This is a genomic window from Arthrobacter sp. AFG7.2 (assembly GCF_002892835.1).
Lineage (GTDB): Bacteria > Actinomycetota > Actinomycetes > Actinomycetales > Micrococcaceae > Arthrobacter.
Map to the genome: position 1 here is coordinate 224,802 of NZ_PJMB01000005.1, position 56,768 is coordinate 281,569.

Below are 56,768 nucleotides of genomic sequence, written 5' to 3' on the forward strand. Positions count from 1 at the left end.
CCACCAGCTGCCGCTCTGCGTAGATTTCATTGAGCCGGGCGGTAAGCCGCTCGGACAGGCGGCGGGAATTGGCGAACACGATGGTGGACTGGTTTGCCAGCACCAGGTCCACAATCTTTTCCTCCACATGCGGCCAGATTGACGCCTGCGGCTGCAGCCCGGAGGCGGGGCCGGAGTCGAAGGCCCCCGCAGCACCCTGGAGGTCGGACATATCCTCTACCGGGACCGAGACGGTGAGGTCCCAGTTTTTCCTGGCGGGAGGAGCAACAATTTCCACCGGGGCGGAACCTGCCAGGAACTGTGCGACGAGTTCCCTGGGCTCCACGGTGGCGGAAAGGCCAATGCGCTGGGCGGGTTTGGGCAGCAGGGCGTCCAGCCGCTCCAGTGAGACCGCCAGGTGCGCGCCGCGTTTGGTGCCGGCCACGGCGTGCACCTCGTCGATGATGATGGTGTCCACTTCGGTCAGCGTCTCCCGTGCTTTGGAGGTCAGCATCAGGAACAGTGATTCCGGGGTGGTGATGAGGATGTCCGGCGGGTTGCTCAGCAAAGAGCGGCGGTCCGCGGCGGTGGTGTCCCCGGAGCGGACGCCCACCGTGGTCAGCGGTGCAGGCAGGCCGAGCCGCTTGGCGGTCTGGGTGATGCCGATCAGGGGCGAACGGAGGTTCCGTTCCACATCCACGCCCAGGGCTTTCAGGGGGGAGATGTAGAGGACGCGGGTCTTGCGCTTCGGCGCGCGTGGGCGCTTGCCCTTCGCCGGGCGCCGGGCTTCCCCGGCCTGCGCAGCACCGGTTTCCGCAGCGATGGCATCCGCGCCTGCCGCTTCCGGCCCTTCCGCGCTGGATACGAGCAGCCGGTCCAGTGCCCAGAGGAAAGCGGCGAGGGTTTTGCCGGAGCCTGTGGGTGCCACCACCAAGGCGTGCGAGCCGGAGGATATTGCCTGCCAGGCGCCCTCCTGTGCGGGCGTCGGCTCGGAGAAGGCGCCCAGGAACCAGTCCCGGGTGGGCCTGCTGAACTGGGCCATGGGTGCCGGCGCGCCTGTATCCTTGCTGCCGGCAACCCTGTTACCGGTATCCCTGCCGTGCGCGGCGGGCCGTTCCTGGCTCATGCCTCCATCATGCCCCAAGGCACCGACACTGAAGCCGCCTGCCCCCGGCCGGGCTCAAGCCTTTCCTGCAGCTGGAAGGTCCTTGGTGGCCGGGCCCTCAAGGAGCTTGCCTTCGTTCGTGAAACGGGAGCCGTGCAGCGGGCAGTCCCACGTCAGTTCGCTGTCATTCCAGTGCAGGATGCCGCCCATATGCGTGCAGACGGCGGACAGCTTGCAGGTGGTCCCGGCCACGGTCGAGACGGCCACCGGTTTGGGCCCTTCACGGTACACCTTGCCATCGCCTTCGGCGGGAACCATGGGGGCGGCGGCGGGCACCGGCTCCGCCTTGTCCTTTCGCAGGCCTTCTGCGGCCACCTGGCCCCAGCCGGTCGCGAGTTTGGCTGCCACTCCGGCATTGAGTGCGACGGCGGACAACGCACCGGAGGGTGACGTCACCCGGCGGTGGATGGTATCCGCCCAGGGGACATTCCCGCCCAGGATGTCAGCGGAAATGCCGACGGCGGCCGCCACGGCGTTGGTCATGCCCCACTTGCTGTAGCCGGTGCCGAAGTAGATGTGGCCTTTGCCCCGGGGGAACTTGCCGAAGAAGGGCATGAGGTTGGTGGGCATGTAATCCTGCGCGGACCAGGTGTGGGTGGCAACGGCGCCCGGGTAGTGCTGCACGGCCCAGTCCAGGAGGCTGCCAAGATGGTGTTTCTCGGACCTGGCCCGGCCCACGTGGTGTCCGTGTCCCCCCACGAGAAGCAGCCGCCGGCCGTCCACCTCGTAGTCCCGCAGCGAATGGGTGGGCTGCTCCACCGAGATGTACATCCCCGGGGGAGGAGCCTGGTCCTCCTGCAGCTGCAGTGCCGCGGCATAGGACCGGCTGGGCTTCAGCTTGGCAAAGTACAGCCCACGGTCCAGGACGGGAATACCGGTCGCCAGCACCACTTCGTTGGCGGTGACTGTGCCGTGGTCCGTGTGGACAGTGGCAGGCCCGGCGCCGGTGACGTCCTGAAGCCGGACGCCGCCCACTACCGATCCTCCCCGGCTCCGAAGGTCCGCCACCAGTGTGTCCAGCACTTCCAGGGGGTGGATCTGCGCCTGGCCGGCCAGCCGGACGGCGCCGTGGACGGGGAAGGGCAGCCCGGCGTCGCGCACGTATTCCATCTCCAGCCCGGCAGTGGTGCCGGCACTGACCTCCTGGCGAAGCTTTTCCGTCCCCTGCGGAGAGGCCGCGTACGTGTAGGCATCCCTGCGCTGGTAGGCCACCCCGTGTTCGTCAAGGTACCGCAGGAGCCAGGCCTGGCCTTCCCGGTTGGCGTCCACATACGCCTGCACCTGCTTCTGCGAGTACTGGCCGGCCAGCTGTGACAGGAAGGTCCCCTGAAGCAGGGTGACCTTTGCCGTGGTGTTTCCTGTCGTCACGGCGCCGGGGTACCTGGCCTCCAGGACGAGCACGTTCTGGCCTGAGCGTGCCAGCAGCAATGCAGTCACCAGCCCGGTCAGTCCGGCGCCGGCCACTACGGTGTCGTAGCTGCTTCCCGGCTCGAACGGATCGGAAGTAAACGACTCGCTGCGGTCCAACCAAATCGACGTCATGCCTGCTCAGCCTGCCTTTGCTCCAGGCCCTGGGGGGCCCAGTTTGTGATGGGTCTGTTATGAATCCTTACCTATCCGCGGCGCATTTGCTAAGTATACTTACGATGTCGGGGTTTAAGTCTATGGTCAGGTGGCAGCCCGGCAGCCATGATGTGAACATAACGACAAACGGCAGGAGAGATCATGACAAGCATGAGTTCGGACGGTCGCGCGGTAGGCCGAACCAACATCCAGAAAGCAGCCCTTGCAGTGGGTGCTGTCTTCCTTTTGGTGGGCGTCCTGGGGTTCATTCCCGGCATCACCAGCAACTACGAGACCCTTGGCTTCGCCGGACATGAGTCCGAGGCGCTGCTGCTGGGCATCTTCCAGGTATCTATCCTGCACAACATCGTCCACCTGCTGTTCGGTGCAGCCGGTATCGCCATGGCCCGCAGCGCAGCCCAGTCCCGGAACTACCTCATTGGAGGCGGCGCCATCTACCTGGTCCTGTGGATTTACGGCCTGCTGATCGGCAAGGACACCGCGCTGAACTTTGTCCCGGTGAACACGGCGGACGACTGGCTCCACTTCGTCCTCGGTGTGGCAATGGTTGGACTGGGAGTTGCACTGTCCCGCGGCACAGCCCGCACCGGCCGTACCAGCACGGCTGCCCGGTAACCATTACTGAAGGCAACCAAAACTGAAGGCGGTCCGGCACAGAGCCGGACCGCCTTCAGTTTTTTTGAGCCTGGCCGGCAGGATCAGGCAGGCTGGAACGGGCCGATGGTCAGCAGCGTAATGCCGGTGTTGCTGCAGGCTTTGGTGGGCCGGGGGAGGAAGAGGGACGCGGTGTCTTCGGGCGGATAAATCCGGTAGCCCGCAGCGTCCACCATGGCGCAGTCCGTGTAGTTCCCGGCCTGGGTGTAGCGCAGCACCGCTGAACCGGTCTGCCCTGGAGCCAGGAGGACGTCGGCCGGCATTGCCGATACATCGCGCTCGGCCGGGGCGCCGATGGGCGCCCCGGCACCATCCATCGTCAGGGACACGCCCGCAAAGCCGCGGAGGACGCAGGGTTCGGAACCCGTGTTGGTGAGGTTGAGCTTCATATACACGCTGCCGGCTGCCCCGCCCCCTGACGCGTCCGTGGCGGCCGAGAGCCCTGCCGCCTTGCACAGGCCAGGCTCTCCCGGGGCCGGAGCGGCCGGCGGAGCGGCGGTCGGAGCAGCGGAGGGAGTGGACGTACCCCGGGCGTCGGACGACGACGGCGGCGCCGGCGCAGTGGACGGCGCGGAGGAAGTCTCCGGGCTGGCAGAGCTGGTGGCTGGGCTGGTGCCTGCTGTCGCCGTCGATTCGGCTTGAGGCTGGCCTGGACCGCACGCACTGAGCATCAGTGCGGCCGCCGCGGCCGCCGTGGACATGACTAACCCCTGGAAATTTCGCTGAGACCTCATGGCACCACCTTCGCGGCAGCAGGTGTCCACGTCAACGCTGCAACGAGGCTGTGGGGCAATTTGATGCCCGGATCGTGATGATCCGGGCATCAAATTGCTGGGGCTTTATTTCCCGGCGGGTTCTGCTGGCTTGGTTCGCCGCCCTGCGCTGCGGGCGAGTGCCATCCCGCCCAGCGCCAGCCCGCCGACGCCGGCTGCCAGGCCTGCCCAGCTGCGCGCGTCCGCACCGCCGTCGGTGACCGCCGATGCCTGTTCGCCCGTATGGGATGCCGACGGAGAGGCTGTCCCGTGGCCATCAGCGCTTACCGCTTCCGTGACTGTGACGGACGGCGCGGGAGCCTCCAGGGAATGGGGGTCCTGGCCGGCCCCGGCAATCTCGGACCAGTCGGTCTGGCCGGTCTCGCAGGTCTGGAGCGTCGGGAAGTAGAGCGTTGTCCCGGCCGCGTCGGGCAGTTTCACCGAGAGGACCAGGGTGTCCCGCAGCTGGTGTTCCAGCGGCGCCTTGGCGGTGTACACGATCTGGCTGGTCCGCTTGGTGATGGACGTGCCGTCCGCGAGCTTCTTCGGCTCAGCGAGCTGCTCGGTCACCTTCTCAACGGTCCAGTTCGGATTCACGGTGGGCTGCGCGTCGTTCAGCTCAGAAGGCAGTGTGATGGCCACCTTTGTGGTGCCGGAGTCCTCGCAGCCATGGGGGACCGCGAAGGTGAGCAGGGCATAGGAATTGGCGGAGGTCTTGTCCGGTGTTACGCCGACATGCGCTGCGGCACCGCCGGCCGCTGCCAGCAGGAGCGCCGCGGCGCCTCCGCTTGCTGCGGCTGCCGTCAGGGAACGGCGAAGGAATGAGTAGTTCATGGGTTGCCTTTCGGACGCACCCCCGGAACCTGGGAGTGCGCAAGTGGGTGGGCCGGCACCGGCAGAGTCCGGTGCGGGTTCAGGAGGAAAGTACGACGGCGGAAGGCGGGCCGCGCCGGCTGTCCTGCCGAAGGTTGCGCCATGGACGCAGGGGCACGGCGGCAGGCGGGAAGACTGAAGAAGGCGCCGTGCCGTCGTCGTACGCAAGCGGTTGGGGGAGCGCCACCAGCGGCCGAAGCCAGGCGGCAAGTGCCCACAGTGCTGCCTCGCCTTTGGCGAACAGCAGCGCGCTCCCCAGCGTCGCCGCAGCATGGGCCGTGAGCATCAGGGGACCGGACGCCACGGCAGGCCCAAAGAGTTGGCCTGCTGCGGGGGCCAGGAGGTCCGCTCCGATGAGGTGGCCGTCATGAGGTGTTGTGGTGGCGCCAGCCGCGGTGGCCGCAGGGGCACTGAAAGCTGCAAAGACCTCGTGCAGTGCAACCTGCCCGCCGCCCAGGAGTGCTGCCGTAGCGGGGAACCCCAGCCGCAGCCGGGTGGCAGTGGTGCTGCCGAGCATTGTCAGCGCCAGCACGGCCAGCATGATGGCGGGCATGGGAAGTGTTCCTCCGCCGGCCAGGTGCGCCCCGGAGGCCAGGGCCAGGATGACCATGGACATCGTTGATGCACGCAGGAAGTGGAAGGGTGTCCGTGGACGGTGCTCCTGCACGGATGGTCCCCCTTCCGGTGCCGGAACGGGCCGCGAAGGGCGGCGCCGGTCAAAATGATGGTCGTTCAGATTCTATCGGTGGGTTGCCCCCTTCCGAAGCGGCGCAGGCAGGGACAGCCCCGCCGCACCGGCTATGTACCCGCTCTTCAGGGCCGCGTTAGACTGCCTCAGTAACTGTCGGCGATCTTGAGGAGAAGTTTATGGACTACACCGGAAGCCAGTCAGAGAAGGCCGTTCCCGCGGGCGAACTGGACCGCAGCCACGTTGGCCACACGGTCAGTTTCCAGCCGAACGAGTTCACCGTGGTCTTCGGAAAAATTGCCGGGATCGCCCGTACGGAAGCAATGGTGTACCTGTCCCTGGACGGTGTCTCGGGCGGCACGCACCTGAAGGATGAATACGACCTGCCCGTCGGGCACTCCGTGTACCTGCAGGTGGACGTGATGTCCAACGCCGAATCCACCATCAAGGACCTGTTCGGCAAGGTGCAGGAGAATCTTCGCGGCTCCGGCCACAAGGGCTCCGACGAACGGACCGACAGGCTGTAACTGTTGCTGTCCAGGCGCGGTGGAGGTTTGAAGAAGGCTGGTACCCAAGGGGTGCCGGCCTTCTCCTGTTAACAACAAAACAAGAACGGTGGAAAGTTGTTCAACAATGCCTTGCGCGGATTGTTCAACAACCTGTATCGTCAGTCGGGACGACCACTGTGACTCCAGTCACCCTTAACAACGGACGGACCCATGGCAGACACCGGCACAAAACTGAACCTGAGCTCCTCTGCTCGGCGAACGGCCCTCCTGGGAGCCATGTTCCTGATGGCCACCAGCGCCATCGGGCCGGGATTCATCACCCAGACCACTGTTTTCACCGCCCAGATCGGCGCCGCCTTCGCGTTCGCGATCCTGGCTTCGATCGTCATCGACATTGCGGTCCAGATGAACGTCTGGCGAGTCATTGGCGTATCAGGGCTTCGCGCGCAGGAGCTCGGCAACAGAGTAATCCCCGGCGTCGGCTGGTTCCTGGCCGGACTGGTGTTCCTCGGCGGCATCGTCTTCAACATCGGGAATATCGCCGGTACCGGACTGGGCGCCAATGCGATGCTCGGAGTTGACCCCAAGATCGGCGGCGGGGTCTCCGCCGTCGTCGCCATCCTGATCTTCCTGAGCAAAAGGGCCGGACTGGCGCTGGACCGGATCGTGGTGCTCCTGGGCGCCGTCATGATCCTGCTGATGATCTATGTGGCCATCGTCGCCGCACCGCCGGTTGGAGAAGCGCTCAAAAACACGTTCCTTCCGGAAACCGTCGACTTCCTCATCATCACCACACTCGTGGGTGGAACGGTGGGCGGCTATATCACCTACGCAGGCGCACACCGCATGCTGGACTCCGGCGCCACCGGGATTGAGCACGTCAAGGAAATCACGCGCAGCTCGGTGCTCGGCATCATGGTCACCGGCCTCATGCGCGTGCTTCTCTTCCTGGCCATCCTCGGCGTTGTGGCCGGCGGGACCGTGCTCAGCAGCAACAACATGGCTGCAGAAGCGTTCGGGGCGGCGGCCGGCGAGATCGGCATCCGCATGTTCGGCATCGTCCTCTGGGCCGCTGCCATCACGTCCGTCATCGGTGCCGCCTTCACCTCCGTTTCCTTCATTACCTCGTCAAAGACCCCTGAGCGCAAACGCAACCTCATCACCGTCGTCTTCATCGCAGGCTGTGCCGTTGCCTACCTCCTGCTGGGCCAGCCACCGCAGCAGCTGCTGATCTTCGCCGGCGCGTTCAACGGCCTGATCCTCCCGGTCGGTTTCGGGGTTCTGCTCTGGGTTGCCTGGCGGCGCCGCGACCTGATGCACGGCTATGTTTACCCGAAGTGGCTGCTTATTGTCGGTGTCCTCACCTGGCTGCTCACGCTGTTCCTTGGCTGGAACTCCGTCATGGGCCTCGCGAAGCTGTGGTCATGACCAGCCGCGCTTCAATCCTCCCCGCCGAGGCCCGCGCGGCCTTCCGCGCCGGACTGGTGGTGCCGACGTCGGGCTGGTCACGCGGCTATGCACAGGCCAACGTCCTCTCCATTCCCCGCGAGCATGCCTTCGACCTGTTGCTGTTCGCCCAGCGCAACCCCAAGCCGTGCCCCATCCTCGGGGTCCTTGAGCCCGGCCAAACCACCGGACCGCTGCTGGCCGTTGGGGACATCCGCACGGACGTCCCCAGGTACACCGTTTACCGGGACGGTGAGAAGGTAGACGACCCCACGGACATCATGGACTATTGGCGCGACGACCTGGTCACGTTCCTCATCGGTTGCTCCTTCACCTTCGAGGCGGCCCTGCAGGACGGGGGCATCTCCATCGCACATATCGACCAGGGCGTCAACGTGCCCATGTACCGCACCAACCGGCAGTGCGCCCCGGCCGGTTCAATGTCCGGGCCGCTGGTGGTGTCCATGCGCCCGGTACCGGCGGCGCAGGTGGCGGACGCTGTCCGGATTACCTCGCGCTACCCGGCGGTCCACGGCGCACCGGTCCATGTGGGCAATCCGGAAGAGCTGGGCATCAATGATTTGGGCCGCCCCGACTTCGGGGAAGCGGTACACATCCCGGCAGGCCACATCCCGGTGTTTTGGGCCTGCGGCGTCACGCCCCAGGCGGCCGTCATGCAGTCGCGGCCGCCACTGGCGATAGGACACGCACCCGGGCACATGCTGATCACTGACGCCCGGGACAGCGACTACCTGGTGCCGTAGGCGCCACTGCCAGGAGCACCTGCCGGGAGCGCAGAATCCGCCAGGTGCTCCAGCAGTTCTGCTTCTGCCGTATCCAGGTAGGCGCGCAGCCCGGCCGCAGCTTCCTCCCGCTCGCCGGCGCGCAGCTGCTTCACCAGCGCCACATTGCGGTCCACGTAATGGCTGTGGAAGTCCGGCGCCGAGGCCATGGTGTAAAAGACCAGGCGCATTTCCGCGAGCACCCTGTCCATCAATTCCTGCAGGGAGGCGCTTCCCGTCAAGGCAACTACCGCCCGGTGCAGCGACTGGTTGGCGTCCGCCATGTCCGTTACGGATCCGCTGTTCCTGGCTTCCTGGGCCCGCTGCACGATCTCTTCCAGGTTGTGCAGGACCTCCGGGGTGAGGTCCCCCCAGAGGACTGCGGCGGGCTCGATCATCCGCCGCACCCGGTAAATTTCGCGGACTTCCTCAACGCCGGGTGAAGCGACGAAGACGCCGCGGTTGGGAATGCGGGTCACGATGGATTCCCCGGCGAGGGTGGTGAACGCCTGCCGCAGTGTATTGCGGGATACGCCGAGCGCCGCGGACAGCGGTTCCTCGGACAGCTTCGACCCGGGGGTCAGCTCGCCGGCGGCGATCCGGCCGCGCAGCACGGACGCAATCCACGAGGTGGTATGTGCGTGTTCAGCCGCGCCGTCTGTCAGAGTGTCCATGGTTTTCCCCCATTCCGTCGAACTAACGATGCTAGCTGACAGTACCGAGCACTTCACCGCGGGCCACGGCAGCGCCTGGCTCCTGCCCGCCCTGCCGGAAGGTGCCGGTGACGGAAGCAACTACTACTGTCTCCATTTTCATGGCTTCCAGGACGGCAACGGGGTCTCCCGCTGCAACCTCGGCGCCGTCGCCGGCCACCCACTTAACCAGGTTTCCGCCCATGGGCGCGGCCACGTGCCCGTCCGCGTCCGCCTTTTCCCCGGCTGGCGAAGACTCGACGGCGGCGCCTCCGCCGTGGAGCAGGGCGTGGAAGACCCGGGCCGGCAGCCCGAGCTGGACGGCCTTGCCATCGATTTCGACGGTGAGGGTTTCACGGCGCGCGACGGGGCCCAGCGCGCCGTGCTTCAGTGATGCCGCCAGGCGGCCGGAGAACTCGGTCTCAATCCAGGTGGTGAACACCCCCAGCCTGTCCGCAGCCGTGAAATCAGCATCCCGCACCACTGCGCGGTGGAACGGAACCACCGTGGGGACACCTTCGATCCGCAGCTCGTCCAGGGCAGCCTTGGCGCGGCGCAGTGCCTGCGGGCGGTCCTCACCGTGGACGATCAGTTTGGCCATCAGGGAATCGTATTCAGCGGGAATGACGGAGCCGGACCGGACTCCTGAATCCACCCGGATTCCGGCGCCGGTGGGAGCCTCGAACACATCGACAGTGCCGGGAGAGGGCAGGAAGCCCCGCCCGGCGTCCTCGGCGTTGAGCCGGAACTCGAAGGCGTGGCCGGACGGCACCGGGTCTTCGCTGACGGACACCGGCAACCCGGCGGCGATGCGGAACTGTTCGCGCACCAGGTCAAGTCCGGACGTCATCTCGGTGACAGGGTGTTCCACCTGCAGGCGCGTGTTTACTTCAAGGAAGGAGATCACGCCGTCGGGGGCCACCAGGTATTCCACTGTGCCGGCGCCGGTGTACCCGGCCTCCCGGCAAATGGCGCGCGCGGACTCGTGGATCCGGCCCCGCTGTTCGTCGGTGAGGAACGGCGCCGGTGCCTCCTCCACCAGCTTCTGGTTGCGCCGCTGCAGCGAGCAGTCGCGCGTGCCCACCACCACCACGTTCCCGTGGGTGTCGGCCAGGACCTGCGCCTCGACGTGGCGGGGTCGCTCCAGGAAGCGCTCCACAAAGCATTCACCGCGGCCAAACGCCATGGTTGCCTCACGGACCGCTGAGTCGAAGGCATCATCAATGTCTTCCATCCGGTGCGCGATTTTCAGTCCCCTGCCGCCGCCGCCGAAGGCCGCCTTGATGGCCACGGGGACACCGTATTCTGCGGCGAACGCGCGCACTGCCTCGGCATCAGCCACCGGCCCGTCAGTGCCGGGGACCAGGGGTGCGCCGGCCCGGACCGCAATTTCGCGCGCGGTGACCTTGTTGCCCAGGCTGCGGATTGCGTCAGGCGAGGGCCCCACCCAGATTAGTCCGGCGTCGAGCACTGCCTGGGCAAAGTCCGCGTTCTCGGACAGGAAACCATAGCCGGGATGAACGGCATCGGCGCCGGACCGGGCAGCAATGGCCAGGAGCTTTTGAATATCCAGGTAGGTTTCCGAGCTTGCTGATCCACCCAGGGCATAGGCCTCGTCGCTGAGGCGGACGTGCATCGCATCGGCGTCGGGGTCGGAATACACGGCCACGGACTCCAGGCCCGCGTCGGTGCAGGCCCGGGCGATCCGGACAGCTATTTCACCGCGGTTGGCGATCAGGACTTTTTTCATGGTTGCTTCTTTCACGGGCTCGGGACAGTGGCCAGGGGCTGCAGCGTTTCGGGGTCAACCTCTACGAAACGCAGGGCAGCGCCGGGGGGAAGTTGCGCTGCAGCAGGAAGGTCTTCGGGGATGACGGCGCCGATCACGGGATAGCCGCCCGTCACGGGGTGGTCGGCCAGGAACAGGACGGGAAGGCCCGACGGCGGGACCTGCAGTGAGCCGGCCACCACGCCTTCGCTGGGGAGTTCTCCGGCCCGTGCCCGTTCCAGGGATTTGCCTGCAGTTCCAGGCCCCTGTGCCGCATCCAGCCGGACGCCGATGCGGTTGGATTCTGCGGTCACGGTCCATACCTGCCCGGTGAGCGCCTGACGGGACTCGGGAGTGAACCAGTCATGGCGGGGGCCGGTGGTGATGCGCAGGACTACAGGCCTGCCACCTGCCGCGGAGGTAACTTCTTCCGGCAGCGCGGGCGGTTCCGGCTGCCCCACGGCGCGTGCTGTGTCCACTGGGCTGACGGGCAGCACAGTCCCGGCGGCCAGCGGGGCAGGACCGATGCCGGACATCAGGTCGGTGGAACGGCTGCCCAGCACGGGGGGAACGTCGATTCCGCCACGCACCGCAAGGTAGGTGCGCAGGCCTGCGTGCGGCATCCCGAGATGGAGCCTCTCGCCGTCATGCAGGGGGAACGGCGTGTACATGGGCGCTTTCCTGCTTCCGCCTTCGCTGCGTATTTCCGCCGGCACGGGTGCGCCGCTGAGAGCCAGCGTCAGTTCGCCCCTTGCCTGGACTGCAAGGCCGCCCAGGATGTTTTCGATCACGGCGTCGGTGGGCAGGTTTCCCACCAACCGGTTCGCCTGCCGTGCGCTCGCGGTGTCCGCGGCGCCGGCGGGGGAGACACCCAGATCGCCCAGCCCTGGCCGCCCAAGGTCCTGGATCAGCGCCTGCGGACCCGGCGAAACGACCTCCAGGGCAGGGCCTGGCGGAACCGGTACTTCCTGGTCGGGCAGGTCTGCCTGGTCCAACCTGTCCTCGTGGGCGGATGCGATGTCCACGAGTTCGCGCACTGCAACGTACTGGACGGTGGTGCCGGGACGGACCAGGGCCGGCTGCTCCCGCTGGAGGTCCCACATGCGCGTGGCGGTATGCCCGATCAGCTGCCAGCCGCCCGGAGAGCGCCGGGGATACACGGCCGAAAAATTGCCTGCCAGTGCCACCGAGCCTGCAGGTACGGCTGTACGCGGGGTGCCGCGCCGGGGCACATTGAGCTCATCGTTCTCGCCCACCAGATAGGCGAATCCCGGGGCGAACCCGCCGAACGCCGCGGTCCAAAGCTGGCCGGTATGGGCAGCGACCACACCGTCCGGGCCAAAGCCGGTGAGGCGGCCGACCTCGGCGAGGTCCTCGCCGTCGTACACCACCTCGATCAGCACCGGCTTGTCAGCCTCCGCGGCATCGCGGGCCGGCCCGGCATCCAGGTGCGGGAGGGTTTTCCGGGCCGCCTGGGCGTTTGCGCGGGAGTCGAACACCACCAGCACGGTCTGCGCCGCGGCGAGTACCTCAACCTGTCCAGCCGCCGGGTTCTCCCGCAGCCGGGAATGCAGGGACAGCACCGCATCGAGCGAGTCCAGCTCGAGGAGCAGGGCGCGGGGCCCTGCCCAGCGGATCTCCGGCACGCTCATACGAAGCTCCGGATGCCGACGCCGGCAGCTTCGAGTTCGCGGCGGACCGCTGCCGCCATCGACACGGCACCCTCGGTGTCCCCGTGCAGGCAGATACTCTCCGCTGCCGTTTTGATAGTGGATCCGTCCTTGGCAATGATGGTTCCCTCGGTGGCCAGCCGGACCATGTTCGCTGCGACAACGTCCTCGTCATGGAGCACGGCACCTGCTTCGCGGCGGGACACCAGTGTTCCGTCGGGGTTGTAGGCGCGGTCGGCAAAGGCCTCGGCTACTCCCCGGAGGCCCGCTGCCTCGGCGGCGGCCAGGGCCACCGAGCCCGGCAGCAGCAGGAGCGGCAGGTCGCCCCCGAAGGCCTTCACTGCATCAACCACCGCCTGCGCCTGCACCTGGTGCGTGACGATGGTGTTGTACAGGGCGCCGTGCGGTTTTACGTACCGGATCTGGCCGCCGGCCGCGCGGGTGATCGCTTCGAGTGCGCCCAACTGGTACAGGACATCGTCAGCGAGTTCCGTGGGGGAGCAGTCGAGGAACCGGCGGCCGAATCCCGCCAGATCCCGGTAGCCCACATGCGCGCCGATGGTAATGCTGGCGGCCACGGCGTCACGGCAGGTCTGGGCAATGGTGGAGGGATCTCCGGCATGGAAGCCGCACGCAACGTTCGCGCTGGAGACGGAGCGGAAGATGGCTGCGTCGTCGCCCATGGTCCAGTTGCCGAAGGATTCGCCGACGTCGCTGTTGAGGTCAATGAACGCCATAGTGATTCTCGTCTCGTTGAAGTGGTCCCTTTAGCATGCACGAGATTGGCGGATTGTTCAACAATTTTCGGCGGATCGGTGTGGTCGGCTTGGGATGCAGGCGAGCCGGCAGCGGGTCCGGTGGAGCAACAACAAATGCCCCGCAGGCGAACACGGGGCGCTCCTGCTCCGGGGCGCCTTCCTCCTGCCTGCTGGCCGGAGTGTCACCCACATGATCTACCGCGATGCAGGCCACCCTTCCCGGCTGGTTCTGCCCTTGACCACACGGCAGGCGGGGGGATTAACCGGCCTGCGCCCTCCTATGCTTGGGTGATGCCCTCCTCCACGTCCCCCCAGGAAGAACCAGTGCCACTGAATGACCGGCAACTTGCGGTTGCCGTGCTCGACATTTCTTTTGAAGTGCGGCGGAAGTCCCATGAGGGGACGGGCGTGCTGCCCCTGTCCAGTGGCGTGCTGGACGTCATCAGGGTTATCGAACGGCACCCCGGGATTACAGTGGCGGAGGTGGCGGCCCGGCTGGGGCGGCAGCTGAGCAACGTCAGCTCCCAGCTCCGGGAACTGGTGGCGCTCGGACTGGTTACACGCGTCCGGGACGACGCCGACAAGCGCTATGTCGCCCTCCACCCCACCCCGGAGTCGCAGCGCATCAAGGCACTGCTTGAAGGGGCGTGGGCGGCGGCCCTGGCGTCGGCGAGCTCCCGGCTGCTGCCCGAGGAGCGCGAACAGATAGCAGCCAGCCTGCCCGTGCTGCAACGTCTCGCTGCACTGCTCGCCGAACCCGAGTAGCGAAAATCACCAACGTCACCGCCTCCCGCGGCCCAGACCAGTAGTTATACTTTTATAACTATAATTACTTCGAAGGATGACGATGAGTACGGCTACGCAATTAGCAGGAGCAAGATCAAACCAGGAGGGCGGGCCGCACGGCACTGAGCGGGGGCAGGCCCGGGGCCGATGGTGGGCACTGGTATTTCTGGCGCTGGCCCAGTTCATGGTGGTTCTCGACGGCACCATCGTGAACCTCGCCCTGCCGAGGCTGCAGGGGGAAATGGGCATCAGTGACTCCACCCGGTCCTGGGTGGTCACGGCGTACGCGCTGGCCTTTGGCGCCTTCCTGCTCCTTGGCGGCAGGATCGCGGATTTCTGGGGCAGGAAGCGCACGTTCATTACGGCCGCCGTCGGCTTTGCCCTTGCATCCGTAATGGGCGGCATCGCGCAGCAACCGTGGGAACTGATAGGCGCGCGTGTCCTGCAGGGACTCTTTGCAGCGCTCCTCGCCCCGGCCGCCCTGGCGCTTCTGACCGTCGCTTTCCCCGGCGGCAAGGAACGCGGGACTGCCTTCGCGGTCTTCGGCTCCATCACAGGCGTTGGCGCAGCCGCCGGCGTCCTCCTGGGCGGCTTCCTGACCGAATACGTGAGCTGGCGGTGGTGCTTCTTCGTGAACGTGCCGATCGCCGTCGTCGCGCTGGCAGGCGTGTGGGTCCTGGTCACCGAAAGCCGCGCCCAAGGATCCACCAAGTACGACTGGCCCGGCGTTATCCTGGCTGCCCTGGGCTTGGGGTCCCTCGTCTACGGCTTCACGAATGCCGAGCATGGCTGGGGTGCGCCCGAGGCCTGGGGCTTCATCGCTGCAGGTGCCGTGCTGATGGTGCTGTTCGTCCTGGTTGAGAGCAGGGTGAAGCACCCGCTGCTGCCGCTCCGGGTGGCCACCGAGCGGAACCGCGCAGCGGCATTCCTTGCCTCGTTCCTGTCAGGTGCAGTCCTGATTGGCGGCATCCTGTTCATCAACTTCTATATCCAGATCGTGCTCGGTTTCGCCCCGTTCCTGGCAGGGCTCGCCTCCCTGCCCATGACCGTGGCGGTGCTGGTGACGGCAGGCGTCGTGGCAAAGAACTTGCCAAAGGTCGGTGCAAAGATTCCGACGGCGGTTGGCCCCCTCCTCATCACCGCGGCGATGCTGTGGCTCACCCAGGTCACTGCTGAGGGAACGTACCTTTTCAACATGCTGCCCGCTCTGGTCCTGCTGGGTGCGGGCCTGGGCATGGTCTTCGTGCCGCTGCAGAACCTTGCCCTGTTTGGCGTGGACAAGGACGATTCGGGGGTGGCAAGCGCCCTGGTGAATGCCTCGCAGCAGATCGGCGGGTCCCTGGGCATCGCCCTGTTCAGCACCATCGCCGCCGCGGCAGCTGCCGGCGGAGCCTCGCCCGCTGCCCTGTCTACCGGCTACTCGACCGTTTTCCTGTGGGCTTCGGGCGTTGCCATCCTTATCACGCCTATTGCGCTGCTCCACATCACTATCGACCGCAGGACGTTTACCGGAACAGGCGGGGATGCCCCGGTGGTCCACCTGGGCTGATGCCTGCAATCCCGGGGCACTTTGGCGCGGACACGCCGGAAAATTAGCGGCCGCCGTCGTGCGTCCTGCCCAAAGCGCCCCAGGATGGCGGGCACTAAGACAGCAGAAAGCCCCTCCCTTGAACTGGAATCCAGTTCAGGGAGGGGCTCTCGTGGTGCCGTGGGGATGTGGCGTCTCCGGGGTTAGCCGGTGCGACGATAGCGGACGTGCGTGGCCAGCGGCGAGTGAAGCACTTCTGCAGGTTCGAAGCCGAAGGATTCAACGCCGTCGAAGATGCGCTCGCCCGAACCGAGAAGGACCGGTGCGATATCGAGGGTGAGCTCGTCCACCACGCCCGCGATCAGAGCCTGCCGGACCGTCGAGGCCCCACCCGCAATGTCCACGCCGTTGTCCCCGGCGGCCTCGCAGGCTGCGGAGTACGCGGCGTCGAAGCCGTCAGTGACGAAGTGGAAGGTCGTCCCGCCCTCCAGCTGGATCGGGTCATGTCTGTGGTGCGTCAGCACGTAAACGGGCGCGTGGTAGGGCGGTTCAGCTCCCCACCACCCGGTCCATTCCTCATTCCAGTTGCCCCGAATCGGGCCGAACATATTGCGGCCCATCACATAGGCGCCCCGCGGGCGCATGAGCCATTCGCTGGCGGCCTTGTCGGCCTCATTGGCGCGCGGGTCGCCGATATGCCAGCTGTGCAGCTCCAGCCCCCGCTTGCCCAGGGGGTTTTCACGGCTCTGGTCCGGCCCGGCGACGAAGCCGTCCAGCGAGATCGACATGTGGCACGTTGTGTCCGGCACCTCGAACCTCCTGAGTCATCTGACTTGCATGCAGCCGTGTGGGATTTAGGGGATCCTAGCATCTCTGCGGCTGAGGCGAAGGCAACTTTTCCCTAGTGCGGGGCCGAATTCCGGCGTGTTGACTGTCGTCATCGATCTCACGGGCCCCGCACGGACACGGCCACCGACCGGAAGGCGGGGACGGCCACCTGACGGAGGCTCTCCGGTCCGCCACCATCCGCTTTGACGAGTCGCAACCGGTGACCGCATTTTTCGGGAATTCTTCTTGTCTCCGGTACGTTGCAGGACCGGTAACACAAGATCAAAAGACAAAAGAGGTGCTTTGTGGCAACTGATTACGACGAACTGCGCACCGACGTCAAGGAATCCCAGGAGAACTCACTGGAGGCCTTGAAGTCCGCCAAGGCGCCTGACGCCAAGTCGGTGGTTCAGGAGCTCGACGAGACTGACGCCCTGGACGGCCTGACCCCTGGTGGCGAGTTCATTGCCGAAGAGCTCGTTGTACAGGTCATTCCCCAGGCTGATGACGAATTCACCTGCTATTCCTGCTTCCTGGTCCGCCACCGTTCGCAGAAGGCGCGCGAAAAAGATGGCCATGCATACTGCGTGGAATGTGAGGGCTGAGAAGTTCTGGCCGGCTGTCACGGAGCATACCTCCGGACAGGATCTGCGAAGAATTTACCTGCGCAGGCGGATCGATACACCCGAACGTTCCAAGGCGATGGGCAGCTGACTCCTGAGCACGGCCACGGTGATCAGAGATCCCGTGAGCGCCCTGCTGCCGCTCTAACTGGGATTTCGGACTAGGCCCGCCCGACTGGAACGATAGTGAAAGGTGCAAGTGCAGGGTAGCGCATGTCGACAAGCGGCTGTCGGCCGGGAGCGCGGAGCTGCCTCGGGAGAGACGAGGCCGGTCATCGACCGCCCCGCCTGATATTTATCCTGTTACTGCTGCGCTACCGCTGAACCATTCCCGGCAAAGCAAAAGGTCCTGATTCCCTTTGTTTGAAAGGGAATCAGGACCTTTTCGGTGGCGGTGACGGTGGGATTTGAACCCACGTTGGCTTTTACACCAAACAACATTTCGAGTGTTGCACCTTCGGCCGCTCGGACACGTCACCAACCTGAATAGGGTACCGGAGCAGGGTCGCATCCCCAAAACGGCTAAGGGTGGTGCCAACCGGCACCGCCTATGGCGGGGAGACCCAGAAGAGCATTTTTTAGGTTCTAAACGACGGGCTGAAGGCCATTATTGTCAGACCCCCTCACCATGATGGAGGTATGGAACTGAACGCGGCGGTGGTGGAGGCGGAGGCGGCGGTTGACGCTTCGGTGGCTGCTTTCATGGCTGTGCTCGCTGGTGGCAGTACCGCTGCTTCCGGCGCCTCGCCCGGTCATGGTGACGCTGAGCCTGATGCTGGTGCTGGTGCTGGTGCTGGTGCTGGTGCTGGTGCTGGTGCTGGTGCTGGTGCTGGTGCTGGTGCTGGTGCTGACGCTGCGGTTGGATGTGTTGGTGATCCGTTTCAGCGGGTTGTTGATGGGGCGTTGGATGTTCTCGCCGGGATAGCCAGGTCGGAGGCGAAGCTGGCGGCGTTGAAGGCGCAGGCGGTTCAGGTGCTTGCCGCGGCCACCAGTGTGCTGAACGGTCCGCCGTCGTCGCCGCAGGAGGCTAGCGCGCAGGACCGGAGCCTGGTGGCCGAGTTGGGGTGTGCGCTGGTGATTGGCGACCGTGCCGCCGGTGCCCTGCTGGCCGAGTCCCATGCCCTGACCACGTCCCGGCCCCGGACCCTTGCCGCTTTGCAGTCCGGGACGATCTCGTGGGCGCACGCCCGGGTCATGGTGGACCAGACCCTCGGTCTTGACCCGGCCGCGGCGGTGGCCCTGGAGGACCATTTCCTGGACCCGGAGGCGCCGCACCCGGCGAAAGGGGCCCGGGTCGGGGAGATGCCGGCTTACCGGTTTAGGGCCAGGGCCAGGACCTGGCGGGAGCGCCACCACCCCGAATCGCTGGAGAAGCGGCATGCCAAGGGCGTAGCGGACCGGCTCGTCGAATGCCGGCCGGACCAGGACGGCATGGCCTGGCTCTCTGCTTACCTCCCCGCCGACCAGGCACTGGCAGGCTGGAACCGAATCAATGCCCTCGCCCGGGGAATGCAAGGACCCGACGAGCCCCGCACCCTGACCCAGATCCGGGCCGACGAATTCTCCAAGGCGATCCTCACCAGCGGAACCAGTTGCGGTAGTAGTGACAGTTCCCGCTTCCGTGCCGGCAACGGCGACGTCGCAAGTAACGGCACCGGGCCGGGTAACGGATACAGCGACGATGCCGGGGCAGGTAGTACCGACGGGGCAGGCGCAGGAACGGATCCCGCCCCGTCGTCATCAGTCCGGGCGCAGGTCTTGGTTACCGTGCCGGTGTTTTCGCTGATGGGAGTCACCGACGAGCCCGCGGTGCTGGACGGCTTCGGCCCCATTCCGCCGTCCATGGCACGGAAACTGGTCGCGAACGGTGCCGATTCGTTCCGCCGGGTCCTTGTCGACCCGCGGGACGGTGCGCCGCTGGAGATCGGGCGGACCAGCTACCGGGTCACCAAGGCCATGCGGAACTGGCTCCGGCTGCGGGACGGCAAATGCCCCTTTCCCGGGTGCAGCAACAATTCATTGGACAACGAGGCAGACCACCTCCTCGCCTGGCACAAGGGCGGCAACACCGGAATCAGCAACCTCGGACAACCCTGCCCCAAACATCACCGGCTCCGGCACACCAGCGGGTGGACACCAACCCCGGCCACCCGGAACGAACCACCCGGCTGGATTTCACCGTCCGGGCGGCATTACAAGAGTGAACACCAGGACTGGGAACCACCGCACTGGCCGGAGATTGGCTTGTCGCCGGATTTCAGGGTGCCGGATGACCTTTCCGAAACCTGGCCCCAGCCGCATCAGCTGTCGCAGCACCGCCTACCGCCCGACGGCTCTGCCTACGACAACGTTCCTCCCAATGATCTCGCTTTTGAGAGGCTGTTTCCCTACGACGAGTTTCCGGAAGACACTTTTGCCGACTGGTTCCTGCCCGGGTACCAGCGGCCCAAGGATCCGCTTCCGGAGGATGCCTGGTGGGCGATGGCTTGCGAGGCGAGTACTGCCACCCGGTGATGCGCGCACCGGACTCGGGGGAGGAAGGCAGACGGCTCCTTTTCGGTCAGGAAAGACGCACGCCAACTTTTGCCCTACACGCCGGGAGGGCTAGATTCATCAGCAAGATGACTAATCAATCCAGTCCCAAACACGCAACCGCCTACTGGACCACTGCCAAAGAACATGGGGAGCTCCGTCCTGAACAGCTCCCCGTGCCCGGCCCCGATGAAGCCCTGGTCCGCGCCCTGTACTCCGGCATCAGCAAAGGCACGGAGATGGTAGTGCACGCTGGCGCCGTTCCACCCCGGGTGGCTGAGGAGATGCGGGCGCCGCGCCAGGAGGGCCACTTCCCGGGGCCGGTAAAGTTCGGCTACCTGTCCGTCGGGGTTGTCGAGGAAGGGCCGGAGGGCTGGGTGGGACAGCGCGTCTTCTGCCTGAACCCCCATCAGGACCGCTACGTGACGCCCGTCAGCTCACTCACAAGGATCCCCGACGACGTGCCCTCCCGGCGGGCCGTGCTTACGGGCACTGTCGAAACCGCGGTCAATGCGCTGTGGGAGGCCGGGCCGCGGCTGGGAGACCGGGTTGCAGTCGTCGGCGCCGGCCTTGTGGGCGGCATGGTAGCCACCCTGCTCAGGACCTTCCCGCTGGGACGTCTGCAGCTGGTGGACCTGGATCCGGGCCGGAAGCAACTGGCAGAAACCCTCGGAATAGACTTCGCCCACCCCGACGACGCCCTCCCCGACTGCGACATCGTTTTCCATTGCTCGGCATCGCAGGAAGGCCTGGCACGCAGCCTGCAACTGGCCGGCGACGAGGCGGATGTCATTGAGATGTCCTGGTACGCGAACCGCGAGGTAACCCTGCCGCTGGGGGAGGACTTCCACGCCAGGCGCCTGTCCATCCGGGCAAGCCAGGTAGGAGTGGTGGCACGCGCCCGCCGGCACCGCAGGACCACTGCAGACCGGCTAAACCTGGCCGTATCCCTGCTGAAGGACCCCGTATTCGATGCCTTCCTCACCGGTACGTCGCCGTTCGCCGAGTTGCCGAACGTGGTCCAGGACCTCGCCCACGGCAACCTTGACGCCTTGTGCCACGTCGTCGCATACCCCGGCGACGATAACGACCAGCAGCCCAACCGAGAACACCAGAGGTAGTCCATGTTCAGTTTGACCGTCCGCCGCCACTTCATGATCGCCCACAGCCTTCCGCGCGAGGCCTTCGGGCCAGCCCAAGGATTGCATGGGGCGACCTTTGTCACTGAGGTGACCTTCCGCCGTCGGACGCTCAACGAGGACGCGATTGTGCTGGACATCGGGGCAGCCGGCACCATGATTGAGGAGGTGCTGGCTGGCCTGAACTACCGGAACCTCGACGAGCACCCCGATTTCGCCGGCAAGCTCAGCACCACGGAGGCGCTGGCCGAGTACATCGCACAGTCCGTGGCGGACAAGCTGAAGGATGATGACGACGGCGGCCAGCTCGCCGGGATCGACGTCACCCTGCGCGAGAACCCCGACGCCTGGGCCACCTACTCACTGGACCTTTCAGCAGCCTGACCCATGGAGCGCATCCGCCTTCTGGTACCTGGCAATATCCACCACCATTCCGGCGGCAACATTTACAACGCCCGGCTGGTGAAGGGACTCACGGCACTGGGGGTAGACGTCGAGGTGCTGACAGTGGACGGCTCGTGGCCGGAAGCCAGAGCCAAGGACCGGCGCCGGCTGGGCAGCCTGCTTGGGGCATGGGAACCGGCGACGGAAGTTGAACCAGGCAACGTCGTGACCCTGGTGGATGGGCTGATCGCCATGGGCGCTCCGGATGAAATGGAGTTCGTAGCCAAAGCGCGGCGGAAAACATGCGTGCTGGTACATATGCCAGCTCCGGCGCATCACGAGCTCGAGGCGCGCTCCCTCCGTGCAGCCACTGCCGTGGTGTGCACCAGCACCTGGGCCAGCAAAGTCCTGGCAGCACGCCACGGGCTGCAGGAGCTCAAAGTGGCACTGCCGGGCACCGACCCGGCACCATTGGCCGAGGGATCCAACCCGCCCCACATCGCTGTCGTCGCCGCGCTCCTGCCCAACAAGGACCAGTTATTGACAGTGTCTGCGCTGGCCACGCTCAAGGACCACGACTGGACGGCGTCACTGGTGGGATCGGACCAGGCGGACGACGATTACGCCAGGAAAGTCCGTGCCGCAGTGGAGACGCACGGGCTGGGGGAACGGATCCAGCTCACCGGGGAGCTGACCGGCGAAGCGCTGGAAATTGAGTGGCACCGGGCTGACCTGACCATGCTGGTGTCCCGCGCCGAGGCCTTCGGCATGGTGGTCACGGAGTCGCTCGCCCGCGGGATTCCCGTCATAGTCCGCGCCGGGACTGGCGCGGTTGAGGCCTTGCGCCTCGGCGCACCTGCAACATCGAGGAATGACGACGGCGGCACGCTTCCAGGTTCAGCAGTGGCCTTTCCCGCCGACGACGACCCTGCTAACCCCGCCCTTTTGGCTCAGGTCCTGCGCCACTGGCTGGAAGATGCTGGAACCAGGGCCGCCTGGCGGTCAAGGGCACTTGAGGCAAGAGGTAGGCTGCCGGGGTGGAACCAAACCGCGGCCCAGGTCCTGGAGGCTTTGGCCGAACACCGGAGCGCCTGATCGTGCACGCGCTCGACTGATCGCTGCCCCGCGTGGCTCACAGCATGGTCCGGTGCGCCGCGAAGAACTCACGCAGCATGGCCGCGCACTCGGCTTCACGGACACCCGGATATACCTCCACCCAGTGGTTCAGCCGCCGCTCACGGAGCACATCGAATACGGAGCCCGCAGCCCCGGCCTTCTCATCCCAGGCGCCAAAGACCACACGCGGAATTCGCGCCAGGACAATTGCGCCGGCACACATGGCGCAGGGCTCGAGGGTGACCACCAGGGTGCAGTCGGCAAGCCGCCAGCCGTCTCCACGGCCGCCGTCGAGCACGGAAAGCTGGCGCAACCGCTCGGCCGCTTCGCGGATGGCGACCACCTCGGCATGCGCGGTGGGGTCCCCCAACTCCTCCCGCTGGTTCCGCCCGGAACCCAGCACGGCGCCGTCGGGTCCTAGCACCACCGCGCCGATCGGAACGTCTTCAGTAACGAGGGCGCGCCGGGCTTCGGCAAGGGCAAGGCCCATCCACGTATCGTGTTTCTTCTCGGCGGAGACCATGGCTCAATGATAGTTTCGAAGGATACCCAGAGCCCGTGACGCAGATCTGCCGGGAGGCACAGTGAGCACCGTCCGAGACCGCGTGGACAAGTGGATCAAGCCGTACGCTGCACTGTGGCTCACCATGATCATCGGGGGCGCGTTGGTACTGACCATGGCCCTGCTTGGCGCCGAGGTTTACTCGGATGTAGTGGATGAGGAAGGCCTCGCCAGCCTTGATATTCCTGCCTTGGAATACTCGCAGTCCCTGAGGAACCCCGATGCTGACGCCTTCGCCACAGGGTTTACCAACGTTGGCGGCGGAATCGGAATGCCCATCGTGGCAAGCATCCTCACCGCGTGGCTCACTTTCCTGAGCAGGACCTGGCGGCCCATCGTTTTGGTGGGTGGTGCCGCCCTCGTTTCCACAACTGCCACCACTTTCGGCAAGCGGCTCGTGGGCAGGACCCGGCCGGACCATTCCGAAGCCGTGCCTCCTTTCGAAACATCACCGTCCTTCCCCAGCGGGCACACCTTGAACACCACGGTGGTGATAGGGGTGCTGGTCTACCTCATGTGCCTGCAGTTCCAGGTGCTCTGGGCCAGGACTACCGCCATAACTGCCGGCGCCGTCTTCATCATCGCCATGGGCCTGAGCAGGGTTTTCCTGGGACATCACTGGATGACGGACGTCATGGCCGGCTGGCTGCTGGGACTTGCCTGGGTGGGCATGGTGATCCTGGCGCACCGGCTCTTCCACCTGATGCGGCGGCGCGAGCACGCCGGGCCGGCACCTACCTTCGAACACCCGGTCCTGCGTGAGGACCACACGGAGAACGCGGAAACCCGAACGGGCAGCGCCGCTGGAAAGCGCGACGGCGGTTCCTCGCCAGGGAACGACGGCGGCGCTTCGGGGAGCGGTGCGGACGGCGGGCGGCAGGGGAGGGGCCCGGCGGCCGGGTGATAGTTTTGACCCATGCGCACTCTCGTTGTGGACCACCCGCTGGTCGCCCATAAACTCACCGTTCTCAGGGACAAAAACACTCCCTCCCCGGTCTTCCGGCAGCTGACGGAGGAGTTGGTGACCCTTCTTGCCTATGAGGCCACCCGAGAGGTCCGCACCGAGCCCGTCACCATCGAAACGCCGGTGAGCACCACCGTAGGAACCGCATTCACCAAGCCCACGCCGCTGGTGGTGCCCATCCTCCGCGCCGGCTTGGGAATGCTGGAGGGAATGACCAAGCTCGTCCCCACGGCCGAAGTGGGGTTCCTCGGCATGGCCCGCGATGAGGAAACGCTGGACATCATCACCTACGCCGAACGGCTCCCCGAGGACCTCACCGACCGGCAGATCTTTGTGCTTGACCCCATGCTCGCCACCGGCGGGACACTGCGCGAAGCCATTAAGTTCCTGTTCAAGCGCGGCGCCTCAGATGTCACCTGCATCTGCCTGCTTGCCGCGCCTGAAGGCCTGGCCAAGCTGGAGGAAGAACTTACCGGCGCGAACGTCACCATTGTCCTGGCCTCGATTGACGAAAAGCTGAACGAGAAGTCGTATATCGTCCCGGGCCTCGGCGACGCCGGCGACAGGCTTTACGGCATCGCCGGCTAGGACTCAAGCCTTTCCCACGCCCATTCGCAGGGCTAGCCTGTGCGCATGGACTGGAAACTTGAACTCGTGTATGTCCCCGTGTCCGATGTGGACCGGGCCAAAGACTTCTACGTCAACAAGGTGGGCTTCACCGCCGATTTCGACGAACGGCCCAACGACGCCATCAGGTTCGTGCAGCTCACGCCTCCCGGTTCCGCCTGCTCCATCTGCATTGGGGAAGGGCTCACGGACGCCCCTCCCGGGACCGGCTCGAATCTGCAGCTCGTCGTCGACGACATCCAGGCCGCCCACGGGCACCTGAAAGCCAGCGGTGTGGACGTCAGCGACGTGGACATCCAGGACTGGGGCCATTTCGTGTACTTCGCCGATCCGGACGGCAACCGGTGGGCAGTCCAGTACATCCCGGGCCGGAACCCGGGATGAGGCGTGGGGGAGCGGCGGGTGAGGCTGCTCCGCTGGTTTAGTACCAGTTATTGGCGTAGTGGAAGTTCAATGCACCGCACGGGGACTGGTAGCGCTCCTGAATGTAGTCCAGGCCCCAGTTGATCTGCGTACGGTAGTTGGTGAGGTAGTCCGCGCCGGCGCTTGCCATCTTCTCGGCTGGAAGGGACTGCACGATGCCGTAGGCGCCGCTGCTCGGGTTGGTGGCCGTCGTTGTCCAGTCCGATTCCTTGGTCCACAGGGTCTGCAGGCACTGCATCTGGTCCGGAGCCCAGCCGAAGGACGCCAGCTGGCCGGCAGCATAGGCCTGTGCACCTGCCGGGTCATTGACCGCGACGGCGGGGGCCGGCTCGGGAGCAGGCGCGGGTTCGGGAGCAGGTGCCGGGGCGGGTTCCGGTGCTGGAGCCGGCGCAGGCTCGGCGGCTGGAGCAGGGGCAGCTTCGGCCGCCTGCGGGACAACGTTGATCGGCTCGGGGGACTGAGCCGGGTTTTCCTGGATTTCGCTTTGTTCGAAGCTCAGCTTCGACTGCGCTTCTGCGGCCTGCGTCTCCGTCGCTGCCACCTTGGCAGCGGTATCGGTAGCCTGGCCCGCTGCTCCAACGCCTATGAGGAGGGCGCAGGACGTTGCCAGGATCGCGGCGCGCTGGCCGAAGGACGGAATTTTGCCTGCCCCGCGCGGTGCATGGTCTTCAGGCCCTGATTTCGGGCGTGCTTTCATAAGGAACTTGGACATGATGGATCGCCTCTCACACCTGCGGAGTTAGCTGTCGGGTTCGGATGAGGGCATCCGGCAGCACGGAAGGATCACGTGCTGGCTTAACCCCAAGGGCAGTTGAATGCCCGGGACGGTGGGTCCCCCGCCTCTGCCTATGATCAACCGGAATCCGGGAAGTGGCAGAGCTTGGCGTCATCCGGATATGCGGCCCAAACGGGAACCGCACCCAATCGACGCTACAGGAAGAAAGCTTTCAAGTCACATTTTGGTAACAGAGATCACGACGACGGCGTGGCACCTTGCGGCGTTGATCCGGCGGGTGGCAATTGCAGGATGAATTGCGTGCGCCCAGGGCGTGACGTCACCGTTACCGTGCCGCCGTGCGCCTCAACAATGGACTCGACGATCGATAGGCCCAGGCCGCTGGTTCCCTCCGCGGCGGATATGCCTGGTCCGCCGGGCGTGCCCGCCCGGGACGCGTCTGCGCGGGCGAAGCGTGCAAAGACCTGGTCCACGAATTCCGGCGGGATGCCCCCGCCGTCGTCCGTTACCGTTACCACCGCGGCGCCCGCCGCTGTCTTCCCAACCCCGGTGACCACGGTGGTTCCGGGCGGCGTGTGCTTGCGGGCGTTGGACAGCAGGTTTATCAGCACCTGCCGCAGCTGGGACGGATCACCGTCCACCAGCACAGGCTCAGCGGGGAGTTCAAGCCGCCAATTATGTTCGGGGCCCATGACCTTTTCGTCACTGACGCTTTCCACCACCAGGTGGTTCAGGTCCACTTCGCTGAGCTTTAGGGGCTGCCCCTCATCGAGCCGTGCCAGCAGCAGCAGGTCCTCCACCAGTGCGGTCATCCGTTCGGACTGGCTTTGCACCCGCGCCAGCGACCTCGCCCCGTCCAGGGTGAAGGACTCTGTCATCCGCAGGAGCTCTGTATAGCCGCGGATCGCGGTCAGCGGCGTGCGGAGCTCGTGCGAGGCGTCAGCCACGAACTGCCGTACCTTGGTTTCGCTCTTCTGCCGCGCCTGCAGCGCGCTGGCCACGTTGTCCAGCATGAGGTTCAATGCGTGCCCCACGCTGCCCACCTCCGTTCCCGGATTGGAGTTCGACGGCGGCACGCGGACAGCCAGTGCTACCTCGCCTGCGTCCAGTGGCAGCTGCGAAACGCGGGTGGCCACCTCGGAGAGCTGTTCGAGGGGTTTCATGGTGCGCCGGATCAGCACTGTTCCCACCAGTCCGATCAGCAGCAGGCCGGCCAGTGAGACGAAGACGAAGGTCCACACCAGGGACGCGAGGGTACTCTGCTGGGCGGCCAGGGGAAGTCCTGTCACCAGGACATCACCGAAGTTGGTCCTGACCGCGATCAGCCGGTAGTCGCCGTTGGATAGCGTCCTGTCCACTGGCTGCGCGTCTGTCTCCAAAGCCAGCAGGACCTGCTTGTCCCCGCTGGACAACGGGGAGCGCATGGTGTTCGAGGTGAGGAAGCCGCCACTGTTGACCTGGCCGTTGAGAATAAGCGCGTTCAGCGTTCCCACGCTTTGGCCCCGGGAATCCAGCGGATCCCGGCCGTTAAACCCGCCTGAGGGGGGCCGGCCGGGATCGTTGGAGCGGGCTGCGGCCTGGCTGAGCTGCCCGTCCAGCTGGCGGGTGAGGAAGGCGTCCATGGAGGCATAACTCGCAACACCCACGGCGCCGCAGATGGCGATCAGCAACGTCATGGCCAGGAGGATGAGCCTGGTCCGCAGGTGCCAGGTCCCGGGCTTGAGCCAGCTGCGGCGCTGTGGTTCCGCACTGCGGCGTTCCGCGCTCTGCGACTGGGTGCTGTGGGGGGACGGCACGGGCCCTACTCCGCCGGTTTGATGACATACCCGGCGCCGCGCACGGTGTGGATCATGGGCGGGTGGACGGCGTCCACCTTCTTGCGCAGATAGGAAATGTAGAGCTCCACGATGTTGGCCTGGCCGCCGAAGTCGTAGTTCCAGACCCGATCCAAGATCTGTGCCTTGCTGATGACGCGCTTGGGGTTCTCCATAAGGTAGCGGAGCAGCTCGAACTGGGTTGCTGTCAGCTGGAGCACGTCACCGGCGCGGGTCACCTCACGGGTGTCCACGTTGAGGACCAGGTCTCCCACCACCAGTTCCGCGGTGTCCATGGCGGCGACGCCGGACCTCTGAACCAGCCGGTGCAGCCGGAGCAGGACTTCCTCCATGCTGAACGGCTTGGTGACGTAGTCATCACCGCCGGCTGCGAGGCCGACAATCCGGTCCTGGACCGCGTCCTTCGCGGTCAGGAACAGTGCGGGAACCTCCGGCGCGAAGGCGCGGATCCTGGCCAGGACCTCGACGCCGTCGAAGCCGGGAATCATGACGTCCAGGACCAGCACGTCAGGGCGGAAGTCCTTGGCCGTCTTCACTGCCTCGGGGCCGTCAGCGGCAATTGCCACCGACCAGCCTGCCATGCGCAGCCCCATGCTCATGAGTTCGGAAAGGCTCGGCTCGTCATCGACCACCAGCGCCCTGATGGGGGAGCCGTCCGGATGGGTGAGCTGTGGCAGGTTGTTTGTCATGGAGTGCGGGGTGGCCATGGAACAACTCTCCGATCCCTGGGTTAAGCCTGGCTATGGCATCCCTGTGCGCAGGCTGTGAATCACAGCCTAGCCAGCGGAAGGGGAGCAACGGGCCCGTCTCACGCCACGTGCCGGCGCGCGAGAATGGGAAACCTGAGCGCCGCTGGTGCCGATTGCGCTGAATTCGCCCGCCGGAGGGAAAGTTTTTTTGTCCAGAAATGGAAGCGGCTGGACACGCGAAAGGGGCCGCGCCGAGATTCCACTATCAGTCCTGCTTTTGAATTTGTCGCCCGATTTCATCGTCTTTGACGAATTTTATTTGCCGATCGGCCTCTTGCCGGATGCGCAAAAGGATAACGACCGTTATTTTTCGCCGCGGCCAGAATCGTGATCTGCGCCACGTTAGCCGTTTTAGTCTCACAATGCGGACGAAAGCGTCCATTGTTACTTGCAAGTTGCCATTGTTACGCTGCACACTTCCAATGTGAACAAGAACTCAACAGCACCTGCAGCCGCAGAACATTGGCCCAGCACATCCGCTGCTGCCGACATGCGCTGTTGTCGAATGCACGCCTGACCTTCCCACCCATCGAAGTTCTTAGGCATTCGCCCCCAGCCCAGCGTCGGGCGCCCCTCCCCAGTTCGCACTTGCGGGGAAACCCAGCATTCGGGCCGTGCTTTGCGGCCATTCACATTGAGGTAACCAAAACATGACCGTTGCATCCGGATACGTCCACATCTCTGTCCGTAACGCCGCCAAGGCCGGCCAGCCCTCGGGCCTTCGCCCCGGGTTTGGGCCACGCAGCGCCCTGGCTCCCTCTGCTTCCGGAAGCAGCTTCCCGTCCCAAGGCTTCGCGCCGCAGGGCTTCAACCCCAATTCCTATGGACAGCTCCGCGCCGTCCAGCCGGCAGAGGCCGCTCCCATGACCGCACCCACGCCGGTGGTTGCCGGCCCGAACGCCGTCCGGGCCGTCGCCAACGACACCGTGGCGCGGGGATTTGTCCTCTACATGGGCATCGATGAGGAAACTGCGGCCGCCGCCGGAACCTCCATTGCCAAGCTGGCCCAGGAAATCCGCGCCTACGCGCAGTCCCTCGTTGCAGGGGCCGAGAGTTACGCAGCCGTTGCGGTTGCTCCGGCCGGCACCCCCGGCTCCGCTCTCGACGTCGTCCGTTCCACCTTTGGTGACCCGACCGTCAGCGCCCGGCAGCGCACGGAAGCTCCGCGCCAGCAGGCCCAGGAGCCGCGCCCCTCAGGTGTCCTGATCGACCTCGCCCGCCGCGAAGTGCACCTGGACGGCGAGTCACTCAACCTGACCTTCAAGGAGTTCGAACTCCTGAACTACCTGGTGGAAAACGGCACCCGCACCGTGGGCCGCGACGAACTCCTCGAAGGACTGTGGCGCAATGCCGAAGAGGTGCCCAATGAGCGCACCATCGACGTCCACATCCGCCGGCTGCGCTCCAAGCTGGGACGCCTTGCCAACACCGTGCGCACAGTCCGCGGCCAGGGATACCGGTTCTATGAGCACCCCGAGGTTGTTGTCTGGGCCGCTCCGGAATACTCGATCTAGGTCTTCTGCGACCGCGCCAAAGCGGCTTTCTGCCGTGCCTTAGACACCTCCTTCGTTCCTCAGTCGGCGATGCGGCACTACGCAGAAAGTCGCTTTTGCGCGTCCGGACCCAGTAAGCACTGACCTCCGCGGTTGCGGTTCGACGGCGGCTATTGGGGCTGGCGCTAGGCTTGGGCCATGAGTGAGCACCATCTTCGACGGCTTGTGATCATGCGGCATGCCAAGGCCGATTGGCCGGGCGGGGTGGCTGACCACGAGCGTCCCCTGGAGGAAAGGGGCCACCGCGAGGCGCCCCTTGCCGGCCGGTGGCTGCTCAAGCACAACATCGTGCCGGATTTCATCCTCTGCTCCAGCGCCCTGCGGACCAGACAGACGTGCACCTGGGTGTGCTCGGAGCTGGGGGAGAAAGCCCCGACGCCCAAGCTTGAGGACGGGCTGTACGCAGCGTCGGCACTCCGGATGCTGACGGTAATCAACCATGTCCCGGATACGGTCACCACGTTGATGCTGATCTCGCATCTGCCCGGGGTACAGGACCTCGCCATGCATCTGGCTTCACGCGATTCGGACCACGATGCCTACATGGACGCCGCCACCCGGTACCCCACCAATGCCCTTGCAGTCCTTGAGACGGAGAAATCCTGGGCGGAGCTGGACGGACAGGACGCGCGGATCACCAGATTCAAGGTTCCCCGCGCGCATTAGGCGCGGGCTTGCCTCCAAGGACGAGGTCTCAGCGCCGGCGTGTGGACCTGGTCCCCGTTGTCGACGGCGGCGTCCTGCCTTGGGACGCCGCCGGCGACGACGAAGGCCGCTTGGCAGGGACGGAAGGCGCCCGCGCGGGTGCACGGAGGCGGCTTGTGCCTTCACCGGCTGGACGCCGGGCCGGCCGCCGCTGGGCTGTCCCGCCAGCGCCGGCCCGGCCCGTCGTCGTCCCTCTATTCGCCGGTGCTGTCATGCCGGCCCTGCCCTTGCCTGGCCTGCCCTTGCCCGCGCGGTTCTTGCCGCTGGAGGACCGCAACCGCCGCCCCGGGGGCCACACCGCACCGAGGAACAGGACCAAAAGCGTTGCAAGGCCTGCGGCGGCAGCGCCAAAGAAGTAGTTGTCCGGGTCGCCGGTAGGAAGGGGGGTGCCCAGAAATGACGACTCACCGGCAAAGGCCAGCTCCCAGGTGCTGACAAACGCGAGCAGGAATGCAACGGTGAGGCTGGTTCCGGCCCCGGCAGCAAGGAGGGCGAGGCGGCGTCCCCGGTTCAGGATCTCCATCAGGCACGCAAGGTAAGCCAGCGCCAGGACACCGAGCAACGCCACGAACACCGGTTCCGCAAGCGTCATTCCGGTCAGCACCAGCAGCCCGGCGGCCACGATACCGGCGATGACGGCAAATTTTCCGCTGTTCCCCATATGCCCAATCATCCCCGAGGCTCGGGCAGCTTCAGCACATAACCGCGCATGATGGCCATGATTGCCGCAACGCTTTGATCGCGGGTGCGCTCCGGATTGTACGTCTGGCGGTCGAGCCCCACAACGAAGCAGGCGCCGAAAATGGCCGTTTCCAGGCTGCCGCGCGGAACGCTTCCATCCACCGGGTAGGCTTCCGAGACGTTCTGCACCGCCTCCCCGATGACCTCCAGCAACTCACCGCGAAGCACAGCGAACGTGCCCTGCCACTCGCTGGGCGTACGCCAGTTCTCGCTGACCCACAGACGTGCGAAGGAAGGGTACTCCGCCATGAAGTCCATGGCCTGGCCGATCATCGCCTCCATGGCCTGGAGGGGGTCGCGAGTCGAAGCCGGAAATCTATCTTCTGCCTTTTCAGCTCCTTCCTGTATCCCCTGTCCTGCGGCTCCCAGCAGGCGGGCTTTCAGGATGTCCACACCGTGCCGCAGCAGCTGGGCAATAAGCTCGGATTTACTGCCGAAGTTGTAGTAGACGGTCCCCTTGGAGACGCCCGCCGCAGCGGCAATCTCGTCAACCGTGACACCCGCGGCTCCACGTTCGCCAATCAGTTCCATGGAGGCGTCAAAGAGTTTCTGCCGCGTCGCGGCAGTCCGGGCCGGGCGAAGGGTCTTAGTTGACCCTGGTGGTGCACTCATACCGCGATCTCCGGCTTCAAGGTTTTCAGGGTCCAGTATTTGTTCCTGCGAACGGCAAGGGTGGACAGGGCCGCCCCCAGGACGGTGTAGCCCAACAGGCCCAGGACGGTGGGGCCGATCATGGACAGGTCCGCCCCATAGATCAGGTGCCGCATTCCCGTCACCACATAGCCCATGGGCAGGATTTCATGCACGACGTGGAGCGGCTGCGGAGTGGTCTGCCAAGGGAAAGTACCACCCGACGAGACCAGCTGCAGGACCAGCAGAATGAGCACCACCAGCTTGCCAGGGGAACCGAGCAAGGCCACAATGCCCTGGATGATGGCGCTGAACGCCATGGCCGCGGCGAGCATGAAGAGCCACATCAGCACCGGATGCGCGGGATTGAGTCCCAGGGCGAGGTCCACCACCAGGGTGAGGAGGCTGGCCTGCACCACCGAGACAGCCAGGAACGGCAGCCATCCGCCAAGTGCGATCTTCCAGGCGGGGGCATTGGACGCCAGCGCCCGCTGGGTGATGGGGCGCATGGCCTGGATCAACATGAAGATTCCGATCCACAGGGCCAGTGTGAGGAAGAACGGCGCCAGTCCGGCGCCGTACGAGCCGGCCTTTGCCTGGGAAACGTTGCTGACTGCTACGGGATCGGCCATGACCCGGGACAGGTTGCTCCGTTGGGCGTCATTCGGGTTGGGAACCTGTCCGGCACCATTGCCGATTTCGTCAGCCAGCGTCCGTGAACCCTCCGCTGCGGTGCCGGCGCCTGCCGCCAGTTGTGCCGCCCCGCCCTCAAGCCGTTGGCTGCCGTCTGCCAGGCGCCCCGAGCCGTCCAGGGCTGCCTGCTCACCGGTGGCCAGCGCCGCTGCCCCGGTATGGAGCTGGTCTGCACCCGAGGAAGCCTGGGAAACGGCGTCCTTGAGCGCTGGGATGCCGGTGGCGAGCTGGGCGGCGCCGGAACTGACAGAAGCTGCACCTGCAGCCAGCTGCTCAATCTTTGCTGTGTCCGTCTGCACCTTCGTCCTGGCTTCTGTCACAGGGCTGGAGCCGGCCGCGGCATCAAAGTCGGCCAGAATCGCGTCCGACTGTTCCTGTGTCAGGACACCGGTTGCCACGAGCCGCGCGTTGGACCCGGCCACCCGGGCCCGAAGCCCCTGGTCAGCCGCATCAAGCTGGGCGGCAAGCTCCTGGACTGTGGCGTTCAACTGGGCATTGCCGGCAGCAACCTGGGCTGCTCCGGCGGCGAGCGCCTGCGAATCTGCCGGGAGTGAGGCCGTCTTGTCCTTCAGTGTGGACAAGCCGCTGCTGAGCTGGCCTGCGCCGTCGGTGAGCTGGTTGGCGCCGTCCCGCAGTTTGACCTGCCCTGCGTACAGTTCGCCTGCTCCGCTGCTGAGGGCGGCGGCGCCCTCATGGAGGGTGGCGGCCCCGTCGCGAACTGACGCAACGCCGTCGGCCAAGCGGGCGGCACCGTCGCCCGCCTCGACCATTTTCGCGTGGATGGTCCCGAAGCCTGTCAGGAGCTGGTTGGCCGTTTCCTCGCCCACCTCGGTTGCGACTGTGTCGTGAACCGCGGTGGTGAGCTTGTCCACGATGGTGCTCAGCAGATAGTTGTTTGCGTCGTTGGTGGTGACGTTGAGCATGGCCTGGCTGGCGGAGTCAAAGCTGCCCGGCGAGGCGAGGTTGGCTGAAAAGTCCTGCGGAATCTTGAGCGCAAAGGCATAATCGCCGCTGCTCACGCCCATGTCCGCCTCTTCCGGCGTGGAAACGGGTATCCAGTGGAAGACGTTGCCGTCCACCAGGCTGTCCGCCACCTTCGCGCCGGCTTCCAGGCGCGTTCCATCGCTGGCCGTGGCGCCGGTATCCTCAATCACCAGAGCAGCGTCAAGGTGGTCAAGGTTGCCGTAAGGGTCCCAGTTTGCGTAAAGGTACACCGCGCCATACAGCAGCGGGACCATGGTCAGCGCAAGGATGGTCAGCTTTGGCAGCAGTCCGCCGGTCATGCGCTTGAGTTCGGAGCGGGCCAGCCGCAATATGGTCACGAGGCAACCTCAGGGTCGAGTTCAGGAGTGTCCGCCGCATCCGGTTCGTCCTCATCCGGGTGCTTGTGCGGGTATACGGGGACGTCGTCGTTGCCAATGGCGGCGGCGGGTCCGTCCCACGACGGCGGGAGGGCACCAACGGTGGCGACGACGGCGAGCGGCCTTCCGTCGTCGAACGCCAGGCGCTGCAGCCGCGGCAGCCAGTCGGCGTGGTCCGCACTGTGCCGGTCAGGGGAGTCGACCACCAGCAGGTCGGTGTGCGGATTCGCCAAGGCCAGCGACGTCAGGAGCTCAAGCCGCCGGGCAGGATCCACTTGCTCCGACCACAGGTCTGCGATGTCCTCGAAACTGTTCACTTTCAGCCAGGGGCTGCTCATCAGGGCGCCCCGGTAGCGGCGGGGGATCAGGGCAAGGTCCTCAGTGACCAGGTCACGGACGCTAAGGTGCTGCTCGGGCTCGTTGACGCCGGGGGAGTCCACCAGGGCGCTCGCAAGCCGGCGCGCCTTGATCTTCTGCGTGCCGTCCCAGCTGATGAGGCCGCCGGTCGCCTTCATCCTGCCGCTAAGGACCAAAGCGAGGGCCGTCCGGTGGTCCTGCCGCCCGCCGGCCACCAGCAGCAGTTGGCCGCGGCGGACCTGGAGTGAAGTGGTCGGAAGGAGGGGATCCCTGCGGCCCCTGGCAGAGAGCCGTTGTGCTGAAAGCAAGAGTGGCCTTTCGCGGAAGATGTCTGCTTCCAGCCTAACCAAACTGACCAGTCAGTTCAAATAAGGTAAGGGGCGCGCTTAGAGGCCGTACTTTTCAAGGAGGCGCAGCCAGACCTCACTGATGGTCGGGTAGGAGGGGACCGCGTGCCACAGCCGGTGCAGGGGCACCTCGCCCACGATGGCGATGGTTGCCGCATGCAAAAGCTCGGAAACATCCGGCCCGGCGAAGGTTGCACCGAGCAGCACCTGCCGGTCCTCGTCAACCACCAGCTGTGCCCAGCCTTCATAATTCTCGGAATGCAGCGACGAACCGGCCACCTGGATGGGAAGCTCCACTGACGAGGCGTTAAAGCCGTCCTGGCGGGCAGTCTCCAGGCTGCGGCCCACCATAGCCAGCTCCGGATCGGTAAATACGACGTTGGGCACCGCGTGCTGGTTTGCAGTTTGGGAAAAGCGGCTCCACTCTTCCGGGGTCCCCTTGAGCTCACCCCGGGCCCGGGCCGCGATGGCGTCCCCGGTGGCCCTGGCCTCGTACTTTCCCTGGTGCGTCAGTAAGTTCTTGCCCGCCGCGTCACCTGCTGCATACAGCCAGGGCCCATCTCCGGGGGCACCCTGAACCACGCCGGAATTGTCCGTGCTGAGGGAAAGGTGGCCTTTGTCATCCGGTTCGAAGCCGAGACTTTCCAGCCTCAGCCCCTCAAGCGCAGGATGGCGCCCCGTGGACACGAGCACCTTGTCAGCGGTGACAGTTGTCCCGTCCCCCAACTGCAGGCTGAACGTGCCGTCGTCGTTGGTGTTGATGCTCTGTGTTGCTGTGTTGAGCCGGAGTTCCACGCCGTCCGCGCGGAGGCCGGCGGCCACAAGGTCAGCCGCCTCCTCCGGGTACTTTCCCAGCAGCCTGCTGCGGGCAACGAGCGTGACCGCCGAGCCGAGACGGGCGAAGGCCTGGGCCAGCTCCGCCCCGGCAACGCCACCGCCCAGGACTGCCAGCCGCTCCGGGATTTCGCTGGCGGACGTTGCCTCCCGGGTACCCCAGACCTGCACGTCCTCGAGTCCTTCAACCGGGGGCATGGCGGGCATTGAACCGGTGGCCAGCACCACTGCATGGCGCGCCAGCAGCCGATGTGTGGTTCCGTCCAGGCCGGCCACCTGGACGCTCTTGGTGCCGGTAAGCCAGGCGTGGCCCCTCATGAGGTCGATCCCGGAATCCTTGACCCACGCAACCTGGCTGTCATCCTGCCAGTTGGACGTGAAGTAATCCCTGCGCTTCAGGACTGCAGCAGCGTCAAGAGTCCGTGTGACAGCTTCCTTTGCGCCGGGCGTCGTCTGTGCCGCGTGCAGTGCAGTCCCGGGCCGAAGCAGTGCCTTGGACGGCATGCACGCCCAGTATGAGCATTCTCCGCCGACCAGTTCTGCTTCAATCAGCACCACCGAGAGCCCGCCCTGCGCCACGCGGTCCGCGACATTTTCTCCTACGGCGCCGGCGCCGATAACAACTACGTCAAATTCCTGCTCAACAGGCTCGGGCATCATGGGGACAGCCTACGCCGGGCGCGATCCGGGGCGTCCAGGTCAATGGGGACTGCTTAACGCAAAAGGTCCGCACCGGCGAACCGGTGCGGACCTGATTGGTGCGCCCAAAGGGATTCGAACCCCTGACCTTCTGTTCCGTAGACAGACGCTCTATCCAGCTGAGCTATGGGCGCATCTTGTGTTCCAGGAGAAGAACCGCTCTCCCTGAACCTCGAATTACTTTACGCGAGGGTTGGGTGTAGTGACAAATCGGGAGGCATGTAATCTCCGCAACTAGACCGGTCTAGGTGACCTTTGTCACTTAAATCGCGTGATTGGCCACTGAATTCCTTGATTTCGCGCGGAATTCTATTTCTGTGGCCTGAAACCGTCAGCATACGTCCCAAAAACGGCACTGGTCCGGACCATAGCATTTAGCACACACCGATGTACCCGAGGAAGGGAACCGAAATGGGCGATCTGGCGCAAAAGCCGCTGCTTGATAAAGCACCCACCACACATGCCGCCCTGCTGGCATGGGTCGAAGAGGTTGCAGAGCTAACGCAGCCGGACCGTATCTATTGGGTGGACGGGTCCGAAGAGGAAAATACCCGGCTCACTGACGAGCTCGTGGCAGCGGGAACGCTGACCCGGCTGAACCCGGAACTCTTCCCCAATTCCTTCGCCGCCTTCTCCGACCCGGCCGATGTAGCCCGGGTCGAAGAGCAGACCTTCATCTGCTCGGAAAACGAGCGCGACGCCGGGTTCACCAACAACTGGATGGCCCCTGCCCGGATGAAGGACAAGCTGCGGGGCCTGTTTTCCGGCTCCATGCGAGGCCGCACCATGTACGTCATCCCGTTCGTCATGGGCCACCTCGACGCAGAGGATCCCAAGTTCGGCGTCGAGATTACGGACAGCGCCTACGTTGTTGCTTCGATGCGGATCATGGCCAATATCGGCACTGCGGTGCTGGACAAGATGACGCAGACCGACGCGTTCTTCGTCCCCGCACTGCACTCCCTGGGGGCGCCGCTCGAAGCCGGCCAGGCAGACGTTCCGTGGCCGTGCAACCCGGACAAGTGGATTGTCCACTTCCCGGAGGAGCGCTCCATCTGGTCCTTCGGCTCCGGCTACGGCGGCAACGCCCTGCTGGGCAAGAAGTGCTACGCCCTTCGCATCGCCTCCGTCATGGCACGCGACGAAGGCTGGCTTGCCGAGCACATGCTCATCCTCAAGCTCACCTCGCCGGCGAAGAAGAACTACTACATCTCCGCCGCCTTCCCCTCCGCCTGCGGCAAGACCAACCTTGCCCTCCTTGACCCCACCATTGAGGGCTGGGACGTTGAAACCCTCGGCGACGACATCACCTGGATGCGGATCGGCAAGGAAGGCGAACTGCGCGCCACCAACCCGGAGGCCGGCCTGTTCGGCGTTGCCCCGGGTACGGGCTGGGGCACCAACCCGAACGCCATGCGTGCCATCGCCAAGGGCCACAGCATCTTCACCAACGTTGCATTGACCGACGACGGCGGTGTCTGGTGGGAGGGCATGACGGACGAGGTGCCCGCGCACCTCACTGACTGGCAGGGCAACTCCTGGACGCCTGATTCTGACAAGCCGGCAGCCCACCCCAACTCCCGGTTCTGCACCCCGATCTCGCAGATCGACATGCTGGCCGAGGAGTACTACAGCCCCGAAGGTGTAGAGCTCTCCGCCATCCTCTTCGGCGGCCGGCGCAAGACCACGGTTCCCCTGGTAACCCAGGCCCGCAGCTGGACCAACGGCATCTTCATGGGCTCCACGCTCTCCTCGGAGACCACGGCCGCTGCCGCGGGGCAGGTCGGCGTACTCCGCCGCGACCCCATGGCCATGCTGCCGTTCATCGGGTACGACGCGGGGGACTACCTCAAGCACTGGATCAGTGTTTCCGGCAAGGCCAACCCCGAACGCCTGCCCCACATCTTCCTGGTGAACTGGTTCCGCCGCACGGCTGACGGCGGTTTCGCCTGGCCTGGCTTCGGAGACAATGCCCGGGTCCTGAAGTGGGCCATCGAGCGGCTCGAAGGCAAGGCTGACGCCATCGAGACCCCGATCGGCTTCGTGCCCTCGGGCCACTCGCTGGACCTCACCGGCCTGGACCTCACCCACGCACACGTGGAGGACGCCGTCCGTGTCGACCGCGAGGAATGGGATGCGGAGCTGGCCTCCATCGAGGAGTGGTACGCAAAGTTCGGCGATTCACTCCCGGACGCCCTGCGTTCCGAGCTTGAGGCCCTGAAAGAGCGGATGGCTGACCACAGCTGACCGGCCCGAAACCACCAGACGCAACGACGGCGGCGCCGCACCTTCCAGAAAAGGTGCGGCGCCGCCGTCGTTGCCTTCCGGATTTCTATTCAGAAATGCAGGCCTCGCAGCGGCGAAGCCTGCACAGCTGGACAAAAACTCCGCGGTGAAAGTGTCAGCTGGCCAGCCAGATGTCCGGGCCAAAGACCTCGTAGTGGATCCGCGTGGCCGGGATGCCGGCGTTGATGGCCTCGTTGCGGATGTTCTTCATGAACGGCAGCGGGCCGCACAGGTACAGGGAAGCGTCCGCAGGAAGATCCACCTCCCGCAGGGACATGAAGCCTTCCTTCGCTCCAGCCACGGGCTGTTCGAGCCACAGCTGCAGCTCGGCCCCGTCCAGGCGTTCGACGTCGTCCGTCATCTGGCTGCGGAGTGCCCAGCTGTCCAGGGTGCTTTCCGCGTGAAGGACCAGCACCTGGCGTTCTGATCCGGCCTCCGCAAGTGAACGGAGGATCGATGCGGTGGGTGTGCAGCCGATGCCGGCGGAGGCCAGGACCACCGGACCGTCGCCTTCCTTGAGGGTGATTTCACCGTAGGGGTTCGAGATGTCCAGGATGTCGCCCACCTGCACGCTGTTGTGGAGGACGGGGGAGACTTCACCGCCGTCGTCGAGTTTGGTGGTGAAGCTGCGGGTCTCTCCGGCTTCCCCGGAGAGGGAGTACTGGCGCACCTGGCGAAGGCCTTCGGGCAGGGTCACTTTGACGCTGATGTACTGGCCGGGAAGGGCCTGGGTGACGGGGGTATCGTCCGCGGGCTCAAGGGTAAAGGTCATGGAGCCGGCGCCGGCGGGAGTCTTGGCCGCCACCCGCCATGGCATCCACATCCGGTCATTGGCCTGCATCGCGTAAAGGCCCTTTTCCAGCTTGATCAGGGCGTCGGCCATCAACCAGTACACCTCGGTCCAGGCTTCAGCGATTTCCGGGGTGATGACCTCTGCCAGGTCCTCGGCGATCGCAGCGAACAGGTGCTCGTAGACCACCTGGTACTGCGGTTCGGTGATGCCCAGGGACGCATGCCGGTGGGCAATCCGGGAGAGGACAGTCTCGGGAAGGGTGCCCGGGTTGTTGACAAGATGGGTGGCGAAGGCGGCGATGCTGCCCGCCAGGGCCTGCTGCTGGTTGCCGGAACGCTGGTTGGAGCGGCTGAACAAGCCGTCCAGGAGTTCGGGATGGGCAGCAAACAGGCGGGCGTAGAAGTTGGGCGTGATGGCGCCGATCCTTGACCCGACAAGGGGCAGGGTTGCTTCAATGACGGGGCGGGATTTTTCCGAGAGCATGGGAACTCCTGAGGTAGTGACCGGGGCCTTCGTCCGGCCTTCGCGAATACATGCATTAGAAATACAAGTTTTCTTACCCAATTTCTACAGCTTGTAGAAGGATGGTGCAAATCGTCCGGTAACACAGGCAGCAGGAGGTGTACAAAAGGGTCAGGGACTGCGAATGCGGGGCCTCAAAGTCCCGGGGCGCGGCCCCCTCCGGCACTGCGGGGCTTGTGGTTGCGGGGGCTTTCAGAGCCCGGGGCGCAACCCGATCATGCCGAAGACAGGCACCATTTGCCGTGAACCTGGCAAGTCCGCTATCACCACAGAATCCAGCTCGCGGTAGAAGGCTTCGCGGGCCCGCGACAAGGCTGAGCGGAGCTTGCATTCATTGATCAGCGGACAGTTCCCGCCAGGAGCCACGCATTCTGCTGCATCGGTTCGGGTATCGAGCTGGCGGAGTACCTGTCCCACTGTTGCACGTCGACCGGCAGTGCTGAGGCGGGAGCCGCCTGTCCTGCCGCGCACCACCTCGATCAGGCCCAGGCTGCGCAGCTTTGCCATGGCTTTGCTGACATGGTTGTAGGGGGTTCCTACTGAATCTGCAATGTTCTGCGTCGTCAGCAGGGCATCGCCCGGCGCCGCTGCAAGCACCATCAGGGCACGCAGGCTGACGTCGGCGAAGGCGTTGATCTTCATGCGCGAATGCGGTCTAGTCCACCCAGATGGCGGGCTCGCTGGCGTCTGCCGCCAGCTCACCAAACTCCCACGTCTGCGTCCCGGCATTGGCCGCGTAAGGGAGCACGGCGGCGAAGACAGAGCCGTCGCGGTGCTCGGTAGCCACGTGAATGGCGTCCGAGTCCTCCTCAACCAGCAGGATGTCACAGACGACGGCGGCTGCCCGGAAATCCTCCCTGTTCTGCCGCAGCAGGGCAGTGAGGTCACTGATCATGGCGTCGGCGTCGAAGTCGCCGTCGGAACCCTCGGCGGCGTCTGCCGGCGATACTGCCACCAGCCGCACCTCGCCGTCGTTCTGTACGGTCAGGGCGAAGGGCAGGAAGCCACCGTTGCGTTGGAGCTGCTCCTGGGCTGCGCTCACGCCCGTGCCCAGAAGATTTTCCAGGTCGGTAGCAGTGCCGTCGGGCACTGAGTCCCGCCATGGTTCCTGGTGCCCCGCGCCCTGTTGTTCGGCAGCAGGCCCGGTACTCCCGGTCATTCCGCCTACGCCCGGACCTTGGCCAGGACGCGGTCCCGGATGCGTTCCATGGTGGCGCGGTCCGTCGCTTCCGCATTCAGCCGGAGGAAGGGTTCCGTGTTGGAGGGGCGGAGGTTGAACCAGTAGCTGCCGTCGTTGGCTGTGAAAGTGCTGCCGTCCAGGGTGTCGATGGTGATGTCATCAGCAGCGAAATCTGCGCGCACACGTTCGACGGCGGCCGGCTTGTCATCCACCTCCGAATTGATCTCGCCGGAGCTGACGTAGGGCTCGTATTCGCGGCCCAGCTCGGACAGCGGCCCGTCCTGTTCCCCCAGGGCAGCGAGGACATGCATGGCAGCCAGCATGCCCGTGTCCGCGTTCCAGAAGTCGCGGAAGTAGAAGTGGGCCGAGTGTTCTCCGCCGAACACCGCAGCTTCCTCCGCCATGACCGCCTTGATGAAGGAATGGCCCACACGGGTACGCACTGCACGGCCGCCGTCGTGCTCTACAAGTTCGGCAACGGCGCGCGAGGTGAGGAGGTTGTGGATGATCGTAGGCCTGGCTTCACCCTGTGCCTTGGCTCGGGCAATCTCGCGGCGTGCCACCATTCCCGTAATGGCCGACGGGGAGACGGGGTCACCCTTCTCGTCGACCACGAAGCAGCGGTCGGCGTCGCCGTCGAAAGCCAGCCCGATGTCTGCGCCGTGCTCCACCACTGCAGCCTGCAGGTCGCGGAGGTTCTCCGGCTCCAGGGGGTTGGCGGGGTGGTTGGGGAAGGAACCGTCCAGCTCGAAGTACAGGGGAATGATGTCCAGTGGCAGCTTGGGGAGCAGGGTGTCGCCCAGTACTGCCGGAGTGGTGAGGCCGGCCATTCCGTTGCCTGCGTCCACGACGACCTTCAGTGGCCGGGAGGTGGAGAGGTCCACCAGCTTGCGAAGGTACTCGGAGTAGTCCTTGAGCACATCGCGGACGCTGATCTGCCCGCGCTGTCCGGCAACTGGCATGGAGCCCTCATTCAGGTACTGCTCAGCCAGCGCCTGGATATCTTTGAGTCCAGTTTCGGACGAGATGGGCACGGCACCGGCCTTGGACATCTTGATGCCGTTGTAACCGGCGGGGTTGTGGCTGGCCGTGAAGGTGGCGCCGGCACGGTTCAGGTATCCGCAGGCGAAGTAAAGCTCGTCAGTGGAGATCAGGTCCAGGAGCTCAACGTTGGCCCCGCGGGTGACTGCGCCGTTGGCAAAAGCCTTGCTGAAATCCGGGGAGGACGGACGCATGTCGCCGCCCACCAGGATGGTCTGGCCCTCGAGTTGGAGGACGTCCACGAACGCGGCTCCCACGGCTTCGACGATTTCGGCGGTGATGGACTCGCCCACGATGCCCCGGACGTCGTACGCCTTGAAGGATGCCGAAAGGTCAAAAGCCGTTGTCTGTTCGCTAGTCACGGGCTTTATCTTACGGTGCAGCCGGAGTCCGGCAATTGCGGGAGGGCTATGTTTGTGGATAAACACATCCGGGGTGAACAGATTCGCGGGCTCTGTGTCGAAATCCACATGGCAGCCGCAGTGCTCCTGAGTGTCGGAGGCGGCTGGGATACTGAACCAATGGTCGATAACCAGCACGCCACAGTACTTTCCCAGCCGGCAGCCACTGACTTGCCTTTCCCGGCAGCAACACACACGCAGGCACTTGCCGTTCTTCGCGAGCTCGTGGGCAACCCGGAGGCGGGCTTCCACGAGGGGCAGTTTGAAGCCATCGAGGCATTGGTCGACGGCGGCCGGCGGGCATTGGTGGTCCAGCGCACCGGCTGGGGGAAGTCGGCAGTCTATTTCGTGGCTTCCCTGCTGCTGCGGCGCCGGGGCGCCGGGCCCACCCTCATTGTGTCGCCACTCCTCGCCCTGATGCGGGACCAGGTGGCTGCGGCTGCCCGGGCGGGGGTCCGGGCGGTGGCCATCAACTCCGCCAACCAGCTGGAGTGGGACAACGTGCGCGAACAGCTCGCGACTGACCAGGTGGACGTCCTGCTGGTTTCTCCGGAACGGCTGACCAACCCGTCCTTCCGGGAAAACCAGCTGCCCGAGCTGATCCGGCGGACCGGGCTGCTGGTGGTTGACGAGGCCCACTGCATTTCTGACTGGGGCCACGACTTCCGCCCCGACTACCGCAGGATCGCGGACCTGATCACCCAGCTCCCGGACACGGTCCCAGTCCTCGCCACTACGGCCACTGCGAACTCACGGGTAGTGCATGACATCGAAGAGCAGCTTGGAGCCGGTGTCCTCACTATCCGAGGGGCCCTTGGCAGGGATTCGTTACGGCTTGGTGTCCTGTCCCTCCCTGACGCGAAACAGCGGCTGGGCTGGCTGCTGACGCACCTGGCCGACCTTCCGGGCAGCGGAATCATCTACACCTTGACAGTGTCCGCGGCGGAGGACACTGCCCGGTTACTGGCAGAGGCGGGACACGAAGTGCTCGCCTACACCGGCCGCACCGACCCCGCAGACAGAGAACGGGCAGAGCAGCTGCTGAAGGATAACCAGGTCAAGGCGCTGGTTGCGACCTCCGCGCTGGGCATGGGTTTCGACAAACCCGACCTGGGCTTCGTGGTCCACCTCGGGGCGCCCTCCTCGCCGGTGGCCTACTACCAGCAGGTGGGGCGTGCGGGGCGTGGTGCCGCCAACGCCGATGTCCTGCTGCTTCCCGGCGCGGAGGACCGCGATATCTGGCAGTATTTCGCCACCGCATCCATGCCTTCCGAAGAGAAGGCAGCGGCCGTCCTCACCGCCCTGGCTGAAGCGGGCACTGCGCTCTCGACTGTTGCCCTTGAAGCCAGGGTTGACCTCCGCCGCACTCCGCTTGAACTGTTGCTTAAAGTCCTCTCCGTGGACGGCGCGGTGGAGCGGGTGGGCGGCGGGTGGCGGTCCACCGGCCAGCCCTGGAATTACGATGCGGAGCGGTATCAGCGGATCTCGGAAGCCCGCGTGGACGAGCAGGACTCCATGGTGATTTACCAGGACACCGCGGGCTGCCGGATGGAGTACATCACCTCAGTACTTGACGACGAGACGGCCCATCCGTGTGGCCGCTGCGACAACTGCGCCGGGCAGTGGTTCCGCGCGGACATTGCTGAACAGGCCACGGCCGCTGCCAGCCAGACCCTCAGCCGGGCCGGCGGTGTGCTCGAGGCGCGGCTGCAGTGGCCCAGTGGAATGGACCGGTTGGGCGTTCCCGTGAAGGGAAAGCTCAAAACCGGCGAGGGACTCTCAGAGGGGCGCGTCCTGGCAAGGCTGACGGATCTTGGCTGGGGCGGTGCCCTCCGGGAACTGTTTGCGGCCGGTGCCGCGGACCGGCCGGTTGATCCGGGCATGCTGCAGGCCTGCGTACAGGTCCTGCGTGAGTGGGGCACTGGCGATTCACGCAATCCCGGCTGGAGCGGTGCGGGGCGGCCGGCTGCCATCGTCAGTGTCCCCTCCCGCGGCAAGCCCGTGCTGGTGGGGTCCCTGGCGCGGGGGATTTCCGAGATTGGCCGCATTCCGTACCTGGGCGAGCTTCAGTTGGCTCACGGCGGTCCCACGGGGAGCCGTGGCGGCAACAGTGCCTACCGCCTGGCAGGAGTGTGGGACCGCCTGGTGGTGGGCCCCGAACTTGAGTCTGCGCTGGGAACCTTGCAGGGCGGCGTGATGCTGATAGACGACATCGTGGACAGCAGGTGGACACTCACGGTGGCTGGCAGGGCCCTTCGCCAGGCGGGTGCGGGAGCTGTCCTTCCGCTGGTGCTTGCCCAGGCAGGCTGATAGCGGCCGCCCGGGCCACGCGGGCACGAGAGCTGATGCCTGGCTCCCCGGCTGCTGGCATAGCAAGCCGGTGCGGTCCTTCCGGGGCAGGCCGGCTGGGGTCAGGCCCGCTGCATCCTGCGCCGGCTGACTTCCGCGCCGGCATGCCGCGGCAGGAACAGGCTGTCTGCCGTGCTGGCCAGCATCAGCACCGCCATGGCGAGGAATGCGCCGCGGAAAGGGCCGGCGGCGTCCTGGGGGAACGCGTCGAATCCTTCGAACAGCCGGATCAACAGGGCTCCCACGGCGATGCCGGCAGCAGCGGCGAGCTGGACCAGGGTCGCAGAAACGGTGTTCGCCGACGTGAGCTGGGCAGGCTCGATGTCCGCGTACTGCACCGAGGCATAGGCCGAGAAACCAATGGAGCGAAAGGCGCCGCTGCATACCAGCAGGGCGAAGGTCAACGGCTCGGGGGTGTCTGCGGTCAGCAGGGCGCAAAGGGCGAAGGTCAGGGCAGAGGCCAGCGACGCAAAGATGAGCATCGGCTTGAAGCCAAACCGGCGGATCAGGGGAGTGGTCGCGGGCTTGATGCCAATGTTGCCGATAAAGACTGCAGCCACCATGGCCCCGGCATGCAGCGGGGACCAGCCGAACCCGGCCTGGAACATCAGCGGCAGCAGGAACGGGACGGAACTGATGGTCAGCCGGTAGGCAAACCCCCCGGTAGCCATCGCCCTGAACGTGCGGGTGCTGAAAACCCCCAGGTCAAACAGCGGATTCCGGGTCCGGCGCATCCAGAACATTGCCCCCGTAACAGCCACTGCACCCGCACCTGCACTCAGGCCCGCCCACGGAGTGTCGGGATGGGTGCTGGCGAGTTCGAGTCCCACCACCAGGGCCCCCACACCGAGCGTCGTGAGGGACAGCCCCAGCCAATCAAGCCGCCGGCGGCCGTCGCCCGCTGTTGCGGGGACCAGGCGGAGTGCTGCCAGGAATGCGGCCGCACCCAGCGGAAGGTTGACCAGGAAGATCCAGTGCCAGGACAGGTACGTGGTCAGGGCCCCGCCCACCAACGGGGCCAGGACCGGCGCGAGGAGCCCCGGCCACACCAGAAACGCCGTGGCGCGGAGCAGTTCCGCCTTGGGCGTCCCGCGCAGCACCAGGAGGGTTCCCACCGGAACCATCATGGCGCCGCCGAACCCCTGCGCAATCCTGCTCAATGTCAGCCCGGCCAGGTCCTGGCTTAGCGAGCAGGCAAGGGACGCAATGGTGAAGATCGCAATGGCAAGGCAAAAGATCCGGCGGGCACCGAACCTTTCAGCCAGCCACCCGCTCAGCGGAATTCCCATTGCAACAGTCAGCAGGTATGCCGTCATCGTGATGTTCACGTCCGCGGCAGGAACGTTGAAATCGGCAGCGATGTTGGGGATCGCCGTGGTGAGCACGGTGCCGTCCAGGAACTCCATAAAGAAGGTGGCCGCCACCAGAAGTGCCAGGCGGGGGCTCCATGCTTCCGTTGTGCCGGATACCTCATCCGTCGTGTTGCTTGCTGCCATCCGATCATCCTGCCACCGGCCGAACATGCGGTGCGCCCGGTGTCCGTACCACGGACGGGACACGACAGGCGAGATACCACGCACGGGATATGCCGGATGAGGAGTGACAGGCAGGACGCCGCGCTCCCAAGACGCCAACAGGGTGGCGTTGGGGGCATCTCCGTACAGCCGTGGAGAACGTGCTGCCCGGGGGCTCCAGGTGGAAGGGGTGCCGGGAACGCAAAAGGCCCCGGTCCAGGACCGGGGCCAAACGCGGAGACGGGGGGATTTGAACCCCCGGTGGAGTTGTGCCCCACACTTCATTAGCAGTGAAGCCCATTCGGCCGCTCTGGCACGTCTCCAATTGCTATTCCTAGCCCACCAAGGATACGCAGAAGCGGCCATGCAGTGCAAAACGGACCGCCTGGCCGCATAGTGCAGTCCCCGATCGTCCGCCGGGGACGTCACGGGGAGGTCTGCCCATCGCGGATCATCCTGATTTCGCGGAGGTGCTCCCACTCCGGGATTAGGTCCGCGGCGCCGTCGGGTTCGAAGCCGAAGTGCCGGTAGAAGCCGATGGCCCGCACGTTGTCCGCGGCCACCCACAGGCTTGCCGCACTGGTGCCCAAGGCTGCTTCGAGGAGGCGGCGCCCCAACCCCAGCCCCTGGTGTGAAGCCAGCAGATAGAGCCCCCACAATTCAAGGTCCCCGCACGACGGCGGCGGAACGGCGTGTGGTGCTTCCCCGGTCGGCATGCGGTGGACTCCGGCGAATCCAACAACAGCGCCGTCGTCGCAGGCCACCCATACAACGGCCGGATCCGGCCGTTCCAGCAGGTGGCGCCAGAGCGGGAGCCGGTCAGCAGGGACCCGGGAGGCGAGGAAGCCGTCGGAGAGCATCCCCCGGTAGGTCTCCTGCCAGCAGCGGACATGGATTTCCGCCAGCCGTTCAACATCAAAAGCCTCCGCCGGCCGCAGGACCAGGCTCACCGCAGGACCAGGCTCACCGCAGGACCCGGGCTCACCGCAGGACCCGGGCTCATCCCGGGACCGGGCCGCTGGCCAGGGCCTTCCAAAGGAAATGCTGGCTGCGTGCCTGCAGGGCCGCTGCCTGGCGGTTGTCGGACGCCCCGGCGTGGCCGCCCTCCAGTGCTTCGTGGAACCAGACGTTCGGAATGCCCATTGCAAGCATGCGGGCTGCCATTTTCCGAGCCTGTACCGGCCCCACCCGGTCATCGGAGGTTGCCGTCCAGATGAACGTCTCCGGATACTCCACCCCGTCCTTGAGCATGTGGTAGGGGGAGAACGTCCTGATGTACTCCCACTGCTCCGGGACGTCTGGATCGCCGTACTCGGCAATCCAGGAATGGCCGGCTGAAAGCCTGGTGTAGCGGCGCATGTCCAGCAGCGGTACCCCGCAGGAAACCGCCCCGAAAAGTTCCGGGTAGCGGGTGAGCATGTTGCCCACCAGCAGCCCGCCGTTGGATCCGCCCACGCAGCCCAGCCGCTCACGGGAGGTGACCCCGCGGGAGATGAGGTCGCGGGCAACGGCGGCGAAGTCCTGGTAGGCCTTGTGCCGGTTCTCCTGCAGCGCGGCCCGGTGCCACGCAGGTCCGTACTCGCCGCCGCCACGGATGTTTGCCACCACGTAGACGCCGCCGCGGCTGTGCGGGGTGGATCCGTTCGTGCCTGACGCTCCGGTGGTGCGGCGTTCCAGCCACGCCCTGCCCACCGTGCCGCTGTACGCCGGCGTGCGCGACACCTCAAACCCGCCATAGCCGGAAAGCTGCGTAGGATTCTGCCCGTCCAGCGCCAGGCCGCGGGCGGCAACCTGGAAGTACGGAACACGCGTCCCGTCGTCGGACACCGCGAAATGCTGCTGCACTTCATAGTCGCCGTCGGCAAAGAACGACGGCGACGACTTCACCACAGCCTGCCGGCTCACCACTGCAGGTGTCCCCTCGCCGTTGCGCTCGAGGGTGCCCCGCAGCAGGGTGGTGGGGGTGGTGAACCCGGTGGCGACGAGCCAGAAATCGTCGCCCGCACCGCCGTCGGACGCCGCCGTGTCCTCGTCATCGACGGCATAAGCGTTCACGTCGTGCAGCGGCGGGCAAGCGTCCAGGGGAGTGGAAGCCCAGGCACTACCGTGCCCGTCCACAGGGCAGGACGGGTCGAGGACCCGGATTTCCGACGAAACATCCGTGAGCAGGTTGAGCAGCAGGAAGTTCCGGGTCCAGCTCCAGGACTGCAGCGATGTCCGGGCGTCCGGGCTGAACAGCACCGTGAGCTCACGTTTGCCCGCGAGGTACTCCTCAAACCCGCAGGCGAGCAGCGAACCGGCGAGGTACGTGGTTCCGCCAAGCTTCCAATCCTGCTGCGGGCGGAACAGGAGCCATTCCCGGTGCGCGCTGACGTTCACATCCGTGGGCAGGTCGATCTCCAGCCAGGAACCGTCCCGCAGCACCAGGTTTTTGCGGTTGAAGAAATCGATGTAGTCAACAGCGAAGGTCCGCTCGAAGCCGGGAGTGGAGTCGCGCGCCACCACTGCCATCATGTGCTGCTCGGGAACCTCGAACAGCAGCGGCGCGTCGGCAAGCGAAGCGCCCCGCTTCAGCGTGACGGCTGTGCGGGCGTAGGAGGAAGCGGTCTTTGGCAGTCCTTCGGCCGTGGAGGCGACCAGCAGCGTGTCCGCGTCCAGCCATGACACGTTGCCCTTCGCCGTCGGCAGGTCAAAACCGCCGTGCGCCGGGTCCACGAACGTCCGGCTCTCCACGTCGAACTCGCGGTATCGGTTTGCGTCTCCTCCGTCCGGCGAGAGCGCCAGCAGCGCCAGGCGGTACGGTTCGCCGGCGGCCGGACGCAGGAAGGTGGCACCGTGGAAAACCCACTCCTGGCCCTCGGCCGCAGCCAGCGCATCGACGTCGAGCAGTACGTCCCATTCGGGGGAATCCGTGCAGTAGCTCTCCCAGGTGGTACGGCGCCACAAACCTTTGGGGTTCTGCGCGTCCTTCCAGAAGTTGTAGTACCAGTCGCCACGCTTGCCCACCATGGCGATCCGGTCCGTGGAGTCCAGCACCTCCAGGATGCTTCCCTCCAGTTCCGCGTAGTCTGCGTCCTCCAGCAGGTCTTCCGTGCGCGAGTTCTGCTCCTTGACCCAGGCCAGCTGCTCTTCGCCGTAGATCTCCTCCAGCCACACGTTTTCGTCGGTCGGTTCAGGGGCACTGGCCTCTGCTGCGGCTCCCGAGGGTGCAGTGCCGGAGGGGGCCTGGGCGGAACCGGGAACGGACGCTGAATCAGCTGCAGTGGTGGTCATTGGGCCATCCAAACAACTCCCTGCCCGGGTAGCAAGTCAACCGCTCAGCACATACTTTGTTTTCAGCCCGTACTCTGGATGCCGTGGAAAAAACGCAGAGCATCCGGACCGCCATCATCGGTGCAGGTCCCCGGGGCACCAGCGTGCTGGAACGCCTGCTCGCGCACGCCGCCGCGCCCGCCGCAGCCGGCACCGGGTCCGTCCGGCTCCACATCGACGTCATCGATCCCTATCCCGCAGGACCCGGGCACGTGTGGCAGCCGCAGCAGTCCCGGCTGTACCTGATGAACACGCAGTCCTTCTATCCCACACTTATTCCACAGGACCCGTCCCTGGCTGCGCCCGTCGCCGGGACCACCTTTGACCAGTGGCGGGCAGCGCAGCAGGCGGAACCGTCGCCGTCCCTCACTGCTGATGAGCGGGCTGAACTTGCTGTCCTGCAATCCAGCGACTTTCCCAGCCGCGCCCTCTACGGCCGATACCTCCGCTGCACCCTGGACCAGCTGGCGGAGAAAGCGCCCGACGGCGTCACGATGGAATTCCACGAAACGTCGGCTAAGTCGGTGCGCTCCGCAGCGAACGGTACGTTCGACGTCGGCCTGGCAAACGGCACCATGCTCCGCACTAACGCCGTGGTGCTTGCCCTGGGCCACATCCCGTCCCGCCTGAACCTTGAGCAGCGGGAGCTGCAGGGCTCGGCGCAGCAGCTGGGCCTGCGGTACCTGCCGCCTGCGGTGCCTGCCGACGTTGATTGGGGCACCATCCCCGCCGGTGAGCCCGTCCTGGTCCGCGGCATGGGTTTGAACTTCTTCGACGTGATGGGACAGCTCACGGAGGGCCGCGGCGGGAAGTTCGTCAGCAACGGCGGAAGGCTGGACTACGAACCGTCCGGCCAGGAGCCGCTCATCATCGCCGCGTCGCGCCGGGGAACCCCCTACCGGGCCAAAGCGGCGCTCGCCGGCTACTACCCGGCGTCGGTCACCCTGCGGTACCTCACCGAAGCAGCCCTCGAACGGTTCCGCACCGCCGGAATCCGGCCCGGCTTCGACCACGACCTCTGGCCACTGCTGCACCGTGACACTCTCTGGGCGTACTACTCGACCCTGGTGCGCTCGCAGCCCGGTGCTGTGCCGGATACCGCAGCCTTCCTCACCGCACTCGAGGAGGCACTGCACCCGCATGCCCACAGCGCGGCCAAGTGGGAGGACAGCGTTGAGAGCGTCCTGGCCGTGCACGTGGGGCCTCGGCACCGGCTGGACCTCCCCGGGCTGGCGGCACCGCTGGCGGGACGCTCCTTCGCCTCACGGGCCCAGCTCGATGCCGCCGTCGTGGAGTACCTGCTCGACGATGCACGCCGCTCGGCCCTCGGCGAGGATGACCCGGTGAAGATGGCCATCGGCGCCCTGCATCATGGCCGGGCGGTCCTCAAGACAGCAGTGGCCGACGGCGGCATCACCGACGAATCATGGGTCGCCGGGCTGCGTGGCTGGTTTGAGTCGTTCGTGGAAGGACTGGCCAGCGGGCCGCCGGCGCTGCGCTCAGAGCAGCTGGCTGCCCTGGCAAGGGCCGGAATCGTGAGTTTCGTGGGACCGGATCCGAAATTCGCGGTGGACCGCAGGAACGCCCTGTTCACCGCCACCTCCCCATGGGTGGAAAGCCCGCCGGTGACTGCCAGGACCATGGTGGAGGCACTCGCGCCCGGCAACAGGGTCTCGGCCAATGACTCTCCGGTGCTCGAACAGCTGCTGGCGGAGGGGCTGGTCAGGCCGCGGCTGATGATGACCGCGGAGGGCGCCCCGGTGCAGTCCACCGGACTGGATGTTGTGCCCCACCCCTACCGTCCGGTGGCAGCCAACGGATCCGTCACGGAAAACCTGTATGTCCTGGGCCTTCAGCTTTCATCCGCACAGTGGGGAACTGCCATCGCAGCCGAAGCCGTACAACCGGGACAACCCGCCTACCGGAGCGGCCAGCGGACGATCCGGGACGCTGACGAGATCGCCCAGGCCATCCTCGGGTTGTAACCGCCCCGGACGCTCTCTCACTTGATGTGCTTAAAGCCCAGATGCTCTCTCACGAGTGAGAGAGCATCTGGAGAAATGGCGCCTTAAGTGAGAGAGCGTCAGTGGTTTTTCGGACCTTTCACACGTCCAGACGGGGTGTCAGCCGCGGAGGCAGGCCCGGTACGCGGCCATCGCCTGGCCGTAGTTCAGCTGGCCGGCCAGGTCGGCAGGACGCGCAGGCTTGACCGGCCTGGTGCATGCAGGTCCGGCAGGTTCGGTTGCTGCCACCTTCACGTCCACCGTGACTGTCGTGCCGGATTCTGCGGCGGTGAGGACCAGCGATCCGGCCCCTGCAGCGGCACCCGAAGGAACAGGCAGGTTAACAGTGGCGGAACCTGCTGTGACGGGCACGGAACCAAGCTCGGTCACAACCCCTGCGGCGTCCGTAAACACTGCCGACAGGGTCTTGTTGGCCGGGCTGCCCAGGGACGTGAGGTCCAGCTTGGAGACCGCGAGGCTGATCGCTTCGCCGGGCTTAACCTCGCCGGCGGTGTTGTTGGTAAGAGCAACGGAACGCCGGGCAAAGTCGGGCGACACCGGACTGCTCTTCTGCAGGTAGCTGATCCAGGCATCCCGATCCACCAGGCCTGAATCCTTGGTGTTGGCACCTTCCGTGAAAATCCGGAAGTTGTCACCGCCTGTGGCCAGGAAGCTGAACGTGCCGATCCGGTAGGACTTCGCCGGATCGAGCGCAACGCCGTTCACCCGGACTGAGGTGATGCGGTCACCCGCCGGCCGGGCGGCGTCGTAGGTGTAGTTGACGTTCCTGGACAGGCCAAGCTGGATATAGGCGCGGCTGGGTACCGTTCCGTCAGCATTGGTTTGCCATTGCTGCTCGAGCAGCGTCTTGAACTGGGCACCGGTCAGAGACGTGGTCCAGAGGTTGTTCACGAACGGCAGCACCGCGTTGGCCTCGGCGTACGTGATGGTTCCGTCCGGGGCGTAGTAAAGCTCGTTCCGCAAACCACCCGCATTGACCACACCGATCTCCGCGCCGCCGAGTTCAGCGGGCTGCAGGGAATCCAGCAGGGAATCGGCCACCAGGTTGCCCAGGGTTGATTCGCTGCCCCGGTCGTCACGTTTGGCAACGCCGGTGGCGTCAGTGGTGAAGGCGGTAGTGATGTCGGCGGTGACAGCACCAACGGGCTGGTTTCCGACGACGGCGGCGTCCGCGAGTGCCTTCCTCACGATGGCGTCAACGACGGCTACGCGCGGGTAGGCGGCGATCAGGCCAGCGGCAGGATCGGTGGTCCGCTTGACGTTGCCTGCCTTGTACCCGGTCACCTCCTTGGTAGCCGTATCCACGGTGAGCTGGATCTGCCCCACGTTCTCGCCGTAATTGCCGGTCTGGACAATCGGGCGGGTTTTTCCTTCAAAGCCCGGGACTGGCGCGTCCCAGGCGTATTCCTTGTGTGTGTGGCCGGTGAAGATGGCGTCCACGTCAGGAGAGGTTTCGGTGACCAGCTTGGCGAACGGGCCGCCTGCTGCCACTTCCTCCGCCAGCGTGGAGCCTTCCACCGTTCCCGAACCGGCGCCGTCGTGGTTTTCCACGATGATGACATCGGCAAGATTCTCCGCCGTGATCCTGGCGGCGGCCCGGTTGATGGCGTCCACGGGATCGCCGAATTCAAGGTCCGCGATACCGGCAGGAGTCACCAGGGAGGGGACCTCCTGGGTCACTGTGCCGATGACCGCCACCTTGATGCCGTTCATGTCGAGGATGGTGAACTCCGGAAGGACCGGCTCTGTGGTGCCCTTCTTGTAGACGTTGGCTCCCAGGTAGGGGAACTTTGCATTGGTGCCCCCGGCAATGACGCGGTCGCGCAGGTCCGCCCAGCCGCCGTCGAACTCGTGGTTGCCCACAGCCGAGGCCTTCAAGTCCAAGGCGTTCAGCACGTCGATGGAGGGTTGGTCCTTGGCGACGGCGGAGGCAAACAGTGAAGCTCCAATGTTGTCGCCCGCGGAAAGGAAGGCGGTGGCGCCCGGGGCGGCTGCCGCCCGGAGTTTCTCGATGGTGCCCGCGAACAGGACGGTGTTGGCATCGATCCTGCCGTGGAAGTCGTTGATACCCAGGAAATTCAGGTCAACGGCGGCGGGTGCGGACGCCAGGTTGAGGCCGACGATCACAGGGTCATGGTCGCTGGCACGGAACTGGCCCGGCGCATAGTAGTTGGTGACGTTGTTGTTGTACCGGCTGTACTCGAGGGCGACGGATTCCACCGAGTTGATGTTCCAGATATCGGCTCCGGTGACCACTGCGTTGGCGGCAGGGGAGGCGAGGATGTGGTCCAGGGAACCGACCATTCCCCCGAACAGGTAGGAGTGCTTGGCCGTGCCGTCGGCGTTGCGCGCCTTTTCGTCCTGGTTGACGTAGCCCTCGGCCGTAAAGACGTTGATGGGGTCTTCCTTGGCATAAGCGTTAAAGTCGCCGATGAGGAAGACCTTGTCAGTGCCCTTGGACTCCTGCAGGGTTTTTGTGAACTCCAGGAGGGATTTCGCCTGGGCAGTGCGGGCCAGGTTGGATGCGCCCTGGCCCTTGTCGGTGTCCTCCGGAGTGGCAGCGGAGCCCTTCGACTTGAAGTGGTTGGCGATCGCGATGAACTCTGTCCCGGCGCCGCCTCCCACCGGTTTGAAGACTTGGGCCAGCGGCTTGCGTGCGTTGGAGAACGCCACTGTGTCGTTATGGATGATGGACTCACCCACGGGTTCTGCAGCGGCCTTCTTGTAGATGAAGGCGGTGCGGATCATGTCCTCATCGCTGAGCGGCGGAGCGTTGGCGGGTGAACGGACGTAGTCCCAGATGCCCGGAGTCTCGATGTTCAGGGCATCCACCAGCTTGGCCAGGGCGTCATCCCGGTTCTTGCCGAACTGCGCGGAGTTTTCGATCTCCATCAGCGTGACAACATCGGCGCCGGCCTTGGAGATGGCGGCAACAATCTTGTCCTGTTGCCGTGCGAAGTTCTCAGCGTTGGCGGCGCCGCGGGCATTGCAGCCGCCGCGGACGGTGATGGGGTTCCCGGCCCTGTCCTCGTAGAAGGTGCAGCCCGTGAGCTGGTCGCCCGTGGTGGGAAAGTAGTTGAGGACGTTGAAGGACGCGATCTTCAGGTTGCCGCCGACGGCGGCGGGAGCGTCCGTCCGCGTGGCGCCGAAGGTGGCCGGCTGCACCGTGGACTTGTTGGCGTCCGTCAAATGGGTCAGCGGCTGGAGCTTCCAGGCGTTGTTGGCGTAGCCGAGCACCACGTTGGTGGTGAACGTGGCGGGGGAGCCCACCCGAACCGGGTCAGTAGTGGTCAGATAGGGCAGGACCTGCGCTTTGGTCGAGGCATCGCGCAGGAAGTTGGTGCTGGACCCGTCGTCGAGCTTGATGCCCCGGGCGCCATTCTCCGCCACCGCTGCCGTGTGCTCTGGCGAGCCGTAGGGGGCGACGGCGGTGGGCTGGACCAGCGGGGTTGTTCCGCCGGCGAGGCCGACCTCGCCGTACTGGTTCAGGGTGTAGTTGTCCGTCACCGTCAGGGGTCCCTGGGGTGCCAGGAGCATCCCTTCCAGGGACTCGCGGAAGATTTCGTTGGCGGGCAGCGTGAAGGTGGTGGCCTTAACTTCGGGTGCAGGCTCCGTAAGCCTCGTGAGCCCTGCCGCTGCCGTGACGTTGAGCTGGGTCATTCCGTAGTATTCGTCCACGGTTCCGGTCACCTGGACGTAGTCCCCGGTCTGCACTGATGCCACCGTGGCGGGGGAGTAGACGAAGATGCCGTCCGACGCCGCGTGGTTCGTCGCTGTCAGGTCGCCGCCGGTTCCCGCGGTCTGCAGGTAGTAGCCGTTGAGCCCGCCGGTGGCGAAGACTGCTGTGACCTTGCCGGTGGTGGTCACCGTGGACCCTGCCAGCGGGCTTACGGTGCCTGTGCCCTGGATTTCGGCAATGGCCCGGGTTGAAGGGGTGGGGTCAGGGGTTGGATCAGGTGTGGGATCCGGCTCCGGCGTGGCCGTGCTGCCCGACGCCGTCGGGGTGATGCGCGTACTGAGTGAGAAGTCCGCGGCGTTGTTGTTGCTGTCCGCAAAGTTCGTGCGGTTCAGGCTTCTGACATCCCTGTTGTCAACAGGAGCCGCGGAGACCTGCGTTTCGAAGGTGTTGGAGGTGCCGTAGCCCAGCAGGTCCGCCACTCCTGCCGGTTCGATGACAGAGCCGGCAGGAATTGTGAGGGCAGTGGGCTGTTTGGCCAGGAAAATGCTTCCGGTGGTGCCTGAGGGGCTAAATCCGGTGGCGTCGAGATCAGCAGGAGGCAGTTCGGGGGCGGTGGAAGCGGCGCTGTTGGTGGCGCCCTTGATCAGGAAGTGCCCCTTGGCAGGAATGGTTCCACTTAATGCCGCGACCCCGCTGGGGGCACCAGTGGCTGTGGCGGCGCGGTACTGGACGGACCAGCCATCCAGCGACACCGGAGTGTCCGAGGAGTTGTACAGCTCAACGAACTTGTTTTTGTAGGCGGCGCCGGTGCTGCCGCCGCTAAGGTACGCCTCGTTGATCACAACAGGCGACGTTCCCGCCGCGGCTGAGATCTCCGTAATGGTGCCGGCAGCAGCAGGAAGTGCCGCCAGGGGAGCTATGAGCCCCGCCGACAGTGCTGTCCCCAGCACTAATTTCCAAGGTGTGTGATGCATCCGCTCTTACTTTCAGAAGGGTGTCCCGGTGGGGGACCCGATGGAAGGCGTCCGGGTTGTACCGACGGACAGGGGCCCGGATCCTGCTCCTGGTCAAGTGGTATCCGGAACATCACAACAGCGCTGAATGAACGCAGGGTTGATAGCGCGTGCATTCGGCGGGACGCTCCCCAGCGGAACGGGCCACCCATCGGCCCGGAGCCCCAGTAGCCCGGTTCCGATGATGCTGTTGGCGGTAGGTGGTGGTGGCCGGCAACTACCCAGTGTGCCGGCTATCACAAAGGATACCGGTCAGTAGCTTTGCCGGAAGGCTGCTGCTGAAACTTTTTGGGAGATTTGTGCGCCCGCTCCGTACGCTCCGGCTGCAGTGTGCCGGGCAACGGGGTGCGCCGGGAAACGAAGAACCCCTGTCCACCAGGAATCTGGTGGACAGGGGTTCTTTTCGCGGAAGGTAAGAGATTCGAACTCTTGGTACGGGGTTACCGCACACTAGTTTTCAAGACTAGCTCCTTCGGCCGCTCGGACAACCTTCCTCAACAAGTAGTGTTTCATAGGCACTTGCCTGCAACAAAACAGAGTCCGGAAGGTGTCCGGTGCACACTGGTTGCACGCAGTATTCAG

Annotated in this window: 49 protein-coding genes, 4 tRNA genes and 1 riboswitch (1 of these 54 only partly in view); of the genes, 22 read left to right on the forward strand and 31 right to left on the reverse strand. The window is 65.5% G+C overall.

Annotation, left to right across the window (positions count from 1 at the left end; genetic code table 11):
- Positions 1-1,021 carry the start of a DNA glycosylase AlkZ-like family protein gene (locus CXX84_RS11415; RefSeq protein ID WP_102976916.1) on the reverse strand. The gene continues 4,037 nt to the left of window position 1, outside the view, so the window shows 1,021 of its 5,058 coding nt (coding positions 1-1,021); it begins with the start codon at positions 1,019-1,021; its stop codon lies off the left edge, out of view.
- Between the two features lie 138 nt (positions 1,022-1,159).
- On the reverse strand, positions 1,160-2,686 hold the full coding sequence (locus tag CXX84_RS11420) for an FAD-dependent oxidoreductase (protein ID WP_102976820.1): 1,527 nt from the start codon (positions 2,684-2,686) through the stop codon (positions 1,160-1,162).
- 183 nt (positions 2,687-2,869) lie between these two features.
- Between CXX84_RS11420 and CXX84_RS11425 the strand changes: the two genes are divergently transcribed.
- The gene (locus CXX84_RS11425) at positions 2,870-3,343 is read left to right on the forward strand and encodes a DUF4383 domain-containing protein (RefSeq protein WP_411266209.1); all 474 of its coding nucleotides are present in this window, start codon (positions 2,870-2,872) and stop codon (positions 3,341-3,343) included.
- Between the two features lie 83 nt (positions 3,344-3,426).
- Here the strand turns inward: CXX84_RS11425 and CXX84_RS19485 are convergent, their stop codons facing one another.
- Entirely contained in the window at positions 3,427-3,777 is a 351-nt protein-coding gene (locus tag CXX84_RS19485) for a DUF4232 domain-containing protein (RefSeq protein WP_317614951.1), read from the reverse strand.
- A gap of 121 nt (positions 3,778-3,898) precedes the next feature.
- Between CXX84_RS19485 and CXX84_RS19490 the strand changes: the two genes are divergently transcribed.
- Positions 3,899-4,024, forward strand: coding sequence for a hypothetical protein (locus tag CXX84_RS19490; protein ID WP_317614953.1), 126 nt, complete (start codon positions 3,899-3,901; stop codon positions 4,022-4,024).
- Between the two features lie 197 nt (positions 4,025-4,221).
- Here the strand turns inward: CXX84_RS19490 and CXX84_RS11435 are convergent, their stop codons facing one another.
- Together CXX84_RS11435 and CXX84_RS11440 are read right to left on the reverse strand one after the other, a co-directional pair.
- Positions 4,222-4,968, reverse strand: a complete 747-nt coding sequence (locus CXX84_RS11435) for a YcnI family protein (protein WP_102976821.1) — start codon at positions 4,966-4,968, stop codon at positions 4,222-4,224.
- A gap of 79 nt (positions 4,969-5,047) precedes the next feature.
- Positions 5,048-5,674 carry a hypothetical protein gene (locus CXX84_RS11440; RefSeq protein WP_102976822.1) on the reverse strand — a complete coding sequence of 209 codons (627 nt, stop codon included), beginning with the start codon at positions 5,672-5,674 and terminating at the stop codon, positions 5,048-5,050.
- Positions 5,675-5,874: 200 nt separating this feature from the next.
- On the opposite strand from CXX84_RS11440, the gene CXX84_RS11445 reads away from it, so the two are divergent.
- The 3 genes from CXX84_RS11445 (at position 5,875) to CXX84_RS11455 (ending at position 8,414) form a co-directional block, all read left to right on the forward strand.
- Entirely contained in the window at positions 5,875-6,222 is a 348-nt protein-coding gene (locus tag CXX84_RS11445) for a hypothetical protein (protein ID WP_102976823.1), read from the forward strand.
- A gap of 192 nt (positions 6,223-6,414) precedes the next feature.
- Positions 6,415-7,632, forward strand: coding sequence for an NRAMP family divalent metal transporter (locus CXX84_RS11450; RefSeq protein WP_102976824.1), 1,218 nt, complete (start codon positions 6,415-6,417; stop codon positions 7,630-7,632).
- Positions 7,629-8,414 carry a putative hydro-lyase gene (locus tag CXX84_RS11455; RefSeq protein ID WP_102976825.1) on the forward strand — a complete coding sequence of 262 codons (786 nt, stop codon included), beginning with the start codon at positions 7,629-7,631 and terminating at the stop codon, positions 8,412-8,414. The genes CXX84_RS11450 and CXX84_RS11455 overlap by 4 nt, the downstream gene beginning before the upstream one ends.
- On the opposite strand, the gene CXX84_RS11460 is transcribed toward CXX84_RS11455, so the two are convergent.
- The 4 genes from CXX84_RS11460 to CXX84_RS11475 are packed head-to-tail and all read right to left on the reverse strand — an operon-like array spanning position 8,399 to position 13,299.
- Positions 8,399-9,106, reverse strand: a complete 708-nt coding sequence (locus tag CXX84_RS11460; protein ID WP_102976826.1) for a GntR family transcriptional regulator — start codon at positions 9,104-9,106, stop codon at positions 8,399-8,401. The genes CXX84_RS11455 and CXX84_RS11460 overlap by 16 nt on opposite strands.
- Positions 9,107-9,137: 31 nt before the next feature.
- A complete protein-coding gene (locus tag CXX84_RS11465) occupies positions 9,138-10,874 on the reverse strand; it encodes an acetyl/propionyl/methylcrotonyl-CoA carboxylase subunit alpha (protein ID WP_102976827.1) in 1,737 nt (578 codons plus the stop codon).
- Between the two features lie 11 nt (positions 10,875-10,885).
- Positions 10,886-12,544 (reverse strand): 5-oxoprolinase/urea amidolyase family protein, encoded by a 1,659-nt coding sequence (locus CXX84_RS11470; RefSeq protein WP_102976828.1) that lies wholly within the window; start codon positions 12,542-12,544, stop codon positions 10,886-10,888.
- The gene (locus CXX84_RS11475) at positions 12,541-13,299 is read right to left on the reverse strand and encodes a LamB/YcsF family protein (RefSeq protein WP_102976829.1); all 759 of its coding nucleotides are present in this window, start codon (positions 13,297-13,299) and stop codon (positions 12,541-12,543) included. Before CXX84_RS11475 ends, CXX84_RS11470 begins: the two co-directional genes overlap by 4 nt.
- A 345-nt stretch (positions 13,300-13,644) precedes the next feature.
- Here CXX84_RS11475 and CXX84_RS11485 point away from each other — a divergent pair, with 345 nt between their 5' ends.
- Positions 13,645-14,085, forward strand: a complete 441-nt coding sequence (locus CXX84_RS11485; RefSeq protein WP_223253070.1) for a MarR family winged helix-turn-helix transcriptional regulator — start codon at positions 13,645-13,647, stop codon at positions 14,083-14,085.
- Between the two features lie 82 nt (positions 14,086-14,167).
- Positions 14,168-15,655 (forward strand): MFS transporter, encoded by a 1,488-nt coding sequence (locus tag CXX84_RS11490; RefSeq protein WP_102976831.1) that lies wholly within the window; start codon positions 14,168-14,170, stop codon positions 15,653-15,655.
- A 182-nt stretch (positions 15,656-15,837) separates the two neighbouring features.
- Here the strand turns inward: CXX84_RS11490 and CXX84_RS11495 are convergent, their stop codons facing one another.
- The gene (locus tag CXX84_RS11495) at positions 15,838-16,443 is read right to left on the reverse strand and encodes a dihydrofolate reductase family protein (protein WP_102976832.1); all 606 of its coding nucleotides are present in this window, start codon (positions 16,441-16,443) and stop codon (positions 15,838-15,840) included.
- Between the two features lie 324 nt (positions 16,444-16,767).
- Between CXX84_RS11495 and CXX84_RS11500 the strand changes: the two genes are divergently transcribed.
- A complete protein-coding gene (locus CXX84_RS11500) occupies positions 16,768-17,067 on the forward strand; it encodes a DUF4193 domain-containing protein (RefSeq protein ID WP_102976833.1) in 300 nt (99 codons plus the stop codon).
- A gap of 407 nt (positions 17,068-17,474) precedes the next feature.
- Here CXX84_RS11500 and CXX84_RS11505 read toward each other — a convergent pair.
- Positions 17,475-17,564, reverse strand: a tRNA-Ser gene (locus CXX84_RS11505).
- Positions 17,565-17,764: 200 nt separating this feature from the next.
- Here CXX84_RS11505 and CXX84_RS19340 point away from each other — a divergent pair.
- The 5 genes from CXX84_RS19340 (at position 17,765) to CXX84_RS11525 (ending at position 22,235) form a co-directional block, all read left to right on the forward strand.
- Positions 17,765-18,010 (forward strand): hypothetical protein, encoded by a 246-nt coding sequence (locus tag CXX84_RS19340; protein WP_223253071.1) that lies wholly within the window; start codon positions 17,765-17,767, stop codon positions 18,008-18,010.
- Positions 17,989-19,599 carry an HNH endonuclease signature motif containing protein gene (locus CXX84_RS11510; protein WP_223253072.1) on the forward strand — a complete coding sequence of 537 codons (1,611 nt, stop codon included), beginning with the start codon at positions 17,989-17,991 and terminating at the stop codon, positions 19,597-19,599. The genes CXX84_RS19340 and CXX84_RS11510 overlap by 22 nt, the downstream gene beginning before the upstream one ends.
- A gap of 107 nt (positions 19,600-19,706) precedes the next feature.
- Positions 19,707-20,738: a zinc-dependent alcohol dehydrogenase gene (locus CXX84_RS11515; RefSeq protein ID WP_102976834.1), complete on the forward strand. Its 1,032-nt coding sequence runs from the start codon at positions 19,707-19,709 to the stop codon at positions 20,736-20,738.
- A 3-nt stretch (positions 20,739-20,741) separates the two neighbouring features.
- Positions 20,742-21,140: a 6-pyruvoyl trahydropterin synthase family protein gene (locus tag CXX84_RS11520; protein WP_102976835.1), complete on the forward strand. Its 399-nt coding sequence runs from the start codon at positions 20,742-20,744 to the stop codon at positions 21,138-21,140.
- Between the two features lie 3 nt (positions 21,141-21,143).
- Positions 21,144-22,235: a glycosyltransferase family 4 protein gene (locus tag CXX84_RS11525; RefSeq protein WP_102976836.1), complete on the forward strand. Its 1,092-nt coding sequence runs from the start codon at positions 21,144-21,146 to the stop codon at positions 22,233-22,235.
- 37 nt (positions 22,236-22,272) lie between these two features.
- On the opposite strand, the gene CXX84_RS11530 is transcribed toward CXX84_RS11525, so the two are convergent.
- Positions 22,273-22,779: a nucleoside deaminase gene (locus CXX84_RS11530; RefSeq protein ID WP_102976837.1), complete on the reverse strand. Its 507-nt coding sequence runs from the start codon at positions 22,777-22,779 to the stop codon at positions 22,273-22,275.
- A gap of 61 nt (positions 22,780-22,840) precedes the next feature.
- Between CXX84_RS11530 and CXX84_RS11535 the strand changes: the two genes are divergently transcribed.
- From CXX84_RS11535 to CXX84_RS11545, 3 genes are read left to right on the forward strand one after another with little or no spacing between them, the layout of a single operon-like run.
- Positions 22,841-23,722 carry a phosphatase PAP2 family protein gene (locus CXX84_RS11535; RefSeq protein WP_223253073.1) on the forward strand — a complete coding sequence of 294 codons (882 nt, stop codon included), beginning with the start codon at positions 22,841-22,843 and terminating at the stop codon, positions 23,720-23,722.
- A 12-nt stretch (positions 23,723-23,734) separates the two neighbouring features.
- Positions 23,735-24,370 carry a uracil phosphoribosyltransferase gene (gene upp, locus CXX84_RS11540; protein WP_102976838.1) on the forward strand — a complete coding sequence of 212 codons (636 nt, stop codon included), beginning with the start codon at positions 23,735-23,737 and terminating at the stop codon, positions 24,368-24,370.
- 45 nt (positions 24,371-24,415) lie between these two features.
- Positions 24,416-24,793: a VOC family protein gene (locus tag CXX84_RS11545; protein WP_102976839.1), complete on the forward strand. Its 378-nt coding sequence runs from the start codon at positions 24,416-24,418 to the stop codon at positions 24,791-24,793.
- A gap of 37 nt (positions 24,794-24,830) precedes the next feature.
- Here the strand turns inward: CXX84_RS11545 and CXX84_RS11550 are convergent, their stop codons facing one another.
- From CXX84_RS11550 to CXX84_RS11560, 3 genes are all read right to left on the reverse strand, one after another.
- Positions 24,831-25,544: a hypothetical protein gene (locus CXX84_RS11550; RefSeq protein ID WP_102976840.1), complete on the reverse strand. Its 714-nt coding sequence runs from the start codon at positions 25,542-25,544 to the stop codon at positions 24,831-24,833.
- Positions 25,545-25,549: 5 nt separating this feature from the next.
- Positions 25,550-25,711, reverse strand: a riboswitch (cyclic di-AMP (ydaO/yuaA leader).
- 93 nt (positions 25,712-25,804) lie between these two features.
- Positions 25,805-27,364, reverse strand: coding sequence for a sensor histidine kinase (locus CXX84_RS11555; protein ID WP_102976841.1), 1,560 nt, complete (start codon positions 27,362-27,364; stop codon positions 25,805-25,807).
- 5 nt (positions 27,365-27,369) lie between these two features.
- The gene (locus CXX84_RS11560; RefSeq protein ID WP_102976842.1) at positions 27,370-28,110 is read right to left on the reverse strand and encodes a response regulator transcription factor; all 741 of its coding nucleotides are present in this window, start codon (positions 28,108-28,110) and stop codon (positions 27,370-27,372) included.
- A 148-nt stretch (positions 28,111-28,258) separates the two neighbouring features.
- On the opposite strand from CXX84_RS11560, the gene CXX84_RS19000 reads away from it, so the two are divergent.
- The 3 genes from CXX84_RS19000 to CXX84_RS11570 all read left to right on the forward strand — a co-directional run bounded on the left by CXX84_RS19000 (position 28,259) and on the right by CXX84_RS11570 (position 30,371).
- Positions 28,259-28,483 carry a hypothetical protein gene (locus CXX84_RS19000; protein ID WP_146031874.1) on the forward strand — a complete coding sequence of 75 codons (225 nt, stop codon included), beginning with the start codon at positions 28,259-28,261 and terminating at the stop codon, positions 28,481-28,483.
- A 319-nt stretch (positions 28,484-28,802) separates the two neighbouring features.
- Positions 28,803-29,666: a winged helix-turn-helix domain-containing protein gene (locus CXX84_RS11565; RefSeq protein WP_102976843.1), complete on the forward strand. Its 864-nt coding sequence runs from the start codon at positions 28,803-28,805 to the stop codon at positions 29,664-29,666.
- A gap of 177 nt (positions 29,667-29,843) precedes the next feature.
- Positions 29,844-30,371 carry a SixA phosphatase family protein gene (locus CXX84_RS11570; RefSeq protein ID WP_102976844.1) on the forward strand — a complete coding sequence of 176 codons (528 nt, stop codon included), beginning with the start codon at positions 29,844-29,846 and terminating at the stop codon, positions 30,369-30,371.
- A gap of 28 nt (positions 30,372-30,399) precedes the next feature.
- On the opposite strand, the gene CXX84_RS11575 is transcribed toward CXX84_RS11570, so the two are convergent.
- The 6 genes from CXX84_RS11575 to CXX84_RS11600 all read right to left on the reverse strand — a co-directional run bounded on the left by CXX84_RS11575 (position 30,400) and on the right by CXX84_RS11600 (position 36,206).
- Entirely contained in the window at positions 30,400-31,071 is a 672-nt protein-coding gene (locus CXX84_RS11575) for a hypothetical protein (RefSeq protein ID WP_102976845.1), read from the reverse strand.
- An 8-nt stretch (positions 31,072-31,079) separates the two neighbouring features.
- Positions 31,080-31,763, reverse strand: a complete 684-nt coding sequence (locus CXX84_RS11580; RefSeq protein WP_102976846.1) for a TetR/AcrR family transcriptional regulator — start codon at positions 31,761-31,763, stop codon at positions 31,080-31,082.
- Positions 31,760-33,796: a YhgE/Pip domain-containing protein gene (locus CXX84_RS11585; RefSeq protein ID WP_102976847.1), complete on the reverse strand. Its 2,037-nt coding sequence runs from the start codon at positions 33,794-33,796 to the stop codon at positions 31,760-31,762. The genes CXX84_RS11580 and CXX84_RS11585 overlap by 4 nt, the downstream gene beginning before the upstream one ends.
- Positions 33,793-34,500, reverse strand: coding sequence for an ABC transporter ATP-binding protein (locus tag CXX84_RS11590; protein ID WP_102976848.1), 708 nt, complete (start codon positions 34,498-34,500; stop codon positions 33,793-33,795). Before CXX84_RS11590 ends, CXX84_RS11585 begins: the two co-directional genes overlap by 4 nt.
- A gap of 78 nt (positions 34,501-34,578) precedes the next feature.
- On the reverse strand, positions 34,579-36,033 hold the full coding sequence (locus tag CXX84_RS11595) for a dihydrolipoyl dehydrogenase family protein (RefSeq protein WP_102976849.1): 1,455 nt from the start codon (positions 36,031-36,033) through the stop codon (positions 34,579-34,581).
- 96 nt (positions 36,034-36,129) lie between these two features.
- Positions 36,130-36,206, reverse strand: a tRNA-Arg gene (locus CXX84_RS11600).
- A 277-nt stretch (positions 36,207-36,483) separates the two neighbouring features.
- On the opposite strand from CXX84_RS11600, the gene CXX84_RS11605 reads away from it, so the two are divergent.
- Positions 36,484-38,319: a phosphoenolpyruvate carboxykinase (GTP) gene (locus CXX84_RS11605; RefSeq protein WP_102976850.1), complete on the forward strand. Its 1,836-nt coding sequence runs from the start codon at positions 36,484-36,486 to the stop codon at positions 38,317-38,319.
- A 154-nt stretch (positions 38,320-38,473) separates the two neighbouring features.
- Here the strand turns inward: CXX84_RS11605 and CXX84_RS11610 are convergent, their stop codons facing one another.
- The 4 genes from CXX84_RS11610 to CXX84_RS11625 form a co-directional block, all read right to left on the reverse strand.
- The gene (locus CXX84_RS11610; RefSeq protein WP_102976851.1) at positions 38,474-39,634 is read right to left on the reverse strand and encodes a globin domain-containing protein; all 1,161 of its coding nucleotides are present in this window, start codon (positions 39,632-39,634) and stop codon (positions 38,474-38,476) included.
- Positions 39,635-39,865: 231 nt separating this feature from the next.
- On the reverse strand, positions 39,866-40,315 hold the full coding sequence (locus CXX84_RS11615) for an RrF2 family transcriptional regulator (RefSeq protein WP_102976852.1): 450 nt from the start codon (positions 40,313-40,315) through the stop codon (positions 39,866-39,868).
- Between the two features lie 13 nt (positions 40,316-40,328).
- Positions 40,329-40,832: a hypothetical protein gene (locus CXX84_RS11620; RefSeq protein WP_102976853.1), complete on the reverse strand. Its 504-nt coding sequence runs from the start codon at positions 40,830-40,832 to the stop codon at positions 40,329-40,331.
- A 5-nt stretch (positions 40,833-40,837) separates the two neighbouring features.
- Positions 40,838-42,256, reverse strand: coding sequence for a phosphomannomutase/phosphoglucomutase (locus CXX84_RS11625; protein ID WP_102976920.1), 1,419 nt, complete (start codon positions 42,254-42,256; stop codon positions 40,838-40,840).
- A gap of 159 nt (positions 42,257-42,415) precedes the next feature.
- Between CXX84_RS11625 and CXX84_RS11630 the strand changes: the two genes are divergently transcribed.
- Entirely contained in the window at positions 42,416-44,605 is a 2,190-nt protein-coding gene (locus CXX84_RS11630) for a RecQ family ATP-dependent DNA helicase (protein ID WP_102976921.1), read from the forward strand.
- Positions 44,606-44,706: 101 nt separating this feature from the next.
- Here the strand turns inward: CXX84_RS11630 and CXX84_RS11635 are convergent, their stop codons facing one another.
- From CXX84_RS11635 to CXX84_RS11650, 4 genes are all read right to left on the reverse strand, one after another.
- Positions 44,707-46,140 carry an MFS transporter gene (locus tag CXX84_RS11635; RefSeq protein ID WP_102976854.1) on the reverse strand — a complete coding sequence of 478 codons (1,434 nt, stop codon included), beginning with the start codon at positions 46,138-46,140 and terminating at the stop codon, positions 44,707-44,709.
- 253 nt (positions 46,141-46,393) lie between these two features.
- Positions 46,394-46,481 (reverse strand) — tRNA-Ser (locus CXX84_RS11640).
- 102 nt (positions 46,482-46,583) lie between these two features.
- A complete protein-coding gene (locus CXX84_RS11645; protein WP_102976855.1) occupies positions 46,584-47,108 on the reverse strand; it encodes a GNAT family N-acetyltransferase in 525 nt (174 codons plus the stop codon).
- 49 nt (positions 47,109-47,157) lie between these two features.
- Positions 47,158-49,431, reverse strand: a complete 2,274-nt coding sequence (locus CXX84_RS11650; protein WP_102976856.1) for a prolyl oligopeptidase family serine peptidase — start codon at positions 49,429-49,431, stop codon at positions 47,158-47,160.
- A gap of 83 nt (positions 49,432-49,514) precedes the next feature.
- On the opposite strand from CXX84_RS11650, the gene CXX84_RS11655 reads away from it, so the two are divergent.
- Positions 49,515-51,455: an FAD/NAD(P)-binding protein gene (locus tag CXX84_RS11655; RefSeq protein ID WP_102976857.1), complete on the forward strand. Its 1,941-nt coding sequence runs from the start codon at positions 49,515-49,517 to the stop codon at positions 51,453-51,455.
- A 138-nt stretch (positions 51,456-51,593) separates the two neighbouring features.
- On the opposite strand, the gene CXX84_RS11660 is transcribed toward CXX84_RS11655, so the two are convergent.
- Positions 51,594-56,147 carry an ExeM/NucH family extracellular endonuclease gene (locus CXX84_RS11660; RefSeq protein ID WP_102976858.1) on the reverse strand — a complete coding sequence of 1,518 codons (4,554 nt, stop codon included), beginning with the start codon at positions 56,145-56,147 and terminating at the stop codon, positions 51,594-51,596.
- A gap of 445 nt (positions 56,148-56,592) precedes the next feature.
- Positions 56,593-56,680, reverse strand: a tRNA-Ser gene (locus CXX84_RS11665).
- Between the last annotated feature and the right edge of the window lie 88 nt (positions 56,681-56,768).

Bases quoted from the DNA above. Each gene is read 5' to 3' on its own strand.
- CXX84_RS11420 (WP_102976820.1), bottom strand. From the start codon at position 2,686: ATGACGTCGATTTGGTTGGACCGCAGCGAGTCGTTTACTTCCGATCCG.
- CXX84_RS11425 (WP_411266209.1), top strand. From the start codon at position 2,870: ATGACAAGCATGAGTTCGGACGGTCGCGCGGTAGGCCGAACCAACATC.
- CXX84_RS11435 (WP_102976821.1), bottom strand. From the start codon at position 4,968: ATGAACTACTCATTCCTTCGCCGTTCCCTGACGGCAGCCGCAGCAAGC.
- CXX84_RS11445 (WP_102976823.1), top strand. From the start codon at position 5,875: ATGGACTACACCGGAAGCCAGTCAGAGAAGGCCGTTCCCGCGGGCGAA.
- CXX84_RS11450 (WP_102976824.1), top strand. From the start codon at position 6,415: ATGGCAGACACCGGCACAAAACTGAACCTGAGCTCCTCTGCTCGGCGA.
- CXX84_RS11455 (WP_102976825.1), top strand. From the start codon at position 7,629: ATGACCAGCCGCGCTTCAATCCTCCCCGCCGAGGCCCGCGCGGCCTTC.
- CXX84_RS11460 (WP_102976826.1), bottom strand. From the start codon at position 9,106: ATGGACACTCTGACAGACGGCGCGGCTGAACACGCACATACCACCTCG.
- CXX84_RS11465 (WP_102976827.1), bottom strand. From the start codon at position 10,874: ATGAAAAAAGTCCTGATCGCCAACCGCGGTGAAATAGCTGTCCGGATC.
- CXX84_RS11470 (WP_102976828.1), bottom strand. From the start codon at position 12,544: ATGAGCGTGCCGGAGATCCGCTGGGCAGGGCCCCGCGCCCTGCTCCTC.
- CXX84_RS11475 (WP_102976829.1), bottom strand. From the start codon at position 13,299: ATGGCGTTCATTGACCTCAACAGCGACGTCGGCGAATCCTTCGGCAAC.
- CXX84_RS11490 (WP_102976831.1), top strand. From the start codon at position 14,168: ATGAGTACGGCTACGCAATTAGCAGGAGCAAGATCAAACCAGGAGGGC.
- CXX84_RS11515 (WP_102976834.1), top strand. From the start codon at position 19,707: ATGACTAATCAATCCAGTCCCAAACACGCAACCGCCTACTGGACCACT.
- CXX84_RS11520 (WP_102976835.1), top strand. From the start codon at position 20,742: ATGTTCAGTTTGACCGTCCGCCGCCACTTCATGATCGCCCACAGCCTT.
- CXX84_RS11525 (WP_102976836.1), top strand. From the start codon at position 21,144: ATGGAGCGCATCCGCCTTCTGGTACCTGGCAATATCCACCACCATTCC.
- CXX84_RS11530 (WP_102976837.1), bottom strand. From the start codon at position 22,779: ATGGTCTCCGCCGAGAAGAAACACGATACGTGGATGGGCCTTGCCCTT.
- upp (WP_102976838.1), top strand. From the start codon at position 23,735: ATGCGCACTCTCGTTGTGGACCACCCGCTGGTCGCCCATAAACTCACC.
- CXX84_RS11545 (WP_102976839.1), top strand. From the start codon at position 24,416: ATGGACTGGAAACTTGAACTCGTGTATGTCCCCGTGTCCGATGTGGAC.
- CXX84_RS11550 (WP_102976840.1), bottom strand. From the start codon at position 25,544: ATGTCCAAGTTCCTTATGAAAGCACGCCCGAAATCAGGGCCTGAAGAC.
- CXX84_RS11560 (WP_102976842.1), bottom strand. From the start codon at position 28,110: ATGGCCACCCCGCACTCCATGACAAACAACCTGCCACAGCTCACCCAT.
- CXX84_RS11565 (WP_102976843.1), top strand. From the start codon at position 28,803: ATGACCGTTGCATCCGGATACGTCCACATCTCTGTCCGTAACGCCGCC.
- CXX84_RS11570 (WP_102976844.1), top strand. From the start codon at position 29,844: ATGAGTGAGCACCATCTTCGACGGCTTGTGATCATGCGGCATGCCAAG.
- CXX84_RS11575 (WP_102976845.1), bottom strand. From the start codon at position 31,071: ATGGGGAACAGCGGAAAATTTGCCGTCATCGCCGGTATCGTGGCCGCC.
- CXX84_RS11580 (WP_102976846.1), bottom strand. From the start codon at position 31,763: ATGAGTGCACCACCAGGGTCAACTAAGACCCTTCGCCCGGCCCGGACT.
- CXX84_RS11595 (WP_102976849.1), bottom strand. From the start codon at position 36,033: ATGATGCCCGAGCCTGTTGAGCAGGAATTTGACGTAGTTGTTATCGGC.
- CXX84_RS11605 (WP_102976850.1), top strand. From the start codon at position 36,484: ATGGGCGATCTGGCGCAAAAGCCGCTGCTTGATAAAGCACCCACCACA.
- CXX84_RS11610 (WP_102976851.1), bottom strand. From the start codon at position 39,634: ATGCTCTCGGAAAAATCCCGCCCCGTCATTGAAGCAACCCTGCCCCTT.
- CXX84_RS11615 (WP_102976852.1), bottom strand. From the start codon at position 40,315: ATGAAGATCAACGCCTTCGCCGACGTCAGCCTGCGTGCCCTGATGGTG.
- CXX84_RS11620 (WP_102976853.1), bottom strand. From the start codon at position 40,832: ATGACCGGGAGTACCGGGCCTGCTGCCGAACAACAGGGCGCGGGGCAC.
- CXX84_RS11630 (WP_102976921.1), top strand. From the start codon at position 42,416: ATGGTCGATAACCAGCACGCCACAGTACTTTCCCAGCCGGCAGCCACT.
- CXX84_RS11635 (WP_102976854.1), bottom strand. From the start codon at position 46,140: ATGGCAGCAAGCAACACGACGGATGAGGTATCCGGCACAACGGAAGCA.
- CXX84_RS11650 (WP_102976856.1), bottom strand. From the start codon at position 49,431: ATGACCACCACTGCAGCTGATTCAGCGTCCGTTCCCGGTTCCGCCCAG.
- CXX84_RS11660 (WP_102976858.1), bottom strand. From the start codon at position 56,147: ATGCATCACACACCTTGGAAATTAGTGCTGGGGACAGCACTGTCGGCG.